The sequence below is a fragment of the Shewanella sp. SW32 genome, assembly GCF_025653365.1.
Classification (GTDB): Bacteria; Pseudomonadota; Gammaproteobacteria; order Enterobacterales; family Shewanellaceae; genus Shewanella; species Shewanella oncorhynchi.
Genome location: NZ_JAKKSJ010000018.1, coordinates 1 through 55,845, shown reverse-complemented (window position 1 = coordinate 55,845; position 55,845 = coordinate 1). Strand labels below are relative to the sequence as shown.

Below are 55,845 nucleotides of genomic sequence, written 5' to 3'. Positions count from 1 at the left end.
CATAAAGACATGGAGATCATCAGTTACGTGATATCCGGCACTATCGCTCACAAGGATAGCTTCGGCAATATCAAAACCTTACCCGCAGGAGAGTTTCAATTGATGTCCGCAGGTAAAGGCATTTACCACAGCGAGTTTAATGCCTCTAAAACTGAGCCGCTGCACTTTTTACAGATTTGGATCCGCCCAGATACTTTAGGCATAGATGCGGGTTATCAGCAAAAGGCATTCGAGCAAAGCTCACCACTGACGGCCGTGGTGACACCAAACGGTGAAAATGGCACGCTCAAAGTGCAACAGGATGCGACCCTATATCGTTTAGTGTTGAGTGAAGGCGAAAAAGTAACGATGGACAGAAGCGCCGCTCAAGCAAATCGTCATCTGTATGTTCAATTGATTGAAGGTACGTTGGATATCAATGGCACAACACTCACGGCTGGGGATGGCGCGCATCTGACACAACTCGCAAGTGTCGACTTTACCGCAACAAGCGGCCCAGTTACCGCATTAGTGTTCGATTTATCGCCTAATGCGTAATACAAGTGATTTAACGAAGCGATTCAGTAATTCAGCTTCACTATTTATTAATTATTAGTTATTAGCAAACTACCAAGCAAACGATTGAATAAGTGATTAGATGCCAGCTTGATAAGCACTCACCGAGAAGCACTGCCACAAGTCATCTTTGGCAGTGTTGTTTATTGGCGCTTCTATGGCGATGTGATAAAGCCGTGCTAACGGCCTCGTTTAGCTAACCAGATCAGCACCTTGATAAGCTGAGTTAGAGGGCGAGCGTCATGCTGAAGTTAACCAACACTTGAGCTTGGCCCTGTGCTTTATCCGTCGCATTCAAAAAACGCTTATGTTCATTACGACGAATACTGCGAAATCCCTGTTTCTCAAAAAAAGGTCGCGCGAGATAGGATGCTTCAACCGTTAATCGTTTCAGCGCTAAGATTTTAACTTCTTCAAACAACGCAAAATACAAAGAGGTAGCCACCCCAGAACGGGCATATTCTGGATGAACAAACAAGCATTCCACTTCGGCAGCGGCTTCAACATCGCTGTCGGCGCCTATCTTAAGATTGATAAAACCAACCAGCATATTATCGGTTTCGGCAACCCAAATAGTGGTTCCCTGTAAGCGTTCAAGCCAATAACTCTCGCTGCGGGTCTCACCTTCAATATAAGCCCATGCAGAGCGCTCGGCGAAGGAGTAAAACTCGCCAGAGCCTTGCATTACACTCGCCTCAAAGATTGCCGCCAACTGCGAGACATCCGATGGCGTAAATAGTCGAATCTTCATTCTCTGCCCTCCATCTTGAATTGTTAATCGCTTAAGATTAACCGAATTCTAATTTAAGCTAAACAGTGCTGATTTAGTTAAATAGTGTCACTAAACGGCGTTAAGCTAATGTTTTACTGTGGAATACCTTACATCACTTTCTAGCTGAAACCATAGTAAACGCGCGTTAAATATTCTTTCCTATATTCTTTTCCATATAGAAACCGGGGATCACTTGCCCAAGTTTTTGCTGATAACTGTGCTGTATTTGAATAAATCCCATCCGAGTAAACAACCCTTTAGAGAGATAAGATGCGTCCAAGCTCAAGCGCACATAGCCTTGTGCCTTAGCCCAAGCTTCTAAAACAAGATAAGCGTGCTCACCTAATCCCTGACCTTGATAATCTGGATGTATATATAAGCTATCTAAGTAACCTTGGCGGGGGAAATGGGTTTCGACATTGATAAAACCGCAACAAACTGAAGAAGCAGTCGCTTCATCTATGGCTAAAACCACCCACGCCTTCGAGCGGCTTAACCGTAAATCCCAATGTTTAGCCGATCTTGGCGCCGCAGACCAAGCCATAAGCTGCGCCTGCGCATAACGAACATGGGTAATGCTGTGCACGCAAAGATGAAATAACTCACTCACTTCACGTGCATAACATGACTGATAAGGCTGGATCTCGAACTGTTCAAACGCCATCACTTGAGTGATCCCCTGCTGAGTAATAACGGCTAGAAAAATAGCCGCTATTTTGCCGCCTTTATCCCCATCGAGATAGTCACAAACTCAGATTTAGCGGCATTGAACGCTAAAAACAAAAACGGCCTCGAAAGTATCGAAGCCGTTGAATTAAAGAGGCGCTCAGGTTAGCGCACTCGATACTGCTGACTATTTCTTATCGATTTGGCCAACAAATAACAGTTTATCAAAGGTGCGGTTCAAGGTTTTGCTGGTGAATTCGTTCATCCACATTTGCTCAACCACAGCCACTTTATCGCCTTTGCTCACTTCAGTTTGAGGACCCGCGGCCCAAAAAGTGGTATCAGCTTCTTTAATCTGTACGTAGGTGTAACCACCACCGTTCATCGTATCAACAACAGTACCTTCGTGGGTGACACCCTGAGCCCAGGCACTTGACATGCCTAACGCTAAAGTCGCTACTGCCGCTAATTTTACCCATTTTGCCATCATGCCTGCGTTCCTTTTGTTTTGCTAATATGCTGCATTAAAGCATGCTAAAAACAATAAATCGCTAATCTCTATCACGAAATACAACACTTATCGCAAAAGCAGTATTTTTCTTAAAAGAAGGGAACTCATTTCAACAGCGGTTTTAGCATGCCTTCTAAGCCATTAAGTTTGATTTCGTACATTAGCGCTAATTGCTCACCAAGTTTCCCCTGAGGAAAACCTTGCTTATGGAACCACACCAAATAAGGTTCGGGTAGTTCGAGCAACTTACGTCCAGCGTACTTACCAAAGGGCATTTTTTGATTAACAGCATCAATAAGGAGTTGCTGATCCATAGGTTGTTATCTCATACAGAACGTCACGATAATCCTACGGATGCTACAACATAAGCGAACGAATGTCGCCGTTAACTACGTAAAAGTAACTATATACCCAAGGGCTAAAATACGCGCTAGCTAACACCTAAAAGGCATTCTCACATGAATATTAATCGATAATTTTTAACAAATTAGGCCCTAAATTAGCGCAGGGAGCATACTGAAAACCATATTCACTACATAAGCGCTCATGCTCACCATGGGCGGTCATACTGACACAAGTTCCCGCACTCGCATGGTCATCAACAAAGGCCATCACCCGCTCAAGTATTATCTTTGCTAGCCCATAGGATTGGTATTCGGGTAAGACAATAAAATCTTCAATCATCAAATGCCCGGGCTTGTTGCCATAAACACACGCCGTTGCCAATAGATTAGACTTAGCGGCCCCAGCGCCGGCATGCTCCAATTCAGTCTTGTCACTTAATCGAATAGAGACCCAGAACAATGCCTGTACATCCGCAAGTTCAACGCCAATAGAAGGGAGGCCAACTGTGGCCCGCAGATTAAGTAGTTCATGAAATAACGGTGCAGTTTCAACGAGTTCAAACTTAATAGGCATAATAGTTTTGATATCCATTTGGCATCCCTTCTCCATGGTTGAAATTTCAAGCGATTTAGACGTCAGTCTATAGAGATGATAAAGCCAGCATTTGGCAGTTTGATGACAAGTGCCTCACCAAACAAGACCACTTTCGACTGAGAAGCTGATAATTTACTCAGATCAGTTAATAACATTTAGAAATATAAAATTAACATTTGTACCAAGGAAGAAATAAAAAACTACACCCTAAGTCCTATGCACAGTTACCGATCACCACAAACAACCCTTTTAGCTGACGGATAACAGATAAAACAATGTAAAACCAATAAGATAAAAAAACATTTTTATAAATCCCTCGTCTCATCTTTTTTGTCAAATTAACGACATATGACCAGATACTGACAGAAAAACGCCTACGACAATTTAATTAAAAAACGTCAAAAATCAGCCAATTGACCGAGATTAACATTAGGTTTACATTCGATTTCGGACATCAATGCGGATAGCTCCAAACACATCAACTCGCTGCACAAGGGTCATCAAAAGAATTAAGGAATGCGTCATGATAGTCTTAATCGGTGGAGAAAAAGGCGGCAGCGGTAAAAGTTGCTTGGCCCAAAATATAGCTGTATTTCTAACCACAGAATGTAGCGCCTCAGTCATTATGGTGGACTGCGATCCCCAGCGCACCACCTCTGACTGGATCCATGCAAGAAACAACAATCCGCAACTTGCCAGCATCAATTGCGTACAGCTTTACGGTAAGATCCGTAATGACTTACTCAGTCTTGAGCAACACTATGATGTAGTCATAGTCGACTGCGGTGGGCAAGATAACCTAGCGCTACGAGCAACCATGTCTGTCGCCTCTTACATTTTAATGCCCTTAAGACCTAAGCGCCGCGATTTAAAAACCGTATGTCATATGGACGATATCGTCGCGACGTGTAAGATGATTAATCCCAAGTTACGGGCTTCTTTTGTGATCACCCAATGTCCAAGTCTACCCAATCAAGCTAACCGAATTTTGGAGGCCAAAGAAGTCTGTAAAACCTATGATATCCATGTCCTTGACGCGATAACTTACTGTCGTAATGTTTATGATGACAGTGAAGAATCAGGATTATCGGTAATTGAAATCGAGCCCGCAGGAAAAGCAGCCGAAGAAATTCGAACTATCGCCTGTGAACTATTCCAAGTCGATTGTGCTGCCAGCTTAGCCAATCTCCTACATCCCGCGTTACACGCTCAGGGGGTGAGTCAAATGCATCATCATTTGACCCATCAAACTCAATCCACTCACACGACTACTCAACGAAGGGGGCAAAATGGGACTCAGCGATCTCAAGAAAAACGCTATGTCATCTAGCAGCTTACAGCACTCGCTTTCGTTAGATGAGTTTATTGAAGCGGCAAACTTGTACGCAATGGGACAAAGTCTGAATAAGATAAAAAGCAATCTAGATCATAAAGCAGATGCAACTGTCACAAAAACCACAGACACAATTGACATGGCGCGGAGCCATTCCAATGTGTTGAGCTTGCACAAACAAAGCCTAGAAACAGACGTATTATTCCCGGCAAAAGTAGAAACTAAAACACACTATCGCAAAGCAACATTTTCCCTCAGTGAAGCGGCTATAACCCATCTTGCTACACTGGCAGAAGAAAGCACTATATCCAAATCAAAGCTGCTCCGACTCTTGATTGAACAACACTTCGATCTACCTATTGCTTTGAGGCAATTACGAGAACAACAACGCCAAAACCGTTAACGATTCGCACTACTCCCACCCTTTTCCGGTAACTTAGCTAAGATCGAGTTACCGGCTTTTTGCTCAAAAAGTAAAAAACACAATAAAAATCATCATAAAATCGCGGCATAAGTTCTGATCCCACCTATCCTTAAATATACATAATGCTGAATTAATGATATTAACTCAGAGCCAACACGTAACATTAAGGTGTTATTTTTGTTAAACCAGATCAGATTTATTTTTCTTTGTTTAACCGCAGCGATAATGATGCCCTGTTACGCAGAATTTTCATTGGCACAAATCCCGCCGCTAACAAACAAAACCCCCATTACTTTGGTCGCTGAAAAAGGATTTTGGACCGACTATTTAACCCAAGAAATGTTGCCTAAATTCACCGCTAAAACCGGCGTAAAAGTGCAAGTGGTCAGTACTGAATTAGAGGATATGTTTAACTTACAGACCCAGAATTTACTTCAAGGTTCAGGCAAATACGATTTACTCACAATGGAAGCGGGCTGGGCTAAAGAATGGGCTGCCAATGGTTATACAGTGCCCTTAATTGAACTCGCTAAACTGTACGATCCCGATGGCGAAAAGGCCATGGAGAAATACCTAGAACCCTATTACCCATCGCTACTTAACATCTTGTCCTATCAAGGTGAAATCCATGCTATTCCCTATAACAATTATGTTATGGGAAATCATTATCGAGCAGATCTCTTTGATAATAAAACTGAAAAATCTCAGTTTCTGCGTCAGTTTGGCTATCCACTCGCACCAGCAAAAACCTTAACAGAGTTACGAGATCAAGCTCAGTTCTTCACTCGTAAAGCAGGCACTATATTGGCGGATAAAATACTGACTCATGACTTTTACGGTCTAGCGCTAATGTCGGGTGATAAGCCCCATATTAACGATGAATTCTCTAGCATGATTTGGAGCTTAGGGGGCACTTGGATGCAGCCCGTCTATAACAGCCAGAAACAGATCTCCCATTTTGAAGTGCCTACCATCAACCATGAAGCCATTGAAGCGGCCAAGCAATATCGCGAATTAATGCCCTATGCCGTTCCCGCTAACGAGCAGTTTGCTTTCAATGAAGCAGCTAATGCTATTGCGACAGGTCAAGCGGCAATGTGGCCTTTTGCCTACAATAATCTGTGGTATAAATCCTTTAAAGTTGAACAGAACATTCTCGGCGCGCGTCTAGCCGTAAGCCAAGTGCCTGGCGGTTATCCCTACAATGGCGCTTATGCCTTTGCCGTTAGCTACGACAGCAAAAACCCTCAAGCTGCCTATTGGCTGCTCAAATATATGGGCACCTATGAGGCACAACATGCCTATGCTATGGGGGGGGGTAATCCCTGTCGTATGGATGTAGTAACAGCCCCAGAATTTAAAGATGAATCTTTAAGAGGCATAGCAGGCGCATTTGAGGCAAGCCACATAGCCAATATGTTTTGGTCTACTAAAGTCTTATCCTTTGGGCATTTCACCAGTACTGCCATGGGACAAATTTACCCTGAACTCAGCCACGCCTGTTTTAGCGCAAGCCGCAGACCCGCTAACAGTGAAGATATTTTCATTAAATTAAGTGCAGAGATAAAACACCTCCAAAATACCTATGGAGAGGTACCTGCTATTGACAAAGAAAATAATGCCAAGCACTAAACCACTGAAAAGTTTGAAACAAAAAATAACCTCAGCCTTCTATATCATAGTGGGGATGGCGCTATTAAATGGTGTTGTCGCTATACTACTGTCACAGCAACTCAAATCAGAAATTGAACACTTAGTCGGGGTAGATGTGGTAAAAGTCACCACTGCGCTGCAACTGGCAAAAAACAGTGAAAAACTACAAATAATTACTGCACGCTTGAATAACTATTATGATGAAAAACAAAGAACTAGCCTGTTAGGTGAACTTTCTGCACAATGGGAATTACTCATCAATGACTCACGGTTACTGGCCTCAATAGAAACTTCTACAGTCAATAAGCAAGAATTAAATCACGCCTTAGATACTCAACTGTATTACTTACAACAACTGCCATTACTCAACACGTTAACCGATACTGCCTTACAAGCCAATTCACAGGCAGCAAATATTCAAGCCAACTTAACGTCAATGGCGTCGGGATTTAGCGATGAAATGCAAACCCAATTTCAGCATATTAATACGGACTCTGAACGTCAGCTTAAGCTGAAAAACGTTGACCAGATTGCTTTAAATATCAATACCAATCAGCAGCTATCTTTATTTAGTCATCTAGGAGAACACTTATTTACCCAGTTAACTCAAGTGAATATCATCGACAATCTAGTTGAACTAAACCAAACCCAAAGAGATGCTATGCGACTACTGTTAAGCATGGAGGCTATGCTTGATAGTATCGGTAGCGATAAAAACTTATATTTTAATTTGTTATCACAAATAAAACAGACCATGGTCGGTGAAGACAACCTCTTTGAACTTTCTCGCAAAGCGATTAGAAGCACTCATATCGCCAATGCGCATTTAGAATACCAAGCAGATGCCGCACAAATCGTTGCGACCTATACGCAGGATCTCGTTAACCAAGTTGAAAATGAAATTCAGCAAACAGGCCGCGAACTTAAAAACGATAGCACCGCATTTATCGTATTGATTTTCTGCAGTGGCATCTTATATTGCTTCTTCATCTGGCTCACTAGTTGGCACTTTATCACTAAGGGAATCATCAAGCCTGTCATGGCGACTCGAGATGCAATGAATGCCATTGCCAATGAAAAACTCGACGCCAGAATGCCTGTCACTGATAACTTAGAGCTCCAGCAAATGGTGAGCTCCTTAGAGACATTAAAAAGCTATGCAGCTCAGGTTAAAGGCATGGCCGAAACCGACGGATTAACTGGCTGCTATAATCGCCGCTATTTAGATTTACAACTCCAAAAAGAATTAGAGTATGCAAGGGACCACAACATGCCCCTAGGTATAATTCTGTTTGATATTGATAATTTTAAACAATTTAACGACAGGTATGGTCATGTCGCAGGCGATCAATGTCTTAAGAAAATAGTGAATGCCACCAAATCGATCTTGAAACAACCCACTTACATGCTTGCCCGCTATGGCGGAGAGGAGTTCATGATAGTACTACCATCGAGCAATCTCGAGGAGGCATATCATTTTGCTGAAGTATTACGCAATAAAATCATCAGTTTAAAAATACCACATGAAGACTCCCCCCATGACGGCATACTGACCATCAGCGCTGGTATTACTTGCTGGGAGCGATCACAACCTATGGATACGAATAGCTTAATTAATCAAGCTGATGAGGCTCTCTATCACGCCAAACTAACAGGTCGCAATCGTACAGAGACACGACTAAACCAACCTGTTCGCTATTCCTAACCATAAAATGCGGCGACTGTTCAGTTTCGTTTTTCACCAGAGGATTGAGTTACGCTGACTTCACCCCCATTAGCTAATACTAAGTTAATCAGGATTAAGTCAGGGAAGTATGCTCGCTATTGTTATCACGCTTATCCTAGGAATTGGCGCAATTACCTGGCTACTGTCGAGTCGTTGGCGCAAGACCTTACATCGTCGACGAGTCACGATGAAACCTTTTCCAAAAGAATGGCGCAGCATTCTCAAAAAAAGACTGCCTTACTTCCATGCTCTACCCGCAGATCTACAACTGCAACTCAAACGGCATATCCAAATTTTCATCGATGAGAAAGTCTTTATCGGCTGCGATAATTTTGAGATCACGGATGAAGTAAGAGTCACAATCGCGGCCCAAGCCTGTCTACTGCTACTCAATCGTAAAACCGACTTTTACCCCAAACTGAAACAGATTTTGGTCTATCCCGATGCCTTTATCGTCAATAATCAACATAAAGACACTAGCGGTATCGTGTGGGAACAACGCAATGTGCTGGCAGGGGAATCATGGGAATACGGTAAAGTTGTGCTCTCATGGAGAAATACTTTAGACGGCGCAGCCGATCCCCATGATGGTAATAATGTCGTAATCCATGAGTTTGCCCATCAGCTCGATCAAGAAGATGGCCAAGCCAATGGCGCACCCATTCTGCAGCATTTTGCCGACTACAGCACTTGGTCTGAAGTGCTAAGTAGGGAATTTACCCAATTACAACACTGTGCAAATTTTGGCACGCCCTCATTATTTAATTATTATGGTGCAACTAATCCCGCTGAGTTTTTTGCCGTCATCACCGAAGTCTTTTTTGAGAAACCAGAGGATTTTTACCAACAACACCCAGACTTGTATCGGGAACTGAGCTGCTTTTATCAACTCGATCCGATAAACTGGCATTAACCCATAAATGTAGAGGCACGCAAATGCTCAAAGACACTCATGCATTCTCAGTTAAAGGTTCCAATATTAATCGCGCTACCTTGGGGTTACTGCTCAGCGCGTTAATGCTTGGCGGCCTTAATATAAGCGTACAGGCACAGGACTCGCCAACACAAAGCACTCAAACGACTTCGAATCCTGATCAACAAGCGGCGGCTCACGTTTTAGATTTACTCAACCAATATTCAAGCGATGCCAATTGGGATAAATACTTTGCCCTGTACCGAAAAGACGGCATTTTTATTGGCACGGATGCGAGTGAGCGCTGGGGAATGGCGGAATTTGAACGTTACTCCCGCCTCACAAAAGGTTGGCGCTATGATTTAACTGAGCGTCATTTAATCCAACACGGCAATGTCATATTGTTTGACGAGTTATTAAATAGTCCAGCCTATGGCGTCAGTCGAGGAACTGGCACTTTAATCAAAACCAATGGCAACTGGGAAATAGCTCAATACCATTTAAGCTTCCCCATTCCTAATGAGGTAGCTAAGCAAATAACTGCCGAGATTAAAGCCGCAAACAAACAATAGCGCAGCACTCCCAAAAATACGGTTTGAAAGAGTGCAATTTCGAAAGAATACAGCTTGAAATTAAATCGCTTAAAAAGTAATCACTTAAGTTATACCACTATCTCAAAGACACAGTAAAACACACATTCGCCAATTGGGAGAAGTGGATGAAACTTTGAAAATCCACGTCTTCAAATGCCCTTTCCGAAGGACCCCTATCCGCGTAGTAAAACCCGATCACTTTACTATCGACTAATAATGGTGCCAATAAAAAGCCTTGACGTGACACATGTTGCGCTTGTAATTCTTTACACTGCTCTTGCCATTTCTTAGAGCTAGGATCATCTACCCAAAGCGGTAACTTATGCTCCATCGCTTGGTAAAATAATCCCCGCCTATCGCTCAAATCGATAATAAACTCTTGCTTAATGGCATCTGCATCACGACCTAATATCACTCTAGGTTGAAGTTGTTTACGGCTTGGTGACAATAACAGCACGCCGCACCGGTCAACGCCAACGCCCTCAAGTATACCTTCGAGAACCGTTTGCATGATTTGGTTAAAATCGGCTTTATTAATGGCGAAGCCTGTAAGTTCTCGTAGCTTAGCTAACTGAATATTCAAATTAACTTGATAGACAGGCATATCTAACGGAATAGGAAGTGGAACAGGTTTAACTGTGACCATACGCTTAGGATCTGGTAGATAGTCTAGCAACACCTTAGCACCATATACTTCAGCTAACTTATGGGTCGCATTCGCGCAGCGTTGCATCCGCACCATAAACTCATTTTCTTCTAGTCCAGTAAAACTCGCCGCTTGCGTGATACGTTTCCCTAATTCCTGCTTATCAAGATTAGGCTGAGATAAAATATCGCAGAGCTTATCCGCAATAAAAATAGACCGAATTTCAGGTCTTTGGTCTTCAGGATTATTAACTGCATGGACCAACAGTTCTCCCAATCCCCAATTGCGGGCAATACTTTGAGTTAATAGTGAAAAAGAAGTGCCGAGGGCTTCGCGGGTTATACTTCGTTCCTCTGCTGGCGTTACACATTCACGCAGTTTTAGATCTAACTCTTCGGTGAACTCACCACCAATACTCCAAAAAGCACTCTCACCTATGTGATACAGTAAAGAGGCTATAAAAGCTTCCTCCTGCATTTCTTCGTCATAATGGCTCAACATCATCCGTGCAATCATGGCGGCTTGAAATGCTTTAGCCATCAACTTTATTAATCTTTGATATACGTTAGGTGCCAAATTTTTACTCTCTAACAAGCTTGAGAGTAACTTGGCTGTGATACAGATATTTCGCACCGCATCGAAACCAAGCACTATAGCCGCTCGGCTGACAGTAGAGATTTGGCTACTACCTTTATGGTAAATAGCGCTATTAGCAACTCGAAGAATACGAGAGGTTAAGGCGTTATCGTGCATCACGCTACGCCCGAGTAATGCGAGAGAGGAAACGTCATCCTTGGCGAGCTTTTCTAGCGATTTAACAGTCGAACACAGTGCTGGCATTTCCAATTCACTGATCCGATTTGTCCAATAATCGACCCCTTTATTAGTATTGTTATTAGGTTTCAACCTAAAGTTACCTTAGCGATATAATCTTGTTGTTTTTAGTATAGATAAACGCAAACATTTCGCCTGTTGTCTAAAGCTTGTTTTAGAAAATCATTCATTAATTGCTTAATAATTCAACATTAAGCAATATCTGCCTATAAAAATGCCCAAGACAAAGCTCGGGCATTTCAGTAAAACAGGAAATCAATCCACACTTAGGCTTTGAGGTACTGCTTAACAACACGCAACACTTTATCTATGTCCTGACGGCTGACATCTTTATGAGTCACAAGCCGAAGCGTACGCCCTGGGCTTATCAGGATGCCTTCCGCTCGACAGTGTTTAGCCAATAAGTTCGCATCAATATGGGATGCTAATGTAGCAAATAACATATTAGTTTGTACTGCGGCTAAATTGACGTCGAACTCACTGAATTCTGCCAACTGCCGAGCTAAGTACGCCGCATTGTCATGATCTTCACTCAGCCGTTGTACTTGCTCAGTTAAAGCAAGCTTACCCGCAGCGGCAAGTATCCCAGCTTGACGCATGCCACCACCAAGCATTTTACGCCAACGAATGGCTTTCTTAATCAAGCGTTCATCACCTAAGAGTAATGAGCCGACTGGCGCACATAATCCTTTGGATAAACAAATCGACACTGAATCAAAGTGCGCCGTGATATCACTTATCGCGATATTCTGCGCCACCGCAGCATTGGCTACTCGCGCACCGTCTAAATGAATTTTTAATCCGCGATTAAAGGCTAATGCCTGCGCATCCGCCAAATAGCTTTGCGGGAGAACCTTACCGCCAATCGTATTCTCTAAACTAAGCAAACGAGTACGAGCAAAATGGATATCATCAGGCTTAATTGCGGCTTCAATGTCAGCTAATGCAATAGTGCCATCTAATTGATTCATTAAAGGTTGAGGTTGAATGCTGCCTAGGACAGCAGCGCCGCCGCCCTCGAACTTATAATTGTGAGCCTGCTGACCGCACAGGTACTCATCTCCACGATCACAATGGGCCATCAAAGCCAATAAATTTGCTTGAGTACCCGAACAGGTAAATAATGCACTTTCAAAGCCAAACATCTCCGCAGCCATATCCTGCAAACTATTTACCGTAGGGTCATCACCGTAAACATCATCACCCACTTCGGCTCTGGACATGGCTAACCGCATGGCTGCTGTTGGCTGGGTAACAGTATCACTGCGTAAATCTATCATCTTGTCCTCAACTTAAAGTTTGGTTGGCGCATAATGGGCTCAAGACTCTAGCGCTAAAGGCTTATTTTGTATAGTTTATCGTCATACTTGTCGACAAATTTACCGATGTAGAACCTCGCTCATGCTTGAAGCAAGTATCGACATACTGACATCTACTAATAAAAACATAAATATACTCAAGATCTTGCCGATATCTATCTGTCGATGTATGGACGTTTGTACGCGTTTAGCTTGGCGAAAAGAGTCTTACTCGTTAGAATGCCACACTAAGATGGTCATGCTACAACAATGCGATCGCTTTAGTAATTTTGACTAATACTTATCGTTCAATAGGTGATTTGTAGTGAAAAACTTCCAATCTCGATGGATTCAGCTAGCGCTTTTGCTATTAAGTTTAAGCCTAACATCACAGGTATTTGCTTGGTCTGACACTGACCGAGATGGAGTGCCAGATATCAAAGATGCCTGTCCTAACACAGAGCCAAATACACCTGTTATGGCTAATGGTTGTGTGGAAGAAATCGCTGTGGAAATGACTGCATCACCAGTTTGCGATATGAGTCATTCAAATGCTGAGTTAAACACAGATTGTCATAATATTTCTGCAGCTATGGTGTATTTTGAATTTGCCATTGCCGAGGTTGACTTTTCTCAATGGAAAACTTTAGCCTTAGTAAAAGCATTCTTAGAAACAAATGATGCTGAATTAACCTTAGTAGGCCACACAGATATCGTTGGTACACCAGAGTTTAATTATCAACTATCACTTCAGCGAGCTCAAAATGTAAAACGTATTTTGGTTGAAGATTATGGCTTTAATCCAAATCGCTTTACCGTAATGGGTAAAGGTATATCTGAACCTGTAGCGGACAACCGTTCTAGCGAAGGGCGCAGTTTAAATCGACGAGTAGAATTTATCGTCAATAATAAATAGTTTTTGTTAGCGTATATTTAGGGAGTTATTCAATGGAAAACCTCGAAGGTTTATTAAAGCAAGCACCAGATCTGATTGTGACTTATGGCTTAAAAACATTATTCGCCATTATCATCTTCTTTGTTGGTAAATACTTTGCGGGCGTAGCACAGAAGCTTGTTCGTAAATTACTTAACAGCCGTAAAGTTGATCCGACAGTCGTTTCATTTGTCGCAAATCTCGCTTGGGCAGTGGTATTTGTTTTCGCGGTTATTGCCACGTTAGGCCAAATTGGTGTACAAACCGCATCACTGGTAGCCGTTATCGGTGCTGCAGGTTTAGCAATAGGCTTAGCGCTACAAGGTTCTCTGTCTAATTTTGCATCGGGTGTATTAATGGTGTTATTCCGCCCTTGCCGCGTAGGTGACTATATTGAAGCTGCAGGTATCGCAGGCACTGTTGATGAAATAACCATATTCTCAACCAAGCTTCGCACTCCTGATAATAAAGTTATCGTAGCGCCAAACTCATCTATCATGAATGGCACTATCACTAACTACTCAGCAATGGATAGTCGTCGTATCGATTTAGTGATCGGCGTATCTTATTCCGCCGATATCGCACTCACTAAAAAAGTATTGACCGATATTTTAAATAACAACCAGTATGTGTTAAAAGATCCAGCATATACAGTTGGACTTTCTGAATTGGCTAGCTCTTCAATCAATTTCGTGGTTCGTCCTTGGGTAAAAACATCTGATTATTGGACTGCACGTTTCCAACTGCTTGAGCAAATAAAAAATGCATTAGACGCTGCAGATATAGGCATTCCATTCCCACAAATGGATATCCATGTCAAAGAATTACCGCTAAGCAAATAACAATTAGTGGATAAAAAAGGTCGGTAATTACCGGCCTTTTTTTATGGTTCTACGCATCATTTTAGCGTACCTTAATGGACAGATATTAGCGAAGGCACAGATATTCATGTGTGAGGAAATCCAATGCAAAAATATGTTTCATTTTTAGCCGCAAGCTGTATTTATAGCCTAGTTCTGATGAGCCCCAATACACTCGCCAGTGAGAAAACACAGGTTTTAATGGGTGAAAAAACAGTCACCTTAGAAGGGAAAAGACCAAAATTGTCGCAAATGGCGCCGGGTTTTAAAGTCGTTGATGAGCATTTCACGCCAGTGATGCTAAGTGATTTTAAGGGTAAAACGGTACTGATAAGTACCGTGCCAAGCCTAGATACAGGTGTTTGCGCACTGCAGACGAAGCGCTTCAACAGCGAAGTTGGCCATTTTTCCGATGACGTCATCATGCTAACGATCAGTACCGATTTACCCTTCGCACAGAAGCGTTTCTGTAAAGTGGAAAACGTAGATAAAATCAAAGTGCTATCAGATAGCGTGTGGCGTGATTTTGGTGAAAAGTATGGTTTGTTAATTCAAGATTATGGCTTGCTGGCTAGAGCCATTTTCATCATAGATGCAGAAGGTAAGCTCCAATACCAAGAGTTAGTGCCAAACATCACAGAGCATCCTAACTATGATGCCGCACTTGAAGCGCTGAAAACCCTTCAAGCCCAGCAGTAATTTACCGCTAAAAACAGGGCAGCCTTAGCTGCCCTTTTGTTTAACGATTCTATTTCTACGATTTGGTTTTACGATTTAATGTGTATGTTGATCGCCACTGGATTGGTAGTCAAAGGTCGGCATAGACCAATGATATCGCAGCGCCAACATCCGTAAGCTAAAACCAACGCTTAAACAAATAACCAAATTAATCCATTCCGTTAACTGATAAGCTTTTAAGACGATATACAAGCCTGCCGTCAGTAGTGAAATCACCGCATAGAGTTCTTTTTTAAAAATCAAAGGCACTTGGTTACACAGAATATCGCGGATAACGCCACCAAAGACACCAGTGACCAATCCCATGACTACGGCTATTGTTGGGCTAAATCCTAGCATTAGCGTCTTTTGTGCGCCCACGATGGAGAATACTGCTAAGCCTAAGGCATCAATAGCCAAAAATAACTTAGACAGATAACGCATCACAGGGGCGATAGCGACAGTGAGCAAAGAAGCGAATGCAATCGCAATAAGGTAATGCACATGCTCAACCCAAATTAAGGGGTAATTTCCGAGCATCATATCCCTTAGTGTGCCGCCACCAATTGCCGTTGCGCAGCCAATGATCACCACACCAAACAAATCCATCTGCTTGCGGCCAGCCGCCAGAGCGCCCGTCATCGCCTCGGCAATAATCCCAATCAGCCAAAGTAATCCAATAATCTGCGTCTCATGCATCTTTGCTACTACCAACAACTCAAAGAATTGATTCTGCCTGATAACCTCTCAGTTCTATAATGATTTTATTTTGAATTCATCATTAGAAAAATTAATTCATCATCTTATTAATAATCTGATGCAGACTCCTATTACATTATTAATGTTATAGGATAAATATTATACAAAATAGTCAGTTATAAAAATGTTACTTTCACATTGTCATCTATGAAAATAGAATTTTTAATAAGTATTAATAACGTAAATCCAATCAGATGATAAATAACTGCAGATCATCTAATACCGTAGACAAAAAGCATAAAAATCAACCACAAAAAAGCGGCCCTTAGGCCGCTTAATGTTCATTCAAACTGAATCAGAACTACTTAGTGTCAGGCTTAGGTGGATAATTTGCCATTACACTGCCCACTGCTTGATTGATGATCTGTACTCTTTCTTCTGGGGTATTTTTGTCGCGAATGGTATCGGCAACAGAACCACGCCAGATCAGTTTAGTGGTTTTATTATCAACCAAATCAATAATCAGGGTGCCGACTTCATATTCTCTTACTGTGGTTTGGGTCTGCATATTGCCGCCCCAACCCCATCCTGGACCATAGTATGGGTTGTAGCCAAAATTACTATTGAAGGTATCAACATTAATCTTCTTATCAACTTTGGTCAGATAATTAACAAGTACATCAGCATCTTTTGCATCAACTAATGTCATCCCCTTACTCGCTAACTGGCTATTCATCGCTTCTCTGACCCGTTGGTCCATCAAGCCATCTAGATGATATCCGGCAGAATCCGTTTTCTGAGCAACCCAAGCATAGGTTTTATATTGGGTAAAATTGGCGCTAGGATCAAAATCCCAACCTGACTTCATCGAACTACAGGCACTGACTGCCAACACAGCTAATGCTACAAAAATATTTTTCATCTTAATTTCCTCAGATGTTCGACCCAAACAAAGACAAGTATCAGAGATATGAATTTAGCTTACAGAGCAATAGCCTAATCTACAACTCAATTGATTAAAAAGCGGCATCTCATTCAGCTTGACTTCAGCAAAACCAAAGATGATAATGATTATCAATTAATATTTGAGGGAGGTGTTGAAATGTACTGGTTTATTAGCGCGTTTATGGTTGCATCTGCCATTTTTTTCCTTGCACCAGAAAAAATTTCTCTTGAGGCGAATAACGCCAAAATTAAACGTCATTTGCCTACCAGTTTACTGATATTACCCCTCCTAGTCCTTGGCTGGTTGGTTATTGATACCATTGCTAATGGCACTAACTATGCCACAGTCGCCGCATTTGGTTTTGTTACAACAGCCTGCTTAATTGCATTACCTAAGTTACATAAATTTATTATGCCCAGTGCATTACTCACCGCTGTGGCGCTGATAGCCATGGTATTCATGCGAATGAATTAATCCTGAGCTTTAAGCTTACTTTTCAAAAATATGCTTACTTCCCTGCAAAGAGTTAGCATTTTGTATTGGCCACTTAAGGAGAATCCTCAAGTGGTCTTTTTTTACCTCCCAGAACCTCTGCAAATTTGATAAACTGAGCCGGTATAAATCACCTTCTAATATCAATGAATGAAACCAATGAAAGCAGATCCTAATGTATCCTTAGTGTACAGTACCGACAAAGGCCGTATAAATGCAGAGCCCGCCACTAAAGCGATTCCGGAATCCGATGGCATAGTCAGGATCCATAGAGACAGTAAAGGCCGCAAAGGTAAAGGCGTTTCGATTATCTCTGGGTTAGGTCTTGATGAAGCAGCGTTAAAAGCAATGGCTCAAACCCTTAAGAAACAATGTGGTTGTGGTGGTACGGTTAAAGATTTCACTATTGAGGTCCAAACGGACAACCGCGAACAATTAAAGCTATTACTTGAGAAACAAAACTACAAAGTTAAATTAGCTGGCGGTTAATCTCGCCCGACTTAGCAATATAACAGCAAGCTAGATCAACTTAGCCACATCAAACGGAGTAGTTTAATGGAGAGTTTGCAGAACCATTTCTTAATTGCCATGCCCTCACTACACGGTACGTTTTTTGAACGCTCAGTCATTTATATCTGTGAACATGATACCAAAGGCGCCATGGGACTGGTGATCAATAAACCGCTCGGTATCGAAGTTAATTCGCTATTAGAACAAATGGATTTGCCAGCAGAGCAAGTCTCCGCGGATTTAGTGCCTAATACCAATGTCATGATGGGCGGCCCCGTCTCCCAAGATCGCGGCTTTGTGCTGCATACCTCTCAGCCCTATTGGGCCAATAGCACAGATCTGGGTTGTGGTTTAATGCTAACCACTTCACGTGATGTGTTAACCGCTATTGGAAGCAACAGATCGCCCGAGAAGTTCCTCGTCGCCTTAGGTTATGCAGGGTGGAGTAAAGATCAGCTCGAACAAGAGCTTGCCGATAATTCTTGGCTCACAATTCCAGCAACGAATGCGCTCTTGTTTGACATTAAACACGAAGACCGTTGGCCACAGGCCAGTCGTGCTCTCGGATTTGATGCTTGGCAAGTTTCAGCTCAAGCAGGTCACGCTTAAGTCTATTTATTAATATAAGTCAGCACACTATGAATTCGAAAACCGTATTAGGCTTTGATTTTGGCACTAAGAGCATTGGTGTCGCTATAGGCCAAGAAATCACCGCTAGCGCCACGCCATTGTTGTCAATTAAAGCCGTCGATGGGATCCCAAATTGGGATCAGATAGGCGACTTAATCAAGGAGTGGCAACCCGACTTAGTCGTCGTTGGCCTGCCCTTAAACATGGATGGCACAGAGCAAGATATGACCCACAGGGCGCGTAAATTTGCTAATCGCATCAATGCTAAGTTCAAAGTCAAAATAGCCACTCAAGATGAGCGATTAACTACCACTGATGCTAAGGCAAGATTATTCGAATTGGGCGGGTTTAAGGCACTGACCAAAGGTCAAGTCGATGCGGTGTCTGCAGTCCTTATCATCGAAAGCTACTTCGAAAATAACTTCAGCAAGTAATGCCACAATAAATAAAACTACAAAAAAAAGAAAAGGATAAGTTGCCTTATCCTTTTAGTTTGATGTTTAACCCGATAAATTACCGGATCAAAAATGTGGCTTCACTAAGTTGGCCATCATAGTAATGTGCGCATCATCGTCATTTAATGCAGCGATGTAACGGAACTTCTCCCCGCCCGCCTCAGCAAAGAGATGACCATTCTCACCAACAATTTCTTCCAGCGTTTCTAAACAATCGGCGCTAAAAGCTGGGCAGACGATAGCAATATCACGCACGCCTTGTTGCGGCAACGCTTTCAAAGTCGCATCGGTATAAGGTTGTAGCCATTTGGCTTTACCGAAACGCGATTGAAATGTCATCACAAACTCATCTTTACCTAACCCAAGCTTTTCGGTAACCAGTCGAGTCGTTTTCATGCAGAAGCAGTAATACGGATCGCCTAAATGCAAATTACGCTCAGGCATACCATGGTAAGACAACACCAATTTTTGCGGTTTACCATGGGCTTCAAAATCAGCCGTGATCGAATTAGCTAACGCGTTAATAAAGTCAGCATTGTCATGATAAGTATTAATAAAATGCAGTGCTGGAATATAGCGCCACTTGGACAACTCAGCCGCAATAGCATCAAATGCAGAACCTGTGGTTGGCGCCGCATATTGGGGATACAGAGGTAACACCACAATTTTATCTATGCCATTTTGATGCATAGTTTGCAATGTACTGGCGACCGATGGACAGCCATAACGCATTGCTAAATGGACAGAAACATCATAGTTATCGGCTTTAAGTTTATCCGCTAACTTCGCCGTTTGACGCAAACTAATGTCCATTAACGGTGAACCTGCCGCTGTCCATACCTTCTGGTATAACGCCGCCGATTTTGCAGGGCGTACCCGCAAAATGATCCCGTGTAAAATCATCATCCACACTAATTTAGGGATCTCGACGACTCGGGGATCTGCTAAAAACTCTGCAAGATAACGTCTAACAGCAGATGCTGTGGGTGCATCTGGAGTACCTAAATTCAACAACAACACGCCTACTTTGCCGCGCTGCCCGTGTCCAACTTCTTTGGATAAGCCTGAAAATTTAGCCAAAACAGCCTCTTAATTAATAAATATTCGTAAGATTAAAGTACAGATTCTATCGCTTGCTTAAGCTCTTCACTATCTGGCTTCACTTTAGAATTGAACTGTTGCACAACCGCACCATCACCGCTGACGACATACTTATAAAAATTCCACTTAGGCGCACCGGTTTTTTCGGCTAAGTATTTGAAGACACTATTAGCGTCACTACCACGTACTGGCGATGTCGACAGCATAGTAAAGGTGACACCGTAATTGATGTAACACACTTTAGCCGTATCTTTCTCATCATTTTCTTCTTGGAAAAAATCATCCGATGGGAAACCAATGACCACTAAGCCTTTATCTTTGTAGTTTTCATGCAATGTTTCGAGCGCTTTAAACTGCGGGGTGTAACCACAGTTACTGGCCGTGTTGACAATCAAGACTGGTTTTCCCTGAGTCAATTCACACAGATTAACCGTCTCTTCAGAATGTAATTTTCGTACTTCAAGGTTCAGATACTCGGGACAAGTGGCCGCCATAGCGCCAACACTCATCAAGCTCGCTGTCATAGCGAATATCATAGGTAATTTTTTCATTGCTTTCTCCTTTACCTGTACATTACGTAAACGTACTAGGTAAAGATCATATTGAATTAAAAAATAAAAGCTATGGATAATGGCAACATAGCGATGAAGTAGAACCGATTGAGCTGAACGAAAATCTAATACACAAACAAAAAGCAGCCCATAAAGAGCTGCTTAATCCAGAATCTGGCTCTCGTGTTAGTCCATGTCTAAGGTGACACCTTCCATAAAGCCTGAGCCCGTGGATTCTTTATTCTGTAATTTAATCATCAAACGTAAATCGTTCGGTGAATCAGCATGGTGCAGCGCATCGGCGTAACTAATCTCGCCATCGACATAAAGTTTCAGCAAGGCCTGATCGAACGTCTGCATGCCCTGCTCGTTGGATTTTGCCATGGTTTCTTTGAGCAAATGCAGCTCGTTCTTCGCAATTAAACTCGCCACCCTTGGGGTGTTAATCAATACTTCAATCGCGGCGCGACGCCCTGTGCCATCGACTTTCGGTATCAATTGCTGCGCCACAATACCGCGTAAATTCAATGATAAATCGAACAACAACTGTTGATGCTTACTCTCAGGCACGAGATGCATAATCCGGTCTAACGCTTGGTTGGCGTTGTTGGCATGCAAGGTTGCCATACAAAGGTGACCCGTTTCTGCAAATGACAGCGCAAACTCCATCGTCTCTTGGGTACGAATTTCACCAATCAAGATCACATCGGGAGCTTGGCGAAGGGAGCTTTTTAGCGCCGCATCGAAAGATTCAGTATCTATGCCCACTTCACGCTGAGTGATTATGCTTTTTCTGTGGTCGTGAACGAATTCAACCGGATCTTCAATAGTCAAAATATGCCCACGGGCATGACCATTGCGATAACCCACCAAGGCCGCCAAGGACGTTGACTTACCCGTTCCCGTTCCGCCTACCATAATGATGAGGCCACGTTTGCTCATCACCAGATCTTTTAGAATAGGCGGCAATTTTAAATCATCGACATCAGGGATTTTAGTCTCAATACGGCGCATCACGCAGCCAGGCGATTCACGCTGCCAAAAAGCGCTCACCCGAAAACGACCTAAATCCTTTGCCGCAAAAGCGAAGTTACACTCACGAGTGGAATGAAACTCTTGCTTCTGCGCCTCTGTCATTAACGACTCAACAAAATCCAGTGATTGTGCTGGTGTAAACGCACTTTCTGCCAAGGGACGCAATTCACCGTCAATCTTGGCACTCGGCGGAAAACCCGCTGTGATGAACAAGTCGGAGGCTTTGCGTTCCACTATCACTTTTAAAAACGGACGAACATCCATCATAAATCCTTAAAATGTCGCTTGTTTATTCGAACTCTTCGCCATTGCATCTTCACGGGTGATAAGACCGCGATTGACTAAGTTCTGTAAACATTGCTCTAAGGTCTGCATTCCATGGGCCATACCTGTTTGAATTGCCGAATACATCTGCGCCACTTTGTCTTCACGAATTAAATTGCGGATAGCAGGCGTGCCCATCATGATTTCATGGGCGGCGACACGGCCTCCTCCCACCTTTTTAATCAGGGTTTGCGAAATAACCGCTTGCAGCGATTCAGACAACATAGTGCGCACCATGTCTTTTTCACCGGCGGGGAATACGTCGACCACACGGTCAATCGTTTTCGCGGCAGAAGTAGTATGCAAGGTACCAAACACTAAGTGGCCTGTTTCAGCGGCGGTCATCGCCAAACGAATGGTCTCAAGGTCACGCATCTCACCGACTAAAATCACGTCTGGGTCTTCACGTAGTGCGCTTCTAAGCGCCGCATTAAAGCTGTGGGTATGGCGATGAACTTCACGTTGGTTAATCAAACATTGCTTATTTTGGTGAACGAATTCGATAGGATCTTCAATGGTTAAGATATGATCATGTCGATTTTCATTCACGTAATCCACCATGGCGGCAAGTGTGGTACTCTTACCCGACCCCGTAGGTCCAGTCACTAGGACTAATCCGCGAGGGAAACTGGCAATTTTTTTTAAAATTTCCGGCGCACCTAATTGCTCAAGTGACAAAATGTCACTTGGAATGGTACGAAACACAGCCGCTGCACCACGGGATTGATTGAATGCGTTAACACGAAAGCGTGCAAGATTAGGGACTTCGAACGAGAAATCGATTTCTAAATGTTCTTCGTAGTCCTTGCGCTGCTTATCATTCATTATGTCGTACACTAAACTGTGTACACCTTGATGATCGAGCGCAGGCAGGTTAATTTTTCTCACTTCACCGTCAACACGGATCATGGGAGATATCCCTGCAGAAAGGTGTAGATCCGAGGCTTTGTGTTTTACACTAAATGCCAATAACTCAGTGATTTCCATCGTTTGGGATATCCTTGCAACTAGATAATTACATCATGACAACAATAGCAGACAGACTCGCAATCGCCCAGCGCAGGATCACACAAGCAGCGCAAAAATGTGCCCGCCACCCCAGCAGTATTCGCTTACTTGCCGTCAGCAAGACTAAACCTATTGAAGACATTATAGCAGCCTACCAAGCGGGTCAGCGTTGCTTTGGCGAAAACTATGTCCAAGAAGGCGCTGAAAAAATTACTGCGCTCAAGGGGGATTTCCCGGACATAGAATGGCATTTTATCGGCCCACTCCAATCCAATAAAACCAGCATAGTCGCCCAGCATTTCGATTGGATGCATACCCTCTCACGCGACAAAATTGCCCTACGTCTCAATGAGCAACGTCCGGCCGAATTGACGCCATTAAACGTCTGTATTCAAATTAATATCAGTGCTGAAGACACAAAATCTGGCATAGATGCGGCTCAAATGCTGCCACTGGCCGAACTGATAGCTCAGCTACCTAACTTAGCACTGAGGGGCCTAATGGCAATTCCAACGGCAACCGCGGATACAGAGTTACAGCTTAAAGAGTTTTCCATGTTAAACAATCTATTTCAAGAACTTAAATCGCATTATCCCACTGTAGATACGCTTTCAATGGGGATGAGTAATGACCTAGATACAGCGATTAGCTGCGGTTCAACTATGGTGCGTATTGGCAGTGCCATTTTTGGTGAGCGCAATTACGCTGTGTAAAATCACGTTAGGCATTTAGTTAGAGGTCAGTTTAACCTTGTTTTTAGCACTTTATGCCCAAATACTGTATTCAAGAACACCGAACATTAACGATTTAAGAGCAATTAGCGAGAGTCGATAATTAGGCTCAGTCATTCAAATGACTAACCGTTTTATCATCTTAATTTAAGGTGAAGATGTTACAAGTTAACGGTTAATACACTGAAGAGAATCAAATGGATCAACAGAAAATCTGCTTTATCGGTGCCGGCAATATGACGCGCAGCATCATCAGTGGCTTAGTCAATAGCGGCTATCCAGCTCAACTCATCCAAGCGACTAATCCCAGCCAAGGTAAACTCGATGCACTAAAAGACGATTTTGGAATTTTGATTTCTCAGGATAATTTAGCCGCGGCGCAAGCTGCCGATGTCATAGTACTTTCGGTAAAACCACAATTGATGCAACAAGTTTGTGAAGCATTACAGACAGTCGAGCTGTCGAATAAGTTAGTCATCACTATCGCTGCGGGCATTAAAGCAAAGCGATATACCGACTATCTGGCACAAGACATCAAACTTATCCGCGCCATGCCAAATACGCCGATGCAAATTAGTGTGGGTATGACTGGCCTCTATGCGCCTCAAAGCATTACTACCGATCAGAAAGCCATTTGCGATCGTTTGATGTCAAGCGGCGGCGAAATAGTGTGGGTAAATGAAGAGTCAGATTTAGATCAAGTGATTGCACTATCGGGCAGTTCACCGGCTTATTTCTTTTTGCTAATGGAGTCTATGATAGATGCAGGCAAAGAAATGGGAATGGATGAAACAAAAGCCAGAAGTTTAGTGCAGCAAGCTGCGCTTGGCGCTGCTATGATGGCAAAGCAAAACCCACAACTGACCTTAGGTAATTTAAGGGAGAATGTTACTTCAAAGGGTGGCACCACCGCACAAGCGCTGGCGACATTTGAAGCTGCGGATATGCGCGGCTTAGTAAAAAAAGCCATGGAAAACTGTATTAATCGTGCAGAAGAAATGGCTAAAACATTTTGATCCACTAACACGTTTTTATATCGAACTTTAATAGGTAGAAATCTCGATGAATGCATTTACCTTTTTAATCACCACTCTATTCGATCTCTATTTGATGGTGGTGATTTTGCGGATTTGGTTACAACTGGCAAGGGCAGATTTTTACAATCCTTTTAGCCAATTTATTGTTAAAGCAACTCACCCGCTCATCGCACCAATGCGCCGTATTTTGCCTTCCTTAGGGCGATTTGATACCGCATCTTTCGTCCTCGCATTATTGGTTGTGATAGCCAAGCTGCTACTAATTAGCCTCATTGCGGGCGGTGGCATAGACATACTGTTATTTTTGCTGTTTGCCATTGTATCTGTGGTCAAAAAAGCAGGGGTGCTGCTATTTTGGATGCTATTAATACGCGCAATCTTAAGCTGGTTTAACCAAGGCTATAATCCAATTGTAATGATTATGGGTCAGTTAACTGAACCCGTATTAGCGCCAATACGTCGTATCATACCGCCAATTGGTGGTTTAGATTTATCCGTAATGCTGGTCATTATTGGTATGAATTTCCTCAATATGTTACTTGCTCAATATATCCCTTATTGGGCAGTGATCTAATGAGTGCAGTGACTTTGCAGCAGGGTGACCTGCTGCTCAATCTCTACATTCAGCCTAAGGCTAGCCGAGATCAAATTGTAGGGTTGCACGGTGATGAGCTAAAAGTAGCCATCACTGCGCCCCCGATAGATGGCAAAGCGAATGCCCATTTAAGCAAGTACTTAGCAAAAGCTTTTAAAGTGCCAAAGAGCGATATTCACATATTAAAAGGTGAACTTGGCCGACATAAACAAATCCGCATTATTGACCCTAAGATCATCCCAAGTGTCATTACTGAACTGATGGGGCAAGATAGTGAAAGGTAATTCAGTTGAAAGGTCACTCAGTTAAAGAATCGTACAACTGAAAACGAATTAATCCTTTGAATGCTATTAATTTATTAGAAAAAATAGTCACAGCGGCCCTATAATCCAACATTCCCTAATATGAGGTATCCCATCATGTTCCGTAATCTTCTCGCTGTATTAGCCCTCACGGCCAGCCTTTGCGGTGTTGCAAATGCCGAGCAAAAAGAAACTGTCGGCAATTTTGATATTCATTACATGGCACTTGGCAGTACATTTTTAACGCCTAGCATAGCCAAATCCTATGGCATTAAGCGCAGTAACTACACTGGCATCATCAATATTGCCGTATTAGATATTAGCGAAGCGAATAAGCCCGCAGTACCCGTTGAAATTACTGGAGTTGCTAATAATTTGTTAGATGCGCGAATCAATCTAACGTTTAAAGAGATCCGCGAAGGTGATGCGATTTATTACATTGCCGAAGTGCCCTACCGCGATGATCAGGAAATCAACTTCAATATCGCAATTAAATATGCCAATCAACTGAACACGAACTTACAGTTCAAGCAAAAATTCTACGTTGAATAAACCTATTTTATACCTTTGTTGGCGTTGCTTTCCTGTAGCGCCAACCCCTTTCCCTGTCCTTTACTATTGAGCTTGGGTATCATAGTGCCAACGCACGTCGCCCCATTTATGATAGGTATTCCATGCAACAAATCGTCCTCGCCAGCGGTAATAAAGGCAAACTCGCCGAATTCGATCAAATGCTCGCAAGCTACGGTGTCACTGTACTGCCGCAGAGCCAGTTTAATGTCAGCGAAGTAGCAGAAACGGGTACCACTTTTGTAGAGAATGCCATTATCAAAGCAAGGCATGCCGCCGAAATCACCGGACTTGCGGCCATTGCCGATGATTCGGGTTTAGAAGTGGATTTACTCCAAGGCGCTCCAGGCATTTATTCAGCACGTTACGCGGGCGAAAATGCCAAAGATCAAGACAACGTATTGAAACTACTTGAGACGTTAAAAGACCAGCCAGCACCTCGCGGGGCAAGATTCCAATGCGTACTGGTATATATGCGCCATGCGAAAGACCCTACCCCGATTATTTGCCAAGCCTCATGGGAAGGCCAAATCGACTTTAGCCAACGCGGCGCTAATGGCCATGGTTACGATCCGATTTTTATCCCTGAAAATTATCAATGTAGCGCGGCAGAGCTGAGCAGCAACGAGAAAAATGCCTTAAGTCATCGTGGTAAAGCTCTAGTGCAACTCATCGCCGCCATGCAAGCCCAAGGCGTATTAACAGGCGGGAATGCACAATAATGTCGTCAACTGCCGTGACTACTGCGATAAAGCTCGAACTGCCACCACTCAGTCTGTATATCCATATTCCCTGGTGCGTACAAAAGTGTCCCTATTGTGACTTTAATTCCCATGGCCAAAATGGCGAACTGCCACAAGAGGCTTATGTTGATGCGCTATTGGAAGACTTACGCCAAGATTTACATCTCGCCCAAGGGCGGCAGATCCATACCATCTTTATCGGTGGCGGCACGCCATCCTTATTCGATGCTAAACAAATCAAACGCATACTCGATGGTGCCAATGCGCTAATTCCCTTTAGTGACAATATCGAAATCACTATGGAAGCCAATCCTGGTACTTTAGAGCACGATGACTTTAGTGCCTATCGTGCAGCGGGCGTCACTCGTTTATCTATCGGGGTGCAAAGCTTTTCTAAGGATAAACTCAACTTACTCGGACGTATTCACGATCAAAACGAGGCACAAGTCGCCGCTCAAAAAGCCAGCCAAGCGGGATACTTGAGTTTTAACCTCGATTTAATGCATGGATTGCCCAATCAAAGCTTTGCTGAAGCTATGGCCGATATCGACACGGCTGCGGCGCTTAACCCGCCACACCTATCTTGGTACCAGTTAACGATTGAGCCCAACACCCTATTCCACTCAAAACCGCCACAGCTGCCCGATGACGAAGCACTCTGGCATATCTATGAGCAAGGTCAACAAAAGTTGGCCGCATTAGGGTATGAGCAATACGAAATATCTGCCTATGCAAAACTCGGTTACCAATGTAGGCACAATCTCAACTACTGGCAGTTTGGGGATTATCTAGGCATAGGCTGTGGCGCCCACGGCAAAGTGACGCTGCCTGAAGAAAACCGCATCATACGCACGGTAAAAATTAAACATCCCAAGGGATATCTGAGTGCCCACAACTACACCTTCGAATCGATTGAAGTTGCAGAGGAAGACCGCGCGCTCGAATATTTAATGAATCGCCTACGTCTGATGACACCTATCCCTAAGCAAGAATTTGAACTGCGTACCGGACAGCACAGAGACACATTGACCGAAGGAATGGAAAAAGCCAAACAGCGCGGTTTACTGACAGAATCCGCTGAACATTGGCAATTAACCAGTAAAGGTCATATGTTTGTTAATGATTTACTGACACAATTCTGTTAAGTCTGCCGTTAAAATAGCTCTATAAATAATGTGTTAGCTTTAAATAGTGCAGTTTAATACTATTACTGCTAACACATTTTCTAACATTAATATCCATACATTCTTGTCCAGCTTCTTTAGAATTGATGCAACTCAATCTAGGAAGCCTGATCATGCCAATAAAAACTAAAATCAGCTTAGTCGCACTAACCCTTTCAGCCCTGCTGACCATTCCCGCGTATGCAGCATCAAGCTCGCCAGCCTTACACAGTGCAAGTGAACCTATGAATGCAGTAGTGCAAACCGAATCAGACAAAGCCAATGCGTTGTTCGAAACCATCTTCATGGAAAACATCATGGCGAGTCCCATTTCGCAGACCTATATGGGGATCAAGCAAGACTATGATAAATGGGATGAACTAGGTGATGCCGCCGATGATAAAACCCTAGATCGCACAAAAAAACAACTGGCGCGGGTCAATCAGATTGATGCGACCAAACTCGATCCACAAACTCATCTTAGCCTCACGTTACTGAAGCAAAATCTGCAAAATGACATCGAAGATGACCAATGGCGCTATCATAATTACCCTGTGAATCAGATGTATGGTGGCCACTCTATGATCGCCTCCTTCTTAATTAACCAACATCAAATCACAGATGTCAGCGATGCCAAGGCCTATATCAGCCGCTTGAATGGCGTGCCCAAACGTTTAAGTCAATTACAGACAGTATTAGAAGTTCGCGCAGATAAAGGCATTATCGCGCCTAAGTTTGTATTCGCCTATGTGATTTCAGACAGCCAAAACATCATCAAAGGTGCGCCTTTTGATAAGGGTGACGACAGCGCGCTACTCGCAGATTTTCGCCGTAAAGTGAACCCATTAGCGATTCAAGAGACAGAGAAGCAAGCACTGCTTAAACATGCTGAGCAAGCACTCATTACTCAAGTTGAACCCGCCTATAACAAGCTCATCAGTTACATAAAAACCTTAGCAGCCAAAGCTGATGACCGCGATGGTGCGTGGAAACTCCCTAACGGCCCCGCCTATTACAATAATGCCTTGACACGAACGACCACGACAAACATGAGCGCCGATCAAATCCATGACTTAGGACTTTCTGAGGTGGAACGTATTCACAATGAAATGCGTGCCATCATGAAGAAGGTCAATTTTAAAGGCGATTTGCAGCAATTCTTTAGCTTTATGCGTGATGATCCCCAGTTCTACTACCCCAATACCGCCGAAGGTAAAGCCGCCTATTTAGCTGAGGCGACTAAGTTCATCGACAATATGAAGTCGCGCTTGGATGAAGTGTTCAAAGTAAAACCTAAGGCCACCATGGTAGTGAAGCAGGTTGAAGCCTTTAGGGAAAAATCCGCGGGTAAAGCCTTCTATGAACAACCGGCACCGGATGGTTCTCGTCCAGGTAGCTACTATGCAAACCTATATGACATGAAAGCCATGCCGAAATACCAAATGGAGGCACTGGCCTACCACGAAGGTATTCCGGGTCATCACATGCAGATAGCCATTTCCCAAGAACTGCAAAATATTCCTAAGTTCCGCAAATTTGGTGGCTATACCGCGTATATCGAGGGCTGGGGTTTATATAGCGAATCTTTCCCGAAAGAAATGGGACTCTACGCCGATCCCTATTCTGACTTTGGTCGCCTAGCAATGGAGTTGTGGCGTGCCTGTCGCTTAGTCGTTGATACTGGTATCCACGCTAAAAAGTGGACCCGCGAGCAAGGCATAACCTATTACGTGGACAATACGCCAAATGCTAAATCAGATGCGGTGAAAATGGTTGAACGCCATATCGTTATGCCATCGCAAGCGACAGCCTATAAAGTAGGTATGATTAAACTACTAGAGCTAAGACATAAAGCAGAGCAACAACTTGGCAGTCAATTTGATATCCGCGACTTCCATACGCTAGTACTTGCTAACGGCGCATTACCACTGGATGTGTTAGAGCAACAAGTCGATCTCTGGATAGCCAGTAAGAAGCAGGCCTAATGCCTTAATGCTTAGCCGTGAAGCACTGTTAACTTGCTTCACGACTAAAGCGACATAAGTGAAAGTCTTAAGCTGCGCCCAATAAAAAAGCCACTCGAAAGTGGCTTTTTTATTGGTACCATTATCCCGTTAGATAACAGAACCCTTCTCACTGTGGGTCACTATATTTGTTGCATTAATATATGCTTTAGCACTTGCCTTCACATCATTTAACACACAGTTGCGACTTTAGGGTACAGGGAGACAAAACTTGTGTTCAAGGCTGCAAACCATCAATAAAAAAATTACCTCAGCGATAAGGCTGAGGTAAACCAAAAACTAGGATGATGGTTTAAAGAGCCAACATTGTTTTAGTTCTCAAACTTCTGTTGGCTGTGATCCAAAACTGCATTAACGCCGACCTGTATACAAAAATTGAAAGGGGTCATTTCCAATAAACGTATAGGACTCAGATCATTCCGAATCAACTGTTACCATTGTATTCAATTAAGAACAGAGTTCAAGGATGTTATAAAAAAGTGCTTTAGTAACCCCTAAAAAACCATCAACAAATGTACTCATTAACTCAACCTAAAGTATTGATTTTAAATGACCAGAAAAGTACCTGCCCAATTTAAAACCACATAAGACTGCTTTTGAGAACAATGTTTCCTATTTTACTGACGTTTACTGAATAATTCGACATAGGGAGCATCCCAATACGGTGGCGTTCCTATGTGATCTTTGATGAATTCGATAAAAGAACTAACCTTAGGTGCTAAGTGCTTACGACGGGGATAAACCGCCTGCAATGGCAGATGGTGGGTCAATTGCCAATCCTTCAGTAAAGGCACTAATGTCCCCTTGGCAATCTCATCTTCCATCAGATAACTCGCAAGATACACAACCCCAAGACCACTGATTGCAGCAGATTTTAATGCTGGTGCGTTATCCACCCTGAAATTACCCGATACGCCAATTTCACAGTAGTCATCACCCTTCTTAAATTGCCACATGCTGTGCTCGTGCCACTCGCCTTGATAGACCAAACAGTTGTGGTCAACTAACTGCTCAGGTCGAGTTGGCTCGCCATGTTGAGCAATATAGCCAGGCGAAGCAACTAACAGGAATTGGCACTTCATCAGAGGTCTAGCAACCATGCCAAGCGGTAATTGCTCAGACATAGTTAACAGTAAGTCTAAGCCTTCGCTCACGACATCCACTTTATGGTCCAGTAAGCTCACTTGTAGCTCAAGCTCAGGGTGTTTTGCCATAAAAGATGGCAACGCAGGAATGATATGCATCACCCCAAAGGATTGGGAAATTCCCACTTTAAGCACGCCGCGGGTCGCATCATTTAAGTTATGCACGCTGGCTATCGCTTGTTCAGCGTCACGTAGCAATTCTTCACCTTGCAGATACAGCAAATGCCCTGCTTCAGTCAGGCTTAAGCTGCGGGTGGTACGTTGAATTAATTGAACACCAAGTCTATGTTCAAGATCGGCGACTTGTGTACTGACCTTAGACTTAGAGATCCCAAGCCTTCTTGCGGCGGCACTAAAACTACCTGCTCTGGCCACATGAGTAAAAATCGCAATAGGTTCTAACAGTTCTAACATGGAAGTCGCCTTAAGCTGTTTACGACAATGATATTAACTTTCGGTGAGCAGCTATGGTTAGCGTAATCATCGCTTAAAAATAACCATAGCATTGATATCTCGCATCAAAATGATATAACGCAGAGATTTAGACCGAAAAAGTCCACTAAAGTAGGGGGTTATATCTGACTGATATGCCAGCTTTTAATTATATTTTAAGAGTATACCAAATATTCGTCTCTAGACTGTAACATTCCGAACTAAATCGCTGCAAGCCTAGCCTATAAGCCACATCAACTTAGCCATAAGGGTTGTCGCCACGATTAAACCGTAGCCAATAAAAAAGCCCCTAGTCGATAAATTGACTAGGGGCGTAGCATTCAAGTTTGACTCATGCACAAGGAGATAGAAGTTATTGCAGTTAAAACTAAGGGCGATTCGCAAGAACTATTTACAAGAACTATTCACGCAGTTCCTTGGTTGAGTTTTGTGTCAACACATAAGGTGCTAGTTCTGGCACTTCTTGGCGCAATTGATTTTCAAGCACTAACAAATTTTCAAATCGGTCGCACAAACGGTCAGCCTTAGCTTCTAATCCCTTAGATTGGCTCTCAACTTGTTGCTCAATATCTTGGCCTAAATTGTCCATTTTTTTGGAGAAGGTATCCATCTTGGCTTCAAAATTCTCACCGCCACCAGACATGATTTGGCCACCTAAGTTCATCATAATTGCGCCAATTGAATTCTGGACAATTTGTTCCATTTCCTGCTCGAATTCATCGTTAAATGTACTTTGCATCGAGTCTTCAGTCGCCCCTAAATAGAAGCTATCACCATTCTTATAAGCCACTGAATCAACCCGTTTTTGAACGCCAGCCATCATTTCATCAAATTTTGCACCAGCGGCATCACCCATTAAAGGTGTTAAGGCCATACCAACCGCTTTGGAAGCAAGAGATACTGCCTCATTCACCAGTTCAATCACTTCTGGCACTTGAGTCGAAACTTCATCGGCATATTGAGTAACCAATTTTTTCTGCTTGTCGGTTAAGTTAACTTGCTTACCTTCCACAAATAACTTGTCAACTTCGATGCGATACTTTTCTGTGCCCTTCTCGCTCATGACTAATTTTTTAGGCTCAACCATAACGTCATAATTTAAGGAAACTTCACAGCGTTCATCTATTTTTGGCTCTGTTTGTGCTTGCGCCAGCTGCACGCTAGATGTTCCTAAAATCACGCCAGATAATGCAAATCCAGTTAATAACTTATTTAATTTCATTTTTGTTCGTCCTTTAATCTGAATAATTCGATAAACCTAAACTACTGAATAGCTTATAGCAGGAGACGTGCCAACTTTATAACAATTTGATTATGTTGAATTTTTAAAAGTTAGCACTAAAAGGTCATTAGCGAAATTCGCTAACATTTAGTCTAATAGTGCTAATAAAAACGAGAGATAAGACTAGAAAATAGAACGACCGAGACGCTGACTGAGATGCTCAAGCATCGCAGTGCCCGCAAGTGAGTTGCCATTATTATCGAGTTCTGGCGACCATACACAAATCGACAGTTCTCCAGGGATCACGGCAATAATACCTCCGCCGACGCCACTTTTACCTGGCATACCAACACGATAAGCAAACTCACCCGCACCATCGTATAGGCCCGAAGTCGCCAACAGAGCGTTAAGTTGCCGAGTTTGCACTTGAGAGATAAGCTCAGTCCCTGTGATACTTTTACCGCGATTAGCCAAATACAACATGGCCTTAGACAAGTCAGCACAATTCATCTTCAAGGCGCAATAATGAAAATAGGTGCGCAGCACAGTATCAACATCGCCTTGAAAATTACCAAACGACTTCATCAAATAAGCGATAGCCGCATTGCGCGCACTATGCTGATATTCTGAATCTGCTACTTGTTTATCGAAACACACTTTATCGTTTTGGCTTAGTTGCCTGACTAACTCAAGCATTCTGTGTTTAGGTGCCCCTAAACGACTCTGCAATAAGTCCGCAATCACTAACGCGCCAGCATTGATAAATGGGTTGCGCGGCTTGCCACGTTCTAACTCGACTTGTACTAAAGAGTTGAATGAATGACCCGAAGGTTCTTTGCCAACACGGCTCCAAATTTCGGCTTCTTCATATAAAGTTAACGCTAAGGTTAAGCTGAAAACTTTGGAGATACTTTGAATCGAAAACGGCTCAAGGTAATCGCCCGCACCTAAAGTTTCACCGTCAACAGTCGTGACGGCAATACCTAATTTGCCAGCATCAACGCTGGCCAGTGCGGGGATATAATTTGCAACCTTTCCTTGGCCGAGCAAGGGTCGAACTTTCTCGACCACTTCCTCAAGTAATGCCAACTCGGGCATTAACCCCACCAAATGTCGTACAGTTCGCTAACTTCAACCTGAGACACTTTTTGGGTCGCCCAGAATGCCTTAACTGCAGCAATATCTTCTTCGGTACATTTCCCAATCGTTTGAGTGGCGATAATGCCTTCCCATTCGATGTGGCCGCCGCCATGGAAACCTAATTTACGGGTTTCGATCACTTCATCGATGAATTTATCTACAGTTGCATCGATATCGGCTTCAGATACTGATGCATCAAAAGTCCAAGCCATATCGAAACCTAACTCTTGGAATTCATCAACGCGCATTTTCTTACGTAAACGACGGCTACGATTAGTTGCCATAGTGATTTTCCCTTTTGTGTTTAAAATTAGCTAAAATTGAGTTCGTGATTAAGCGATACGCTCAAACATCAGATCCCATACACCGTGACCCAGTCTATGGCCGCGGGCTTCAAACTTTGTCAATGGACGATGATCAGGACGCGGCACAACACTGCCATCGGCCGACTGGTTTTGATAACCCAGTGCGGCTTGCATCACCTCTAACATATGCTCGCTGTACTCTTCCCAGTCAGTGGCCATATGGAACACACCGCCAATTTTTAGCTTGCGACGAATAAGTTCGGCAAATTCAGCTTGTACGATGCGGCGTTTATGGTGACGTTTTTTATGCCAAGGATCTGGGAAGAACAATTGCACTCGGGCTAATGAACCGTCAGCAATCGCATGTTCTAATACTTCCATGGCATCGTGATGATACACACGTAAATTAGTCACACCAGCAATGGCGGCATCACTGAGGCAAGAGCCTACACCCGGTTTATGTACTTCAATACCAATGAAATTTTGCTCTGGTGCATCTTTAGCCATTTGTACTAAAGAGGCGCCCATGCCAAAGCCTATTTCCAGCACAGTATCAGCTTCACGACCAAAAACGTCGCTTAGTACCAATGGCACTGGGCTGTAATCTAAACCCATTGTTGGCCACTGGCTTTCAATAGCGTGTGCTTGGCCTTTGGTTAAGCGACCTTCTCTCAGGACAAAGCTTCTGATCTTGCGCAGATACTTGCCTTCTTCATTAAATTCAGCGGTAGTGACTTCGCTCATTTTTGCCTCGTCTAGTGGACAACACCATCATAAAAGAAGGGCATTATCCAAAGTTCAACATACAGTGCAAGCACTAATGGGGCGAAAGTATACCAAGATTATTTAAGAGTGCGAATTTAGCAGCGATTTTTAGCTTTAGATCCCTTGCCAACTTATCTTTGACGCTTGTCTAAGAAGATAACTGCCGCTACACTGCGCCGATGAAATCTACAGCCTCCTTCGCTACACGTATAGTCTCTTGGTACGACAATCACGGTCGTAAAACCCTCCCTTGGCAGCAAGATAAAACCCCATATCGCGTATGGGTTTCTGAAATTATGCTGCAACAAACTCAGGTTGCGACTGTTATTCCCTATTATCTTAAATTTATGGCGCGTTTCCCCGATGTGTTAGCACTTGCTAACGCGCCAGACGATGAGGTATTACATCATTGGACCGGTCTTGGCTATTACGCTAGGGCGCGTAATCTGCATAAAGCAGCCAAAATAATCCGCGATGATTATCAGGGATTATTTCCAACACATTTTGAACAAGTGCTCGCCCTACCTGGCATCGGCCGCTCGACGGCAGGCGCAGTATTGTCATTGTCACTTGGGCAACATCACCCCATTCTCGATGGCAACGTAAAACGTGTATTAGCAAGACATGGGGCAATCGCAGGTTGGCCAGGGCAAAAGACGGTTGAAGAGCAACTTTGGCAACTGACGGATGCCTTCACACCGCAGCAAGATATTCAGAAATATAATCAAGCCATGATGGATATCGGCGCCAGTATTTGCACTCGTAGCAAACCTAACTGTGCCGCTTGCCCTGTAGCGATTGATTGCAAAGCTCAACTGATTGGCAGACAAACCGATTTCCCTGGCAAAAAACCTAAAAAAACCATACCAACCAAAGCGGCGTGGATGTTAGTGATGATGCAAGACAACCAAGTCTTTTTAGCTAAACGTCCGCCAGCGGGAATTTGGGGCGGACTCTGGTGTTTCCCTGAATTCGCTACCCAAGCCGCCCTTGAAACTCATCTTGAAGAGCAAGGGTTTGATGCGCAGCAACTCGAATGGTTAACTGGCTTTAGGCACACATTTAGCCACTTTCATTTAGATATTCAGCCCATGATGCTTAACTTAGATAAAACTCACGGCGATAAAGCCCTCGGCAATAAAGAGAGCGTGGGCGCTGTCATGGAACAAAACCAGTCTCTCTGGTATAACATAAGTCATCCTTCCAAAGTGGGACTCGCCGCCGCCACCGAGCGCGTACTAGCCAATTTGGGATCACTCGTTCAATCCGCAGTCAGTAAGGAATAATCATGGCGCGTACAGTCAATTGCGTATATTTAAATAAAGAAGCCGACGGCCTAGACTTTCAACTGTATCCAGGTGATTTAGGTAAGCGCATTTTTGATAACATCAGCAAAGAAGCTTGGGGCCTATGGCAAAAAAAGCAAACCATGCTGATCAACGAGAAAAAACTCAACATGATGAATGTTGATGATCGTAAATTTCTTGAAGAACAAATGACCTCTTTCCTATTTGAAGGTAAAGATGTTGAAATTGAAGGTTTTGTACCAGAAAAAGACCAAGATTAATTCTGGTAGTTAGTCGGCCCTAAGTATAAAGCTTACAAAAAAGCGCCTTTCGGCGCTTTTTGTTTATCTAATGGCAGAATAAAGAGTTACTTACGCACGCCTTCAACCACTAGATCTAACTCAACATGGCTAGATGCTGGACCTAAATCCATCTTGATACCGAAATCTTTCATCGCAAAGGTGGTTGTGCCCGTAAAACCGGCACGGTAGCCCCCCCAAGGATCCTGACCTTCACCCACAGCATGGGCCCTGATCGCTAATGGTTTAGTCACACCATTTAAAGTTAAGTTGCCGTTAATCACTAAATCGCCATTTCCTTTATCTTCCACCGAAGTAGATGCAAAGGTCGCTTTAGCGAATTTGCCAGTATTAAGGAAATCTTCACCGCGAATATGTTTGTCACGCTCAGCATGGTTTGAATCGACACTTAATGTATTCACAGTGACATTCACTTTCATCGCAGTTGGTTTAGCCGCATCGTAGCTAAAATCGCCGCTAAAATCATTAAAACGCCCCACCACATAGCTATAACCTAAGTGATTCACTTTAAATGTAATAGAAGCGTGAGCGCCTTCATGATCAATCACATAGTCAGCAGCTGAAGCCGCCACAGGAGCCAATAGAGATACACCAATCAGTGCGCTTAACAGTTGCTTTTTCATTGTATTATCCTCGTTTCAATTTAATCATTCTAAGTAGGGTGGCGTCTTTATCGATAAAGTGATGTTTTAATGCGCCCACGGCGTGAATAACGACCAGCGAGATCAAACTGTAAGCCGCATATTGGTGAATATCACCCGCGATATCAGCTTGGTTTTCAAACAAAAGTCCCAATCCTGGTAGTTCAAACCAATCAAACACCCAGATACCACGGCCATCTGCGGTTGAGATTAAAATGCCAGCAGTCATGATGACAAAGAGCAAGATATAAATAATAAAATGCGCCAAATGTGCGGCCGTCTTTTCCCACGGTTTATGACTCGCCTCAGGTACAAGCTTGGGATTAACTAAGCGCCATACCAAACGAAATATTGTCGCAGCCAATAACAGAATCCCAATACTTTTATGTAGATGCGGCGCAGTCTTGTACCAAGTACTGTAGTAGGTTAACTCCACCATCCACACACCGACTGCAAATAACCCAATCACGACGAACGCACTCAACCAATGGGTCACAATGGCGGTAATTCCATAAGCAAACTGACTATTTCGAAACATACTGCGACTCCGTACTCGCGTTTTCTTCATGCTATCCATGAAATAATATTCATTATCATAAATCTAAATTTAAAAACTAAAATCAGTAAAAATCGCTTATATCTTTCTAAATTTTAGAAAGTAAGCCAAAAATCATGATCTGTGAGCACAAAGCTATAGTAAACATCAGTATCCCTCTGACTTGAAAAATACAGCCAACGAGTGAAATTGAGCTGAATTCGCAAAATAAGAGATAAAAAACACCCAAGATGTGCATTAAACAGCCGAACGAGTGATTTATCAGGAAAAAGCACTTGCAGAGGTCAAACACCCTAGCTAATATAGCCGCACTTCGAACGATACGGCTTAGCCAACGAGTTCAAAGTAGTTAACTAACGCTTAGTTTAGTTGCCCGAATAGCTCAGTCGGTAGAGCAGAGGATTGAAAATCCTCGTGTCCCTGGTTCGATTCCGGGTTCGGGCACCATTATTCTTTAGTAAAAGTTGCAGTAAAGATTTAAGCCGGCATAGCTCAGTTGGTAGAGCAACTGACTTGTAATCAGTAGGTCCCGAGTTCGACTCTTGGTGCCGGCACCATATAAAACAATGAAGCCACTCAATGAGTGGTTTTTTTGTATCTGAAATTTGAATAATAACCAACAAAGTCTGTGGTCAATCGCAACTGACTTACTCTTGATAATACCAGTAGGTCCCGAGTTCGACTCTTGGTGCCGGCACCATATAAAGCAACGAAGCCACTCATTGAGTAGCTTTTTGTAACTGAAATTTGAATAATAACCAACAAAGTCTGTGATCAATCGCAACTGACTTACTCTTGATAATACTAGTAGGTCCCGAGTTCGACTCTTGGTGCCGGCACCATATAAAACAATGAAGCCACTCAATGAGTGGCTTTTTTGTATCTGAAATTTGAATAAAAACTCACAAAGTCTGTGGCCAATCGCAACTGACTTACTCTTGATAATATCAGTAGGTCCCGAGTTAGACTCTTGGTGCCGCTGGCACTATATAAAACAATGAAGCCACTCGCTTACTCTTAGTTGCTCCGCTTAGTTACACCCCATAAATATCAGCCAGCCATCAATCAAAGCTCAACAATACCCACTGCGCCCCACTGCCACTTGCTTGCAACAGATGAGCTTAAACCTTAATTTTTCTCTCCAAAATAGAAGATAAATAAATGAGGAAGTTAGGATAAACAGCCAAAAGGAACACCTACTGGCGTTAAAGTGCTGAAACTTTCAGCGGTAAAATAAGGGTAAAACGAAAGAATCAAATAAATAAGCGCATTTTGTTTAATAGTTAATCAGTCACTTAAAAAGGGCTTGCACAGCTAAAGCGAGCACTATATTATACGCGCACTTCGAACGAACAAGGTCTTCACGACTTAGTTCAAAGTAGTTAACTAACGCTTAGTTTAGTTGCCCGAATAGCTCAGTCGGTAGAGCAGAGGATTGAAAATCCTCGTGTCCCTGGTTCGATTCCGGGTTCGGGCACCAATTTTAAGGTAATGAATTCGATTGGGTTTATTACTGTGCTTTACGCCGGCATAGCTCAGTTGGTAGAGCAACTGACTTGTAATCAGTAGGTCCCGAGTTCGACTCTTGGTGCCGGCACCATATAAACAATGAAGCCACTCAGTGAGTGGCTTTTTTGTATCTGAAATTTGAAGTGTTCAGTACAAAGCGCAACTGACTTACTCTCGATAATTCCAGCAGGTCCCGAGTTCGACTCTTGGTGCCGGCACCATATAAACAACGAAGCCACTCAATGAGTGGCTTTTTTGTATCTGTTTTTTGTATCTGAAATTTGAAGTGTTTCAAAGCAAAACACAACGAACTTCCCTCAATAATAACAATAGCACCCTCAATACTGGCACAATAAACGTTCAAATCGAGCGTTAAGATAATTTATTGACTTCATGCAACAGACAATCACTTAATCCTTTACCCCTATAAATGATAGTTTTATATTCGCCATATAAAAAAGCCACTCATTATTGAGTGGCTTTGCGTTCTTATACAAACTATCTAGTTCCAAATGACTCAATCGTGCTTATTTGATGAGCTCGAGTGGCATAGGCCTATCACCTGCTTGAACTTGATGTTGAACATGGCGCCACCCTTGAGTGAGCTCACTTAGATGTGCTTTTCTCTCGGGGAAATGTGTAGCAAGTTTTTCGATAACATCGATTTGCTTCTTACACAATAATGACCAACGATCTGCATTTGATAAGTACATGGCGTTTTCCTTAACTGAGGGGTTACTTTTCCTTAGCCAGTTAAGTCTAGGCTGGAATCATTTTATTGCCAATTCAAAATTGCGCGTTAGCGCACTGTTAAAACAACTAACTCGGGAGTATCTTGGTTCTATAAACATAAGATAGGAGACGTTATGACAGCCGATATTTTCAAACTCATTTTTGTCGCTATTGGTATATTTCTCGTTTACAAACTGATATTTGGTGGCAAGAAAGGTCTGACTATTTTTGAAATGCATTTTAAAGATGGCCGTATGACTCAGCATAAGGGCAAGATCCCCGAACGATTCGAACGGGAATGCCGCCAAATCGCTAAAACAGAAAAACTGACTTGTACTGTTAGGGCTGAAAAATCAGGAGATGTACGCTTACATATTTCTGCCAACGTGAGTGACAATGTAAAGCAAAGGATTCGTAATCTGTTTCCGTTTGAATATTATGACAAAAAATCGATAGATAACAGTCGTCAAGCGGGTTAGTTCTTCGCCTCTCCCCTAACAACCTTAATACTTGCTATTGATAGTTAAGTATTGAGGTTGAAGTGAGTTCCTAAGGCATTTTCTTATTTAAACTTAACTGGATACCTAGGTTTTAGAAAATCGGATTCTAACTGACCGTCTTTTCTCGCATCTCGAATACGACGTTCATTATCTTGCACCATAGGATCGCTTGCGGGTTGATGAGGATCGACTTGTTTCTCAGAATGATCCTCAAACTTAAAGTCAAAAGATGAACAAGCAGTTAACGACAGACTTAAAAATACTCCCCATAAAACAACGTGTTTTTTCATCGACTACCCCCTATCTATTTAGACTTAGACTTAGACTTAAGCTCAGATTAATTAAATTTTAACAATGGGTTGCAATAACCTTACCCCCATATATCACTTATGCCACTAGCAAAAATGCCTAACTGCAACTTTGGTTTGACTTCAACACTTTAATGCAGAAAAAAGGGGGTTATTAGCCAAGCTATACTGTTTAAGCCAATTTAAGTCTTAATCAACAGAGTTAATCCAAGACAAGCTGGGGTAAGCCAACTTAACTAAAAATTGCTGAGACTATTTTTGAATAACTAAAGTGACTTTAGCAACTGTGATGCCAAACTTAATAATATCGCTCTGATTTATAATGGTATTATCATTCACTAAGAACATCCAATCGTCGAAATGAACTTGATATTCCTCACCATCCACAGGCAATAACATATCGTATTTCCAACGTAGCGCACTGCCGCTAGATTGGCCATCGGCAGTACCGATAATGTCACCTGCAGTTCCTGAGTATCGCCCTTCCCCTAGTGCCTTGATGCGCCACACACGAGTTTGAGTTTCACCATCATCATACACAAACCATTCATTAATGACTCCCTCACTTCCCTGCCAACTGGCTTCCATAATGACATTGAATTTGCGGATTACTTTGCCACTAAAATCTTGTACGACCCCAGAGGCTTTTAATGGCCCATTAAAAAATGACTCCAAAACCAATGTCGGATGAGTATCTTTATAATCAGTCACTTCCACCGATGAACAACTCGACAACAGCCCTATCATTATTAAACCTAAAAATAACTTTCGGCCGACAAGCCGTTTCAACAATCGCATGGTTTTTCTCCGAGTAATTGCGCCCGCAAATCAGGACGACTAGTAGCTTTCGATAACCAAATCGCTAAAAATGCCTCAGCAAAATTAGCATCATGGATAATGTCGAGTGGTTGATGATTAAAGAAAAACTGACTCGTTTGTCCATCTATCACCTTAAAACTTAAATGGTCGCCCTGCTTCACATCGGGCCAAGTCGCATTTAATGAACCCAACCAACGTTGGATATCATTTTCGGCAAACGCTAGATGCTTCCATTGATCTTTTGTCGCTTCGAGCAAATCCTCTGACTCAATATCTCGATAATATTCAATATCTAACAGCAGAGGATATTGCCCCTGTTGATAACGGCCATTTACCGTCATCAGTCTCGCCTTATACAAACTAAACCACAGCCAATCCATTTCCCCGCGGCCCACTTCCTGAAAAGTCTGCGTCACATCGGCGGCATCATTCAGTTCGATAGTAATATTTTCAAAATCAGGCGTTTTCGCCTCTAACGCTTTTAAAGGTGCGGCCAATAAACTAAGGGCCAATAGACTTAAGCAGCTTGAGTTCAAAAATGAAAAACCAAGATTTGGGCTACGATTACGAACTGACGACATGGGATCCCCCTTTTACTGCATAATGTCTTACAACTGGTACTTAACTAAAAACAGCATAATGACTTAACCGCGATCAATTCCTACAACTCAATAATTAACGCCCAAACACAGTAAAAAAACGCGCTTTAGTGCTTCGATTAAATCCATAGGGATTAGCAAGTTGGGTTAAAAATGGCAACAAGACTAGCCAAACCAAAAATAACACCACAGCAGAAATGACATTGCCATAGGGCAAACTCACGGCATTAAATTGTGCGCCAGCCAAATAGCTTAACCCGCCAAAAATGCCCCCGAGTAACGCCTGAAATATCAGCGGTAAAGGTCGCATAAAGGCCAAGCTATGATTCAGGGTCAAAGCAAAATGCAGCCACAGGCAACCAAGCCACCAAGGGAAAAGAGCAAACTCAAACACCCCTAAAACAGAGAGTACGGTATCGACGCCTATTCCTAAGGCTGCAACCTTTAGCATCAATAGCAAATCCACTTTGCGATACTCGGGCTTACCTAAGGAAGCTAGCAGGATAAAGTGAAATAATAACAAAGGGATAGTTAACAACAGTGAGGTGTTAAGCCAAAGTACACTAGACCACCACACAGCCTGAAAACTCAAGGCGTTATAGAGAATAAAGCCCTGATGTTTAAAAGGAACCCGAGAGTTAGCTAACATGGACTTCATCTTTGCCTCACTTTTATCTTGCTGCAAACAAAGCGGCTCATTCCAACGAAAATGGTTATTTCCACTAAAGTGACTGCTTAATCAAAACAGATTACATCGCATTAGGGCTATGGCTTGGGGGATGATGGCTAGCAATGCGATAGTCCGGACGCACAGCCACTAAATGCACAGTGCTTGTGGTACGTTCTAAAAATCCACCTTCACAATAACTTAGGTAAAATTTCCACATCCGAATAAAATCATCGCCATAACCTAAAGCTTGGATTTCGCCTATCGCATGATCAAAATTCTCATGCCAATGTTTTAAGGTTTTAGCGTAATCGAGCCCCATATCATTGAGCGACCAGACCACCATGTCCGTCTGTTTAGCAATGTGACCGACCATTTGGCTCACTGAGGGTAAGCAGCCACCGGGGAAAATATAACGCTGAATAAAATCCACACTTTTGCGATAACTGTCGTAACGTTGATCGGCAATCGTTATCGCCTGTAGCAGCATGCGCCCATTGGGTTTTAACAATGTTTCCAACTTTTTAAAGAAGCCTGGTAAATACTCATGCCCTACCGCTTCAATCATCTCGATAGAAACAACCCTGTCGTATTCTCCAGTGAGATTGCGATAGTCCTCTGTCAACAGCGTCACTTTATCGCTTAGCCCTTCGCGTTCGACACGGGCTTTGGTATAGGCATATTGCGCATCTGAAATCGTTGTTGTTGTCACGTGCACGCCATAATGCTTAGCCGCATAAATAGCCAGCGCGCCCCAGCCTGTACCAATCTCAAGCAAGGTTTGACCTGGCTGTAAATCGAGTCGTTCACAAATAGTCATCAGCTTAAACAACTGCGCTTCCTGCAAACTGGCTTCCTCATGTGGATAAAGCGCGCTGGAATACAACATTTCACGGTCGAGGAATTGCTCATACATAGCATTACCCAAATCATAGTGGGCGAGAATATTCCGCTTTGAGCCCTCTTGAGAATTGCGATTCAGCACATGCTTCACACGGTTTATCGTGCCAGTTAACCAAGAGAATTTGGCTTCAATCTTATCGAGTAAGGCTAAATTACGGGCAAACAGTTGTACGACTTTGGTGAGATCAGGGCTCGTCCAATGGCCTTGAATATAACCTTCACCCGCACCAATGGAGCCTGAAAGCATTATTTGACGATAAAAACTCGGGTGTTTAACCACAAGCGTAGCGTGCAAGTCGGTATGACTCTCACCAAAACGATAACTCTTGTCGCCCTCAACCAAGGTCAAGCAGCCATGTGGGAGACTTTCCAGCGCCTTAAGCAAGACTTTACGCGCAATACTGTCGGGCAGTTTCCCTGTGGTGACTGAGGTTTGCGAAGCCGTATTTTCCATGTTATTTCTCCATCTGAGCTGGATGCGGCACAAAGGGCACACGTTTAAAAAAGAGTTTTAGCGCTTGCCAATAAATCCCGAAGAAGATCTTGAGAGTCATAAAAGGGAAGCGAAACAAAAGCGTCCGTAAATTGGCCGCCGTGATCGGTTGGCGTTTCATCACTAAATTGGCATTAAACAGTTTTTTGCCATTCTCTTGCATCGACTTGTTTTCAATACCAATGTTTAAGTCTTCACTCGGCGCAGACACATGCCAGAGATAACGCATATCGAGAGTCATAAAGGGAGACACGTGAAACACTTTGTCAGAAGGTTTGGGCGCGGCTAAATCGACTAAATAGCAATGGCGCTGATCCCAAGGCGTGTTACTCACCTCGGCCAACATGTATAAAGGCGTTTGATCTTGATAACAAAAGTAGAAATTTACTGGGCTAAAATACACGCCAAAATGACGGATCTGACCCACAAACAAAACTCGATCGCACAGTTTATCTGCGCCTAACGCTGCCACTTGAGTCAATACGCGACTCTTGAGTGCAGCTGCGCTCGGATCGACAACAGCCACTTCACCGCTGTCATTGGATGTAGTCGTAAAAGAAGTTAAATAGTCTTTAGGATTGAATCTCAGTAAAGCGTGGCGCTGGCTGGCAAAAACTCGCCCCATGGCACTGATCTTATCGACTTCATCTAAATCAATCGCCAACAGCGCCATGGCATAACTAAAACTATGTTTAATCGGCGTAAAACGGCTGTGGGATACAGTGCCGTAATAAATACCGCTATTGAGCTCTGTCATATTTAGACCTGTCACATTTAAACCTGTCATAGGCTGACACCAAAATGGGCACACACATCAAGTGCACTGCGAACGCCATCTTCATGGAAACCATTGTGCCAATAGGCGCCAGCAAAATGGGTATGATTTTGCCCGGATATTTCCTCACGGCGGCCCTGAGCCTTAAGACTGGCTTCGTTAAACACTGGGTGGGCATAATTGAAGCGGCGTATCACTTTCGCCTCATCAATCAACTCTGACTGATTCAAGGTGACACAAAAGGTCGGCGCATTGGCTGGCAACTGTTGCAGTATGTTCATGTTATAAGTCACTGACGCTGGACGTTTTAGGTTACCATCTAACCTATAATTCCAACTCGCCCAAGCGGCTTTTCGCTTCGGTAAAATACGTGTATCCATGTGCAGCACCACATCGTTATTCTGGTAGCTGAGGTCGCCTAAAATGGCGCGTTCTGTTGGCGTAGGATCGTTTAACATCCGCAGTGCTTGGTCACTATGACAGGCTAAAATCACCTCATCAAATTCCAACCATTCACCGTGAACTTGTAACTTCACCCCATTGCCATGGCGCTCAATACCTGTCACGGGTGAGTTAAGGCGGATATTGTCTTTAAAGGGCGCAATAAGATCAGGAATATAGCTACGCGAGCCCCCCTTTAGCACATACCACTGGGGTCTATCACTGACATTTAATAAACCATGGTGCTGGAAGAAACGAATAAAAAACTTCAACGAAAACGCGCGCATATCTTCTATGCTCGAAGACCAAATCGCTGCGCCCATGGGCAAAATGTAATGCTCAGCGAAAAATGGTGAGAAGTGTTCATTGTCTAAATAATCACCTAAGTTACCTTCGGGATAAATATCCTGTTGATAGAGTGCCTTACAGCCTTTATTGAAGCGCAAAATTTCTTTTAAAAAGGCCCAAAAGCGTGGATTCAGGAGGTTACGCTTTTGGGCAAACAAACTACCTAAATTGTGGCCGTTGTATTCAAGCCCAGTCAGCGCATTGTGCACGCTAAAACTCATCTCAGTCGGTAATATGGTGACATTAAGGCGAGCCAATAAACGTTCAAATCGTGGATATGTTCTGTCATTAAACACGATGAAACCTGTGTCTATAGCGTAGGTTTGCCCTTGATGCTCCACATCGACTGTCGCCGTGTGGCCGCCGATATAGTCATTGGCCTCAAACACTGTAACCCTGTGCGACTCACTTAATAGATGGCCACAGGTTAATCCAGAAATGCCGGTGCCGATGATGGCGATATTTTTCATAAACTATTGTCCTTTAGCGGCTTGGCTTGAGTATCGTTTGCAATCATTTTTTGCCACACAAAGGCAGGTAAAAACGACATCAACTTCAATAGATAAGTAAAGCGTCGCGGAAAATGGATCTCGCGCTTGCCACCTTTCAGCCCATTACGTATCGCCTTAGAAGCGGTTTGTACACTCACTTGCATTGGCATAGAAAAATCATTTTTTGCGGTCAGTGGTGTCGCCACAAAACCAGGGCAAATCAAGCTCACGCCTATGTCGTTCTTGGCAAGATCGAGCGCAAGACTCGAGGCTAAATACTGCACGCCGGCTTTAGAGGCGCCGTAAGCTTCAGCGCGAGGGAAAGGTAAATAAATAGCGCTGGAACTCATTAAGCCAATACGTGAACCCCTTGGCATTAAAGGTAAAAATGCCCCGAGGCAATATCCCATTGCAATTAGATTGGTATGGATAACGCGCTCGAACAACACATCATCGAAAGCCTTAGCATCATCAATATATTCACAACTGCCCGCATTCAAAATGACCAAATCGAGCTGAGAATCTGTTTTCGCCAATAGCTCAGCTACATTTTGGCCAGCTTGTTGAACTTGGTCGCGCTGGGATATATCGAAGATAAACAACGTAGCACCGACTAGTTCATTCAAGGCTAACGACTCTAACCTTTCTTGCGATCGGCCACAGGCAATGACATGCCAACCTAAGGCTAAATAATCCTGAGCCAGTCGCAGCCCAATGCCTGAGCTTGCACCCGTAATCAGCACGGTATTTATTTTCAATGGCTTAACAGCGCTCATTATTTTGCCGCCCTATCTTTGAGCAAACGGATAAGCCCGCCCATGCAAGGCAAATGCTCGTACAACATTTGCCCTAAGTCGAAGTAATCCCTGTGAAAATAAATCTTGTCGTCGAACTTAAGTTGACTCATGCCGTCAACACGGATAAGTTCGCCTTTATTCAACTTAGGGTGGCAATATTGCATCTGCCAAAACAGCGCGGCTTGGTTCGCATCCTGCTGCACTTCTTTGATCTCAAACTGAATATGCTTAACATTCTTATATAACTTCGCGAAGTACTGAGTTAACGACGCTAGCCCTGTGATTTGATGCATAGGATCGGTAAAACTAATACTGTCGTCGTAAACCCGACCTAACAGATGCAAGTTATCTTTATTCAAAGCTTGATAAAGCTGAATAAAATCATCAACAAGCGTATTAGTCTCAGTCGTCGCTTGGTTTATCATCTTGTTATTGCTCCTGATCCTATTTATTGGGCCGTGGCCTTTTTCAATACGCCTAATACGGTTAATGCCCTTGCTCTTGCTGCACTGTGCTCGACAATCGCACTTGGATAAGCCGTTTTAGTGTTGAATAACGGCGGTTCAAACAAGGACGGTGTCTGCGCTGTACTGGGTTGATGTAATTGCTTAATTCCCCAAGATGCGAGCTCTGGTAAATACTTACGGATAAAGCTGCCATCTGGATCAAACTTTTCACTCTGGCTTATAGGATTAAAAATACGGAAATAAGGCTGAGCATCGCAGCCACAACCCGCAGACCACTGCCAGCCGCCATTATTCGCGGCTAAGTCACCATCAATCAGTTTTTGGCGGAAATAGCGCTCGCCCCAGCGCCAGTCAATCAGCAGATGTTTAGTCAGGAAACTCGCCACCACCATACGCAGCCGATTGTGCATCCAACCCGTTTGATTGAGTTGGCGCATAGCCGCATCCACAATCGGATAGCCAGTACGACCTTCACACCAAGCAGCAAACTCCTGCGGGTTATTGCGCCACTGCACATGGTCGGCTTGACGATTGAAATTGTGATTCTTAGATAAATCGGGAAATGCCACCAGCAAATGACGGTAAAACTCACGCCAAGTAAGCTCATTTAACCAAGTACGAGCAGGGCTAGTGTCGTCAACAATCACCTCAGGGAAGTGATGCAACAGCGCGGCAACGCATTGTCTTGGGCTCACCACACCAATGGCCAGATAGGGTGAAATTGAGCTAGTACCATCAATGGCGGGGAAATCCCTATCTTGCTTATAATCCTGCACTTTTTGCAGAATAAATGCCGAGAGCAAACGCTTCGCCTGCCCTTCTCCCGCAGCCCAAAGTTCACTCGACACTTTAGTGACATTGTTAAACAAAAGCGGCTTTGGCTCGGCCAGCACAGGTCCAAGTGGCGCCGGAACTGGAAGCGGCAAAATGGCATGGCGGGCGGCAATTTCTCGCCACTTACGGCTAAAAGGAGTGAAAACCTTGTACATGTCGCCGGATAAATTCAGCACAGTGCCCGGCTTAAGCAAACAGTGTTCTTCGGTTAACACTAGAGGAATACCCGATTGAATACAGGCTTGGTCGCGCTGTTGCTCGTTAATCTCAGGCTCACTGCCAGCAAACACACGGCCAATACCCTGTTGCTGGCAGTAATGAGTGATAAACGCTGGCACATCAGCAAAGGTATCTAACTGAATTAACTCGAATCCAATACCAAGACTCGCCAGTCCTTGGGCAAGTAAATTGATATGACGTTCGATAAAATCCAACTGAATTGGCGCAACGTCATGGCGCTGCCACTGGGTTGGCGTAGCAATATAAATGGCCTTAAGTGCCACGCCATTCTCCCGCGCCCAATCGCAAGCAGCGGTTAATGCCTGATTATCGGCCAGGCGTAAATCTTGGCGAAACCACATCAGTGCATTATTGCCCTGCACTTTTATTGGAATTGAATCTATTTGCATTGAATCGTTAGCTAATGTCATTGTTTTTCTCGCTATTTATCTGCTCGCTTTGATTCACGGTATTCATCTTTCCACTGTGCTTACGACTTCTATTCACCTTCCCCGCCAAACGAGATGGCATTTTCCCAATCAAGTCCGTCGTCGAAGACGCCAAAAAAGCAGATAAAAAGCTTAACGTTGGCGCAAAAGGCCCCATAAACCAGCATGGGAAAGTCATTTGTTCCAATACAGTCAGCATTTCAGTCTGTTCAGAACCCGAATGATTTGAGTCGGGAATAAGCAAAAGTGCATCGACGTTAAGCCTGCCTCGCAGCAAAGGTAAACAGCCCATGGCTTGCTCGCCAAGATCAATAACCGATACCCGCAGCGACGCTAACTCGAGCGATAGAAGTAGAGAAAACAAAATGTTAGTGCGGGTGGAATTAAGCGAGGTATGTGCTCCACGGGATAGACTCACCACAGCGATTCTCGCCGTCACGGCCTGTCCATTAAAGGCATGACGTCCACCCACTCGGTTAAGTAACTCGCTCTTTAACCAAGCAATAATTAACTCGGCATCAAGCCGCTCATTCACTAAGTCCTCGAGTTGATTAAGCCAAGGTTGTAGCAACTTTTCTTTCACCAATTGGAAAGGATATAAGCCAAATGCATCATCTAAAATCTGCTGTAATTTGTGCTGATTGAAGTCGAATAATGCCGTATTAAGCGCAGTGACTTGCTCGCACCATAAATCAATGGCTTGAGTTTGAACTATTTCTGTAAATGAAGATTTAGCAGCACTCATCAGCAAAGGTTTAACCTTACTAATCGCAACACCTTTAGCCAGCCATGCATTAATCTCATGGATTTCTTGGATATTTTCGCTCGTATATAATCTGTGTCCCTTGGGTGTACGTGCAGGGATCACTAAGCCAAAACGGCGCTGCCATGCCCTTAAGGTCACGGCATTCACGCCCGTTAAGGCGGACACTTCACCGATGGGGAGTAATATCTCACCATTGGGTTCTGTGTGGGCCGTGTTCTCTATAGTTTGTTTCATATTTCAGTAATAACTCACTAAATCAAAAGCTAAAATCAACTGAATGCGATTAGATAAACGTTAATAGGCATAGCGCAGCTTTAACGCCTCAGGATGAGGGTTTAAGTACACTTGCTCTTCAATATAAGGTGTTGGAAATTCGCGTAAATAATGGTTAATGAGCGTGATAGGTACTAATAACGGCAATAGACCTTGGCGATATTTCATAATCGCTTCAGACAGTTCTGTCTTTTGCTCTTTGCTCAAATGCTTTTTAAAGTACCCCTGAATATGCTGCAGCGTACTGGTATGATTTTTACGGGTCGCATTAATTTTCAGCGCCGTCATAAAACCTTCAAAGTAGCGGGTCGCGCTTTGCTCAAGATCCTCAATATTGGCCACTATCGGCCCAAGCTCGCGATACCATGTCGGGCTGTGTGCCATTAACAGGTATTTATAGCGGGAATGAAACTTCACTAACTTATGCTTAGTCAGCCCTTCATGTTTCATCAGGTGCCAATCGTGATAGGCATAAACGCGGGTGAAAAAGTTCTCCCGCAGCACCATGTCATGCAAGCGGCCTTCTTCTTCCACGGGCAATAGTGGATATCGTTCCATCAACTTGCGAGCAAATACACCAATGCCAGACTTAGAACCATTGTTAGTGCCAATTTTATACTCTGTTACCCGCTCCATGCCGCAGGTTGGCGACTTAGCGCAAAGTAAGTATCCGCCGAGGAAATCGAGCTCTTCAACCTTGTTTTCGCTGTATTCATTGAGCTTATCGGTCACATCTAAGCTACCGTCACCACTCTGAACTAAGATGGTTTCCCCATCACGGACTAGTCGGATACTTTTCCGGGGTGCACCTAAGCCAATCGCCATTTCAGGACAAATGGGCACATAATCGAAAAATTGCTTAATCTCTTGATTACAATAGGTCGAATTTTTATGTCCGCCATCAAAACGAACCTTCTCCCCCAATAGACAAGCGCTGATCCCAATCTGAATTCGCTGCGGGTTAAACTTGTACATAAGTCGACTCCTTGTATCACTATGCCTTTAATTACGGACCATAGTTGTACAAGGATCAAGTTTTTGTATAAATATTTTTTTAAAAGTATCGTTTAACAGTGACTCCTGATAAATCAACCACAAATAAACCTAACTTGGCCTATAACTTGCTAATTCAAATTGCAAAGTTGTCATCAAATAATATTGAAACGTCCAGCAACACCCATTAGTTAACCGCTCAACATTTTAAACCGCAGGTGACCAAGGGACAGATTCATATATATATAAGGAGTCGAATATGAGCACAATTAACCCTAATAGTTATACCAATACCTTTGCGAAAAGTTATGCCAATGTGCCACTCAAGCAAGTCGAGCCGAGCACAAATGGCCTAGGAACTCGTGCAAATTCAATGACGTCGGCGAATCTAACGTCATCAATAAGCCAAGATACTGTAACGCTCTCCTCTGCAGCATCGGTAACGACTGCCGATACCTATAGCCATCTGGCCCCTAACGCTAAACAAGGCTACACGGGTAATGTGCAAGCCATTGCAGGCACGCCTGAACCAGACAAAAGCATCAACAGGTTGGACAAAGCCATGCAGGCTATTTTAGATAACCGTACAGGAGTCGATAGGGATAAAATTAATAAGATAGATGAAGAAATGGCGAAGGTTGCCGCCGATGAAAATCTATCTGAAGAACAAAAAGCCAAGCAACTAGAATTACTGCAAGCGCAAAAATTGGATCTGATTAAGGAATCATCGGAGAAAAATGAAGAGCGGCAACGTCGTATCGAGCCCGAGGTGTATTACAGCTAACGAAGAAATGACCCGCAAAGGAAAAAATAGGCAGTGAAGGAAGTAACAGGTGGGATACAGAGTGTATTTTCTCGGTGAAATATCAGTCTAATCATTTAAAACTAGACTGATATTTTATAATGTCGCTCAATCCGTTACTAAAGACACCAACGCTTAGGATTGTTTTTCTACCTTATTAATACTGCCCTTATACCCAGTTTCGTCGACGGCCTTAAGCAAACTATCTAGATTAAAATCCTCTGGCACTGTCACTAAGGCTTGCTCTGTTTTTAACGAAGCTTTGGCCTTAATCACCCCATCGGTTTTACGCAGCGCTTTATTCACGACAGTGACACACAGCGGACAAGTCATGCCCTTAACATCTAAGGTGACCAGCACATTTGCCGCCCAGCTCGACGCTGAACACAGACTTAAGGCGAGAAATAACACTAACTTCATTCAAGCACCTCTAATAACCAAGGTAATACAAAAGGATATGACTGAAATGCCAGCACAACAGGTACAGTTAACCAGTACAGCCACAGCATCTGAGTACGACTCAACGTCGCTGTACACAGTGGCTTTTTAGCAAAATAGAGCCGCCAAAATCCCATCAGAATCAGCCCAGTCGACAGTATCAACATGGGCACTTGCAGCCAGCTCAGTTGCTCAATCCCCGACAGACTTGCGGCCGACACCCCGAACACCAAATAAATAAGCGGTGCAATACAGCATAGGCTTGAAGCAACCGCAGCAACCACTGCGGCGGCCATAGTCGCTAAGAGGCCCTTAGCGTTGTTCGGTTGACTGATAGTCATAGGCAAACACTTTAGGCTCATAATAGTTCACGGGATCGCCATCAACTTCGGCATAAGGGTAGCCAAAGTTATTCAGGGGTGTCTGTTCGGCTGTAGGGTATAAATCAAAGTCGCGGCCATAGTTAAAGCCAACCCAGTTCATTTCCCAATTACCAAAGAGGTAATCATTCACGGCCTGAACTGCGGGATCGCTGTGTTCTTTTTTCTCCGTCAAACGCATTTTTGTCACATCAGCAGGATCGGCCGGCAACCAACCATAACCCGCTAAATAGAACATAGCGCGACAATGTTGACCACCACTGACATCGGCAACCCCTTTGTCATCAGCACTACCAAAGGCCTTTTTAGAATATTCGCCCATCTTGATAGCCTGACCTAAGCGAATCCCAAACATCTCACGGGCAGGGATCCCCACTGCGCGCATTAGCGCCACAAATACTGAGTTAATATCGGTACACTTACCGCCTAACTTACCACTTTCGAGGATACTTGCTACATCACCCGTACCACAGCCAATCACGCTATTATCGCGAAACATATTAGCGCTAACCCAAAGATAAATCAGTCGTGCTTGCTTCAGTGGTTCAGTCTCGCTGCCAACGATCTTATCTGCTGTTTGCTTCACAATACCATTAAGCGGCATGTGTTTAGTCGGCAGCAAATAACGTTCAACATCTGCAGGATAATGTATCTGCTCTGGGGTGCGGTAATGGGTTAAGGCGCCGCTTTTAACGGGTTCCCAATCTATCGTTTCAATATCAAGCTCAACCGTTATTGTCATGTTCGCTTTGGCATCGGGCCAAGTCGCAAACAGGGTTTTGGCGCCATAACTGTTGTTTGAGCTGATATAGGCGTCTTTAAAACTGCCCGTAAAATTCAACTTACTTACCCGTTGGAATTGCGTGTCTTCAGGTAAAGGGATCCACAACTTAACCACACCCTCAGACCCTTCTGGGGCAACAAGATGGTAAGTGTTGGTTAAGGTAAAACGGCGGCGTCCATCGCTTGAGCTATGTTCAACGACACTCGATTTAGAGGAAGATGCCAGTACTGGCGTGATAAAACCCGCAGTCGACAAAATAGCCGCACTTTTTAAAAAATTGCGTCTTTGCATTATGACATTCCTTTTATTGGATCATGTTTAGGAAGAAGAGAAACTCAACATAAGAGAGCAAGATTATAGGTGCTATAGCACTGTGCAGCAATCAAGCCGCTAACCATACAGTATAAAACCACTACATCGGAAAAAAAGACTCAGTAAAATATGCTCCAGCGCTGGCATACACATGAAAATGGAATAAATATCGACGTTGACTTAACAAGCATAATCAATGATAGATTTAGAGCATTTTTATGTAAAAAAAAACAATTTTAGTTTAATAAAAAAGTATCCATTGCGTTATTTTTATAATCTAAAGGCTAAATAACAACCATATTTAGCTTTAGCTAATGTTGTTAATAAAGATAATTATCTCACCACTTTTCACTCAAGCTTTGAGTCTCTCATTTAGCAAAATCAGTAATATTCTTTGGCAAATTTTCGAAACAGTTTTCAGGGAGATCACAGTCTCACCTGAACAGTTTAATGGTATGGCTGAGTAATCATTCCAAATTTAGAATATTGAACTTACAGTTTTGACTTAAGTTAGCTCGAATTACCTAACGCTTTTTACTCATAAAATATCAAACTTATCTTTCAAAATGGGAGTCAGACCACTATGTTGCAAAAATGTTTAATAAAAGTTTGCGTATGTTTGTACCTGTTCTAGGCTTAAAAACGAATATACTCACTTAAAGGGCTTTTTTATGAAACATAAGCTTTCATTAGGTCTTTGCTCACTTTTGCTCAGCTCCACCGCTTATGCAGAAGTCAACATTTCAGGTTTTGCTTCAGTTGTTGCTGGTCAAGTTCTCGAAGGTTCGGGCGTTGCAGAGTTTGATTTAGGCCCCACCTTTCTCGCCGACTATCCACTCGTTGGCGCCTATGATGAAGATATTAGTTTCAAACCCGATACCTTATTTGGTATTCAATTCTCAGCGGATTTGCTCGAAGGTTTATCTGCCACTGCACAGGTTGTTTCTCGGGGGGCTGATGACTTTTCGGCAAGTTTTGAATGGGCTTATCTGTCCTATGAGATCAATGATCATTGGACAGTACAAGGAGGTAAAAAACGCTTACCGCTCTACTATTACAGTGACTTTTTTGATGTTGGATATGCTTATCCTTGGATACGTCCACCCGCAGATAACTACACATGGCAAATATTTAACTACACAGGTGTCAGCGCCTTATATAACTATTTAATTGGCGACTGGACTATGTCTGGACAAGTTTATTACGGTAGCGAAGATAGCGAACCTAATAAGCTTTTATCTGATTTTTTCTTCCTCGAAAATACCCGAGAAGTATGGAAGGATATAGGCGGTATTGTTGTTCAATTCAACAAAGATTGGTTAGATATTCGCCTCACGCATATGCAATATACTAACGAACGTTATATTGGTGGTGGCTTTGTTTCCTAAATCGGTTGAACTAAAGCCGTAGCCGCTGATCTGATCGGCATCGCCTATCAACTTACCCATCAACCGTGTCAAAACCTCGCTATAAAACAACCAACTGGAAGCAATACAACCAAGCCTTAATCAACCGCGGTTCACTTACCTTCTGGATTGATGAGGATGCAATTGCTAAGTGGAAAGCCAAGGTCAAGCAGCCAAAGAAAGGTCGCCCTCAAGTGTTTAGCGACTTAGCCATTTT

General features: G+C 43.3%; 63 protein-coding genes, 4 tRNA genes and 1 pseudogene (1 of these 68 only partly in view). 32 read left to right on the top strand and 36 right to left on the bottom strand.

The annotated features are described in order from the left end of the window. Positions 1 to 537 carry the 3' portion of a pirin family protein gene (locus L5M28_RS12445; protein ID WP_028761261.1) on the top strand. 174 nt of this gene lie to the left of the window's left edge, so only the last 537 of its 711 coding nucleotides appear in the window; its start codon lies beyond the left edge, outside the window; it ends in the stop codon at positions 535 to 537. 244 nt (positions 538 to 781) lie between these two features. Here the strand turns inward: L5M28_RS12445 and L5M28_RS12440 are convergent, their stop codons facing one another. The 5 genes from L5M28_RS12440 to L5M28_RS12420 all read right to left on the bottom strand — a co-directional run bounded on the left by L5M28_RS12440 (position 782) and on the right by L5M28_RS12420 (position 3,440). After that, positions 782 to 1,306 (bottom strand): GNAT family N-acetyltransferase, encoded by a 525-nt coding sequence (locus L5M28_RS12440; RefSeq protein WP_219250965.1) that lies wholly within the window; start codon positions 1,304 to 1,306, stop codon positions 782 to 784. 166 nt (positions 1,307 to 1,472) lie between these two features. Continuing rightward, entirely contained in the window at positions 1,473 to 1,994 is a 522-nt protein-coding gene (locus L5M28_RS12435) for a GNAT family N-acetyltransferase (protein WP_263203460.1), read from the bottom strand. A 186-nt stretch (positions 1,995 to 2,180) separates the two neighbouring features. Further along, positions 2,181 to 2,483: a hypothetical protein gene (locus L5M28_RS12430; protein ID WP_006082493.1), complete on the bottom strand. Its 303-nt coding sequence runs from the start codon at positions 2,481 to 2,483 to the stop codon at positions 2,181 to 2,183. A gap of 125 nt (positions 2,484 to 2,608) precedes the next feature. After that, positions 2,609 to 2,818 carry a DUF3820 family protein gene (locus L5M28_RS12425; RefSeq protein WP_006082494.1) on the bottom strand — a complete coding sequence of 70 codons (210 nt, stop codon included), beginning with the start codon at positions 2,816 to 2,818 and terminating at the stop codon, positions 2,609 to 2,611. A 151-nt stretch (positions 2,819 to 2,969) separates the two neighbouring features. Continuing rightward, positions 2,970 to 3,440 (bottom strand): GNAT family N-acetyltransferase, encoded by a 471-nt coding sequence (locus L5M28_RS12420; RefSeq protein ID WP_263203458.1) that lies wholly within the window; start codon positions 3,438 to 3,440, stop codon positions 2,970 to 2,972. Positions 3,441 to 3,966: 526 nt separating this feature from the next. On the opposite strand from L5M28_RS12420, the gene L5M28_RS12415 reads away from it, so the two are divergent. From L5M28_RS12415 to L5M28_RS12390, 6 genes are all read left to right on the top strand, one after another. Beyond that, on the top strand, positions 3,967 to 4,773 hold the full coding sequence (locus L5M28_RS12415; RefSeq protein WP_263203456.1) for a division plane positioning ATPase MipZ: 807 nt from the start codon (positions 3,967 to 3,969) through the stop codon (positions 4,771 to 4,773). Then, positions 4,733 to 5,179, top strand: coding sequence for a CopG family transcriptional regulator (locus L5M28_RS12410; RefSeq protein WP_263203454.1), 447 nt, complete (start codon positions 4,733 to 4,735; stop codon positions 5,177 to 5,179). Before L5M28_RS12415 ends, L5M28_RS12410 begins: the two co-directional genes overlap by 41 nt. A gap of 249 nt (positions 5,180 to 5,428) precedes the next feature. Further along, entirely contained in the window at positions 5,429 to 6,832 is a 1,404-nt protein-coding gene (locus tag L5M28_RS12405) for an ABC transporter substrate-binding protein (RefSeq protein ID WP_263203488.1), read from the top strand. After that, positions 6,819 to 8,558, top strand: a complete 1,740-nt coding sequence (locus L5M28_RS12400) for a GGDEF domain-containing protein (RefSeq protein ID WP_263203487.1) — start codon at positions 6,819 to 6,821, stop codon at positions 8,556 to 8,558. The genes L5M28_RS12405 and L5M28_RS12400 overlap by 14 nt, the downstream gene beginning before the upstream one ends. A 109-nt stretch (positions 8,559 to 8,667) precedes the next feature. Further along, on the top strand, positions 8,668 to 9,492 hold the full coding sequence (locus L5M28_RS12395) for a zinc-dependent peptidase (protein ID WP_263203452.1): 825 nt from the start codon (positions 8,668 to 8,670) through the stop codon (positions 9,490 to 9,492). 23 nt (positions 9,493 to 9,515) lie between these two features. Next, complete coding sequence (locus tag L5M28_RS12390; RefSeq protein WP_131523664.1) at positions 9,516 to 10,064, top strand: nuclear transport factor 2 family protein; 549 nt, start codon at positions 9,516 to 9,518, stop codon at positions 10,062 to 10,064. Positions 10,065 to 10,161: 97 nt separating this feature from the next. On the opposite strand, the gene L5M28_RS12385 is transcribed toward L5M28_RS12390, so the two are convergent. Continuing rightward, positions 10,162 to 11,637 carry an HDOD domain-containing protein gene (locus L5M28_RS12385; protein WP_263179622.1) on the bottom strand — a complete coding sequence of 492 codons (1,476 nt, stop codon included), beginning with the start codon at positions 11,635 to 11,637 and terminating at the stop codon, positions 10,162 to 10,164. Positions 11,638 to 11,831: 194 nt separating this feature from the next. Then, positions 11,832 to 12,845 carry a low-specificity L-threonine aldolase gene (gene ltaE / locus L5M28_RS12380; RefSeq protein ID WP_263203450.1) on the bottom strand — a complete coding sequence of 338 codons (1,014 nt, stop codon included), beginning with the start codon at positions 12,843 to 12,845 and terminating at the stop codon, positions 11,832 to 11,834. A 343-nt stretch (positions 12,846 to 13,188) separates the two neighbouring features. Here ltaE and L5M28_RS12375 point away from each other — a divergent pair, with 343 nt between their 5' ends. From L5M28_RS12375 to tpx, 3 genes are all read left to right on the top strand, one after another. After that, complete coding sequence (locus L5M28_RS12375; RefSeq protein ID WP_263203449.1) at positions 13,189 to 13,779, top strand: OmpA family protein; 591 nt, start codon at positions 13,189 to 13,191, stop codon at positions 13,777 to 13,779. Positions 13,780 to 13,811: 32 nt separating this feature from the next. Further along, entirely contained in the window at positions 13,812 to 14,639 is an 828-nt protein-coding gene (locus L5M28_RS12370) for a mechanosensitive ion channel family protein (protein WP_198572662.1), read from the top strand. A gap of 123 nt (positions 14,640 to 14,762) precedes the next feature. Continuing rightward, entirely contained in the window at positions 14,763 to 15,356 is a 594-nt protein-coding gene (gene tpx / locus L5M28_RS12365) for a thiol peroxidase (protein WP_263165736.1), read from the top strand. A gap of 75 nt (positions 15,357 to 15,431) precedes the next feature. On the opposite strand, the gene L5M28_RS12360 is transcribed toward tpx, so the two are convergent. Together L5M28_RS12360 and L5M28_RS12355 are read right to left on the bottom strand one after the other, a co-directional pair. Then, complete coding sequence (locus L5M28_RS12360; protein WP_028761275.1) at positions 15,432 to 16,073, bottom strand: trimeric intracellular cation channel family protein; 642 nt, start codon at positions 16,071 to 16,073, stop codon at positions 15,432 to 15,434. A gap of 361 nt (positions 16,074 to 16,434) precedes the next feature. After that, the gene (locus tag L5M28_RS12355; protein WP_263203447.1) at positions 16,435 to 16,995 is read right to left on the bottom strand and encodes a DUF4136 domain-containing protein; all 561 of its coding nucleotides are present in this window, start codon (positions 16,993 to 16,995) and stop codon (positions 16,435 to 16,437) included. 180 nt (positions 16,996 to 17,175) lie between these two features. Between L5M28_RS12355 and L5M28_RS12350 the strand changes: the two genes are divergently transcribed. The 4 genes from L5M28_RS12350 to ruvX all read left to right on the top strand — a co-directional run bounded on the left by L5M28_RS12350 (position 17,176) and on the right by ruvX (position 19,085). Next, positions 17,176 to 17,493, top strand: a complete 318-nt coding sequence (locus L5M28_RS12350) for a hypothetical protein (RefSeq protein ID WP_105253083.1) — start codon at positions 17,176 to 17,178, stop codon at positions 17,491 to 17,493. A 177-nt stretch (positions 17,494 to 17,670) separates the two neighbouring features. Next, positions 17,671 to 18,000 carry a stress response translation initiation inhibitor YciH gene (gene yciH / locus L5M28_RS12345; RefSeq protein WP_028761277.1) on the top strand — a complete coding sequence of 110 codons (330 nt, stop codon included), beginning with the start codon at positions 17,671 to 17,673 and terminating at the stop codon, positions 17,998 to 18,000. A 66-nt stretch (positions 18,001 to 18,066) separates the two neighbouring features. Then, positions 18,067 to 18,630, top strand: coding sequence for a YqgE/AlgH family protein (locus L5M28_RS12340; protein WP_263148735.1), 564 nt, complete (start codon positions 18,067 to 18,069; stop codon positions 18,628 to 18,630). Between the two features lie 29 nt (positions 18,631 to 18,659). Next, positions 18,660 to 19,085: a Holliday junction resolvase RuvX gene (gene ruvX, locus L5M28_RS12335; RefSeq protein ID WP_006082513.1), complete on the top strand. Its 426-nt coding sequence runs from the start codon at positions 18,660 to 18,662 to the stop codon at positions 19,083 to 19,085. A gap of 87 nt (positions 19,086 to 19,172) precedes the next feature. Here the strand turns inward: ruvX and hemH are convergent, their stop codons facing one another. From hemH to L5M28_RS12315, 4 genes are all read right to left on the bottom strand, one after another. Next, the gene (hemH, locus tag L5M28_RS12330; RefSeq protein WP_263203445.1) at positions 19,173 to 20,186 is read right to left on the bottom strand and encodes a ferrochelatase; all 1,014 of its coding nucleotides are present in this window, start codon (positions 20,184 to 20,186) and stop codon (positions 19,173 to 19,175) included. A gap of 32 nt (positions 20,187 to 20,218) precedes the next feature. Next, positions 20,219 to 20,758 (bottom strand): glutathione peroxidase, encoded by a 540-nt coding sequence (locus L5M28_RS12325; RefSeq protein WP_263181280.1) that lies wholly within the window; start codon positions 20,756 to 20,758, stop codon positions 20,219 to 20,221. Positions 20,759 to 20,944: 186 nt separating this feature from the next. Beyond that, on the bottom strand, positions 20,945 to 22,057 hold the full coding sequence (locus L5M28_RS12320) for a PilT/PilU family type 4a pilus ATPase (RefSeq protein ID WP_028761282.1): 1,113 nt from the start codon (positions 22,055 to 22,057) through the stop codon (positions 20,945 to 20,947). A 9-nt stretch (positions 22,058 to 22,066) separates the two neighbouring features. Further along, on the bottom strand, positions 22,067 to 23,104 hold the full coding sequence (locus L5M28_RS12315; RefSeq protein ID WP_263203444.1) for a type IV pilus twitching motility protein PilT: 1,038 nt from the start codon (positions 23,102 to 23,104) through the stop codon (positions 22,067 to 22,069). A gap of 35 nt (positions 23,105 to 23,139) precedes the next feature. Between L5M28_RS12315 and L5M28_RS12310 the strand changes: the two genes are divergently transcribed. The 8 genes from L5M28_RS12310 to L5M28_RS12275 all read left to right on the top strand — a co-directional run bounded on the left by L5M28_RS12310 (position 23,140) and on the right by L5M28_RS12275 (position 30,251). Beyond that, positions 23,140 to 23,838 (top strand): YggS family pyridoxal phosphate-dependent enzyme, encoded by a 699-nt coding sequence (locus L5M28_RS12310; RefSeq protein WP_263203443.1) that lies wholly within the window; start codon positions 23,140 to 23,142, stop codon positions 23,836 to 23,838. 215 nt (positions 23,839 to 24,053) lie between these two features. Then, on the top strand, positions 24,054 to 24,872 hold the full coding sequence (gene proC / locus L5M28_RS12305) for a pyrroline-5-carboxylate reductase (RefSeq protein ID WP_263148732.1): 819 nt from the start codon (positions 24,054 to 24,056) through the stop codon (positions 24,870 to 24,872). A gap of 46 nt (positions 24,873 to 24,918) precedes the next feature. Continuing rightward, positions 24,919 to 25,467 carry a YggT family protein gene (locus tag L5M28_RS12300; protein WP_263148731.1) on the top strand — a complete coding sequence of 183 codons (549 nt, stop codon included), beginning with the start codon at positions 24,919 to 24,921 and terminating at the stop codon, positions 25,465 to 25,467. Continuing rightward, entirely contained in the window at positions 25,467 to 25,772 is a 306-nt protein-coding gene (yggU, locus tag L5M28_RS12295; protein ID WP_168824592.1) for a DUF167 family protein YggU, read from the top strand. The genes L5M28_RS12300 and yggU overlap by 1 nt, the downstream gene beginning before the upstream one ends. Positions 25,773 to 25,907: 135 nt before the next feature. After that, the gene (locus L5M28_RS12290; protein WP_263148730.1) at positions 25,908 to 26,342 is read left to right on the top strand and encodes a DUF4426 domain-containing protein; all 435 of its coding nucleotides are present in this window, start codon (positions 25,908 to 25,910) and stop codon (positions 26,340 to 26,342) included. A 122-nt stretch (positions 26,343 to 26,464) separates the two neighbouring features. Beyond that, complete coding sequence (gene rdgB / locus L5M28_RS12285; RefSeq protein WP_131523655.1) at positions 26,465 to 27,082, top strand: RdgB/HAM1 family non-canonical purine NTP pyrophosphatase; 618 nt, start codon at positions 26,465 to 26,467, stop codon at positions 27,080 to 27,082. Beyond that, on the top strand, positions 27,082 to 28,248 hold the full coding sequence (gene hemW / locus L5M28_RS12280; protein WP_263148729.1) for a radical SAM family heme chaperone HemW: 1,167 nt from the start codon (positions 27,082 to 27,084) through the stop codon (positions 28,246 to 28,248). Before rdgB ends, hemW begins: the two co-directional genes overlap by 1 nt. A gap of 152 nt (positions 28,249 to 28,400) precedes the next feature. Then, entirely contained in the window at positions 28,401 to 30,251 is a 1,851-nt protein-coding gene (locus L5M28_RS12275; protein ID WP_263203442.1) for a DUF885 domain-containing protein, read from the top strand. A 656-nt stretch (positions 30,252 to 30,907) separates the two neighbouring features. Here L5M28_RS12275 and L5M28_RS12270 read toward each other — a convergent pair. The 5 genes from L5M28_RS12270 to trmB all read right to left on the bottom strand — a co-directional run bounded on the left by L5M28_RS12270 (position 30,908) and on the right by trmB (position 35,299). Then, positions 30,908 to 31,849, bottom strand: coding sequence for a LysR family transcriptional regulator (locus L5M28_RS12270; protein WP_006082526.1), 942 nt, complete (start codon positions 31,847 to 31,849; stop codon positions 30,908 to 30,910). A gap of 439 nt (positions 31,850 to 32,288) precedes the next feature. Beyond that, positions 32,289 to 33,110 carry a YggN family protein gene (locus tag L5M28_RS12265; protein WP_173497617.1) on the bottom strand — a complete coding sequence of 274 codons (822 nt, stop codon included), beginning with the start codon at positions 33,108 to 33,110 and terminating at the stop codon, positions 32,289 to 32,291. Between the two features lie 183 nt (positions 33,111 to 33,293). Further along, complete coding sequence (gene glsB, locus L5M28_RS12260) at positions 33,294 to 34,208, bottom strand: glutaminase B (RefSeq protein ID WP_113939414.1); 915 nt, start codon at positions 34,206 to 34,208, stop codon at positions 33,294 to 33,296. After that, positions 34,208 to 34,534, bottom strand: a complete 327-nt coding sequence (locus L5M28_RS12255) for a YggL family protein (protein ID WP_028761293.1) — start codon at positions 34,532 to 34,534, stop codon at positions 34,208 to 34,210. Before L5M28_RS12255 ends, glsB begins: the two co-directional genes overlap by 1 nt. Before the next feature lie 48 nt (positions 34,535 to 34,582). Then, on the bottom strand, positions 34,583 to 35,299 hold the full coding sequence (gene trmB / locus L5M28_RS12250; RefSeq protein WP_173497616.1) for a tRNA (guanosine(46)-N7)-methyltransferase TrmB: 717 nt from the start codon (positions 35,297 to 35,299) through the stop codon (positions 34,583 to 34,585). A 200-nt stretch (positions 35,300 to 35,499) separates the two neighbouring features. Here trmB and mutY point away from each other — a divergent pair, with 200 nt between their 5' ends. Together mutY and L5M28_RS12240 are read left to right on the top strand one after the other, a co-directional pair. Continuing rightward, complete coding sequence (mutY, locus tag L5M28_RS12245) at positions 35,500 to 36,606, top strand: A/G-specific adenine glycosylase (protein ID WP_263203439.1); 1,107 nt, start codon at positions 35,500 to 35,502, stop codon at positions 36,604 to 36,606. Between the two features lie 2 nt (positions 36,607 to 36,608). Next, a complete protein-coding gene (locus L5M28_RS12240) occupies positions 36,609 to 36,887 on the top strand; it encodes an oxidative damage protection protein (RefSeq protein WP_011788659.1) in 279 nt (92 codons plus the stop codon). A gap of 86 nt (positions 36,888 to 36,973) precedes the next feature. Here the strand turns inward: L5M28_RS12240 and L5M28_RS12235 are convergent, their stop codons facing one another. Continuing rightward, on the bottom strand, positions 36,974 to 37,549 hold the full coding sequence (locus tag L5M28_RS12235) for a YceI family protein (protein WP_173243624.1): 576 nt from the start codon (positions 37,547 to 37,549) through the stop codon (positions 36,974 to 36,976). A 4-nt stretch (positions 37,550 to 37,553) separates the two neighbouring features. Next, positions 37,554 to 38,105, bottom strand: a complete 552-nt coding sequence (locus L5M28_RS12230) for a cytochrome b (protein WP_173243621.1) — start codon at positions 38,103 to 38,105, stop codon at positions 37,554 to 37,556. A 389-nt stretch (positions 38,106 to 38,494) separates the two neighbouring features. On the opposite strand from L5M28_RS12230, the gene L5M28_RS12225 reads away from it, so the two are divergent. The 4 genes from L5M28_RS12225 to L5M28_RS12210 all read left to right on the top strand — a co-directional run bounded on the left by L5M28_RS12225 (position 38,495) and on the right by L5M28_RS12210 (position 39,723). Further along, positions 38,495 to 38,570, top strand: a tRNA-Phe gene (locus L5M28_RS12225). Positions 38,571 to 38,604: 34 nt separating this feature from the next. Next, a tRNA-Thr gene (locus tag L5M28_RS12220) sits at positions 38,605 to 38,680 on the top strand. An 847-nt stretch (positions 38,681 to 39,527) separates the two neighbouring features. Continuing rightward, positions 39,528 to 39,603 (top strand) — tRNA-Phe (locus tag L5M28_RS12215). Between the two features lie 44 nt (positions 39,604 to 39,647). After that, positions 39,648 to 39,723 (top strand) — tRNA-Thr (locus tag L5M28_RS12210). Positions 39,724 to 40,159: 436 nt separating this feature from the next. Here the strand turns inward: L5M28_RS12210 and L5M28_RS12205 are convergent. Next, entirely contained in the window at positions 40,160 to 40,345 is a 186-nt protein-coding gene (locus tag L5M28_RS12205) for a hypothetical protein (protein WP_105251863.1), read from the bottom strand. A 153-nt stretch (positions 40,346 to 40,498) separates the two neighbouring features. Here L5M28_RS12205 and L5M28_RS12200 point away from each other — a divergent pair, with 153 nt between their 5' ends. Next, positions 40,499 to 40,843, top strand: coding sequence for a DUF3634 family protein (locus L5M28_RS12200; protein WP_105251862.1), 345 nt, complete (start codon positions 40,499 to 40,501; stop codon positions 40,841 to 40,843). An 83-nt stretch (positions 40,844 to 40,926) separates the two neighbouring features. Here L5M28_RS12200 and L5M28_RS12195 read toward each other — a convergent pair whose 3' ends face one another. The 12 genes from L5M28_RS12195 to L5M28_RS12140 form a co-directional block, all read right to left on the bottom strand. Then, positions 40,927 to 41,154: a hypothetical protein gene (locus L5M28_RS12195; RefSeq protein ID WP_113939410.1), complete on the bottom strand. Its 228-nt coding sequence runs from the start codon at positions 41,152 to 41,154 to the stop codon at positions 40,927 to 40,929. Positions 41,155 to 41,424: 270 nt separating this feature from the next. Beyond that, positions 41,425 to 41,970 (bottom strand): DUF3833 domain-containing protein, encoded by a 546-nt coding sequence (locus L5M28_RS12190; protein ID WP_105251860.1) that lies wholly within the window; start codon positions 41,968 to 41,970, stop codon positions 41,425 to 41,427. Further along, entirely contained in the window at positions 41,958 to 42,572 is a 615-nt protein-coding gene (locus L5M28_RS12185; protein WP_173497576.1) for a chalcone isomerase family protein, read from the bottom strand. The genes L5M28_RS12190 and L5M28_RS12185 overlap by 13 nt, the downstream gene beginning before the upstream one ends. A gap of 94 nt (positions 42,573 to 42,666) precedes the next feature. Continuing rightward, positions 42,667 to 43,248 carry a DUF2878 domain-containing protein gene (locus L5M28_RS12180; protein ID WP_263203435.1) on the bottom strand — a complete coding sequence of 194 codons (582 nt, stop codon included), beginning with the start codon at positions 43,246 to 43,248 and terminating at the stop codon, positions 42,667 to 42,669. A 91-nt stretch (positions 43,249 to 43,339) separates the two neighbouring features. Continuing rightward, positions 43,340 to 44,614: an SAM-dependent methyltransferase gene (locus tag L5M28_RS12175; RefSeq protein WP_173497574.1), complete on the bottom strand. Its 1,275-nt coding sequence runs from the start codon at positions 44,612 to 44,614 to the stop codon at positions 43,340 to 43,342. Position 44,615: 1 nt separating this feature from the next. Next, a complete protein-coding gene (locus L5M28_RS12170; protein WP_173497573.1) occupies positions 44,616 to 45,440 on the bottom strand; it encodes a DUF1365 domain-containing protein in 825 nt (274 codons plus the stop codon). After that, positions 45,437 to 46,687 (bottom strand): NAD(P)/FAD-dependent oxidoreductase, encoded by a 1,251-nt coding sequence (locus L5M28_RS12165; RefSeq protein ID WP_173497572.1) that lies wholly within the window; start codon positions 46,685 to 46,687, stop codon positions 45,437 to 45,439. The genes L5M28_RS12170 and L5M28_RS12165 overlap by 4 nt, the downstream gene beginning before the upstream one ends. Beyond that, the gene (locus L5M28_RS12160) at positions 46,684 to 47,484 is read right to left on the bottom strand and encodes an SDR family NAD(P)-dependent oxidoreductase (protein WP_173497571.1); all 801 of its coding nucleotides are present in this window, start codon (positions 47,482 to 47,484) and stop codon (positions 46,684 to 46,686) included. The genes L5M28_RS12165 and L5M28_RS12160 overlap by 4 nt, the downstream gene beginning before the upstream one ends. Then, positions 47,484 to 47,930 carry a nuclear transport factor 2 family protein gene (locus tag L5M28_RS12155; RefSeq protein ID WP_173243599.1) on the bottom strand — a complete coding sequence of 149 codons (447 nt, stop codon included), beginning with the start codon at positions 47,928 to 47,930 and terminating at the stop codon, positions 47,484 to 47,486. The genes L5M28_RS12160 and L5M28_RS12155 overlap by 1 nt, the downstream gene beginning before the upstream one ends. Positions 47,931 to 47,953: 23 nt before the next feature. Beyond that, positions 47,954 to 49,456, bottom strand: coding sequence for a deoxyribodipyrimidine photo-lyase (gene phrB / locus L5M28_RS12150; protein WP_263203433.1), 1,503 nt, complete (start codon positions 49,454 to 49,456; stop codon positions 47,954 to 47,956). After that, the gene (locus L5M28_RS12145; protein ID WP_263203431.1) at positions 49,443 to 50,474 is read right to left on the bottom strand and encodes a MerR family transcriptional regulator; all 1,032 of its coding nucleotides are present in this window, start codon (positions 50,472 to 50,474) and stop codon (positions 49,443 to 49,445) included. The genes phrB and L5M28_RS12145 overlap by 14 nt, the downstream gene beginning before the upstream one ends. 60 nt (positions 50,475 to 50,534) lie before the next feature. Further along, positions 50,535 to 51,488 carry a YbgA family protein gene (locus L5M28_RS12140; RefSeq protein WP_107946875.1) on the bottom strand — a complete coding sequence of 318 codons (954 nt, stop codon included), beginning with the start codon at positions 51,486 to 51,488 and terminating at the stop codon, positions 50,535 to 50,537. A 277-nt stretch (positions 51,489 to 51,765) separates the two neighbouring features. Between L5M28_RS12140 and L5M28_RS12135 the strand changes: the two genes are divergently transcribed. Continuing rightward, on the top strand, positions 51,766 to 52,290 hold the full coding sequence (locus L5M28_RS12135; protein WP_263203430.1) for a hypothetical protein: 525 nt from the start codon (positions 51,766 to 51,768) through the stop codon (positions 52,288 to 52,290). A 153-nt stretch (positions 52,291 to 52,443) separates the two neighbouring features. Here L5M28_RS12135 and L5M28_RS12130 read toward each other — a convergent pair whose 3' ends face one another. From L5M28_RS12130 to L5M28_RS12120, 3 genes are read right to left on the bottom strand one after another with little or no spacing between them, the layout of a single operon-like run. Then, the gene (locus tag L5M28_RS12130) at positions 52,444 to 52,728 is read right to left on the bottom strand and encodes a heavy-metal-associated domain-containing protein (RefSeq protein ID WP_028761311.1); all 285 of its coding nucleotides are present in this window, start codon (positions 52,726 to 52,728) and stop codon (positions 52,444 to 52,446) included. Next, positions 52,725 to 53,042, bottom strand: a complete 318-nt coding sequence (locus tag L5M28_RS12125; protein ID WP_049821785.1) for a hypothetical protein — start codon at positions 53,040 to 53,042, stop codon at positions 52,725 to 52,727. The genes L5M28_RS12130 and L5M28_RS12125 overlap by 4 nt, the downstream gene beginning before the upstream one ends. Positions 53,043 to 53,058: 16 nt before the next feature. Next, entirely contained in the window at positions 53,059 to 54,201 is a 1,143-nt protein-coding gene (locus L5M28_RS12120; protein WP_263203428.1) for a transglutaminase-like domain-containing protein, read from the bottom strand. 692 nt (positions 54,202 to 54,893) lie between these two features. Between L5M28_RS12120 and L5M28_RS12115 the strand changes: the two are divergent. Both L5M28_RS12115 and L5M28_RS12110 read left to right on the top strand, forming a co-directional pair. After that, positions 54,894 to 55,595: pseudogene (locus L5M28_RS12115) on the top strand (porin); the annotation flags it as partial. Positions 55,596 to 55,675: 80 nt separating this feature from the next. Continuing rightward, the coding region (locus tag L5M28_RS12110) for a transposase (protein WP_263203170.1) at positions 55,676 to 55,845 on the top strand (170 nt) is incomplete at its 3' end.

Coding starts and splice junctions, on each gene's coding strand:
- L5M28_RS12440 (WP_219250965.1), bottom strand. CDS start 1,306: ATGAAGATTCGACTATTTACGCCATCGGATGTCTCGCAGTTGGCGGCA.
- L5M28_RS12430 (WP_006082493.1), bottom strand. CDS start 2,483: ATGATGGCAAAATGGGTAAAATTAGCGGCAGTAGCGACTTTAGCGTTA.
- L5M28_RS12425 (WP_006082494.1), bottom strand. CDS start 2,818: ATGGATCAGCAACTCCTTATTGATGCTGTTAATCAAAAAATGCCCTTT.
- L5M28_RS12420 (WP_263203458.1), bottom strand. CDS start 3,440: ATGGATATCAAAACTATTATGCCTATTAAGTTTGAACTCGTTGAAACT.
- L5M28_RS12415 (WP_263203456.1), top strand. CDS start 3,967: ATGATAGTCTTAATCGGTGGAGAAAAAGGCGGCAGCGGTAAAAGTTGC.
- L5M28_RS12410 (WP_263203454.1), top strand. CDS start 4,733: ATGGGACTCAGCGATCTCAAGAAAAACGCTATGTCATCTAGCAGCTTA.
- L5M28_RS12405 (WP_263203488.1), top strand. CDS start 5,429: ATGCCCTGTTACGCAGAATTTTCATTGGCACAAATCCCGCCGCTAACA.
- L5M28_RS12400 (WP_263203487.1), top strand. CDS start 6,819: ATGCCAAGCACTAAACCACTGAAAAGTTTGAAACAAAAAATAACCTCA.
- L5M28_RS12395 (WP_263203452.1), top strand. CDS start 8,668: ATGCTCGCTATTGTTATCACGCTTATCCTAGGAATTGGCGCAATTACC.
- L5M28_RS12390 (WP_131523664.1), top strand. CDS start 9,516: ATGCTCAAAGACACTCATGCATTCTCAGTTAAAGGTTCCAATATTAAT.
- ltaE (WP_263203450.1), bottom strand. CDS start 12,845: ATGATAGATTTACGCAGTGATACTGTTACCCAGCCAACAGCAGCCATG.
- L5M28_RS12370 (WP_198572662.1), top strand. CDS start 13,812: ATGGAAAACCTCGAAGGTTTATTAAAGCAAGCACCAGATCTGATTGTG.
- tpx (WP_263165736.1), top strand. CDS start 14,763: ATGCAAAAATATGTTTCATTTTTAGCCGCAAGCTGTATTTATAGCCTA.
- L5M28_RS12360 (WP_028761275.1), bottom strand. CDS start 16,073: ATGCATGAGACGCAGATTATTGGATTACTTTGGCTGATTGGGATTATT.
- L5M28_RS12355 (WP_263203447.1), bottom strand. CDS start 16,995: ATGAAAAATATTTTTGTAGCATTAGCTGTGTTGGCAGTCAGTGCCTGT.
- L5M28_RS12350 (WP_105253083.1), top strand. CDS start 17,176: ATGTACTGGTTTATTAGCGCGTTTATGGTTGCATCTGCCATTTTTTTC.
- yciH (WP_028761277.1), top strand. CDS start 17,671: ATGAAAGCAGATCCTAATGTATCCTTAGTGTACAGTACCGACAAAGGC.
- L5M28_RS12340 (WP_263148735.1), top strand. CDS start 18,067: ATGGAGAGTTTGCAGAACCATTTCTTAATTGCCATGCCCTCACTACAC.
- ruvX (WP_006082513.1), top strand. CDS start 18,660: ATGAATTCGAAAACCGTATTAGGCTTTGATTTTGGCACTAAGAGCATT.
- L5M28_RS12325 (WP_263181280.1), bottom strand. CDS start 20,758: ATGAAAAAATTACCTATGATATTCGCTATGACAGCGAGCTTGATGAGT.
- L5M28_RS12320 (WP_028761282.1), bottom strand. CDS start 22,057: ATGGATGTTCGTCCGTTTTTAAAAGTGATAGTGGAACGCAAAGCCTCC.
- L5M28_RS12315 (WP_263203444.1), bottom strand. CDS start 23,104: ATGGAAATCACTGAGTTATTGGCATTTAGTGTAAAACACAAAGCCTCG.
- L5M28_RS12310 (WP_263203443.1), top strand. CDS start 23,140: ATGACAACAATAGCAGACAGACTCGCAATCGCCCAGCGCAGGATCACA.
- proC (WP_263148732.1), top strand. CDS start 24,054: ATGGATCAACAGAAAATCTGCTTTATCGGTGCCGGCAATATGACGCGC.
- L5M28_RS12300 (WP_263148731.1), top strand. CDS start 24,919: ATGAATGCATTTACCTTTTTAATCACCACTCTATTCGATCTCTATTTG.
- yggU (WP_168824592.1), top strand. CDS start 25,467: ATGAGTGCAGTGACTTTGCAGCAGGGTGACCTGCTGCTCAATCTCTAC.
- L5M28_RS12290 (WP_263148730.1), top strand. CDS start 25,908: ATGTTCCGTAATCTTCTCGCTGTATTAGCCCTCACGGCCAGCCTTTGC.
- rdgB (WP_131523655.1), top strand. CDS start 26,465: ATGCAACAAATCGTCCTCGCCAGCGGTAATAAAGGCAAACTCGCCGAA.
- hemW (WP_263148729.1), top strand. CDS start 27,082: ATGTCGTCAACTGCCGTGACTACTGCGATAAAGCTCGAACTGCCACCA.
- L5M28_RS12275 (WP_263203442.1), top strand. CDS start 28,401: ATGCCAATAAAAACTAAAATCAGCTTAGTCGCACTAACCCTTTCAGCC.
- L5M28_RS12270 (WP_006082526.1), bottom strand. CDS start 31,849: ATGTTAGAACTGTTAGAACCTATTGCGATTTTTACTCATGTGGCCAGA.
- L5M28_RS12265 (WP_173497617.1), bottom strand. CDS start 33,110: ATGAAATTAAATAAGTTATTAACTGGATTTGCATTATCTGGCGTGATT.
- glsB (WP_113939414.1), bottom strand. CDS start 34,208: ATGCCCGAGTTGGCATTACTTGAGGAAGTGGTCGAGAAAGTTCGACCC.
- L5M28_RS12255 (WP_028761293.1), bottom strand. CDS start 34,534: ATGGCAACTAATCGTAGCCGTCGTTTACGTAAGAAAATGCGCGTTGAT.
- trmB (WP_173497616.1), bottom strand. CDS start 35,299: ATGAGCGAAGTCACTACCGCTGAATTTAATGAAGAAGGCAAGTATCTG.
- mutY (WP_263203439.1), top strand. CDS start 35,500: ATGAAATCTACAGCCTCCTTCGCTACACGTATAGTCTCTTGGTACGAC.
- L5M28_RS12240 (WP_011788659.1), top strand. CDS start 36,609: ATGGCGCGTACAGTCAATTGCGTATATTTAAATAAAGAAGCCGACGGC.
- L5M28_RS12235 (WP_173243624.1), bottom strand. CDS start 37,549: ATGAAAAAGCAACTGTTAAGCGCACTGATTGGTGTATCTCTATTGGCT.
- L5M28_RS12230 (WP_173243621.1), bottom strand. CDS start 38,105: ATGTTTCGAAATAGTCAGTTTGCTTATGGAATTACCGCCATTGTGACC.
- L5M28_RS12205 (WP_105251863.1), bottom strand. CDS start 40,345: ATGTACTTATCAAATGCAGATCGTTGGTCATTATTGTGTAAGAAGCAA.
- L5M28_RS12200 (WP_105251862.1), top strand. CDS start 40,499: ATGACAGCCGATATTTTCAAACTCATTTTTGTCGCTATTGGTATATTT.
- L5M28_RS12195 (WP_113939410.1), bottom strand. CDS start 41,154: ATGAAAAAACACGTTGTTTTATGGGGAGTATTTTTAAGTCTGTCGTTA.
- L5M28_RS12190 (WP_105251860.1), bottom strand. CDS start 41,970: ATGCGATTGTTGAAACGGCTTGTCGGCCGAAAGTTATTTTTAGGTTTA.
- L5M28_RS12185 (WP_173497576.1), bottom strand. CDS start 42,572: ATGTCGTCAGTTCGTAATCGTAGCCCAAATCTTGGTTTTTCATTTTTG.
- L5M28_RS12180 (WP_263203435.1), bottom strand. CDS start 43,248: ATGAAGTCCATGTTAGCTAACTCTCGGGTTCCTTTTAAACATCAGGGC.
- L5M28_RS12175 (WP_173497574.1), bottom strand. CDS start 44,614: ATGGAAAATACGGCTTCGCAAACCTCAGTCACCACAGGGAAACTGCCC.
- L5M28_RS12170 (WP_173497573.1), bottom strand. CDS start 45,440: ATGACAGGTTTAAATGTGACAGGTCTAAATATGACAGAGCTCAATAGC.
- L5M28_RS12165 (WP_173497572.1), bottom strand. CDS start 46,687: ATGAAAAATATCGCCATCATCGGCACCGGCATTTCTGGATTAACCTGT.
- L5M28_RS12160 (WP_173497571.1), bottom strand. CDS start 47,484: ATGAGCGCTGTTAAGCCATTGAAAATAAATACCGTGCTGATTACGGGT.
- L5M28_RS12155 (WP_173243599.1), bottom strand. CDS start 47,930: ATGATAAACCAAGCGACGACTGAGACTAATACGCTTGTTGATGATTTT.
- phrB (WP_263203433.1), bottom strand. CDS start 49,456: ATGACATTAGCTAACGATTCAATGCAAATAGATTCAATTCCAATAAAA.
- L5M28_RS12145 (WP_263203431.1), bottom strand. CDS start 50,474: ATGAAACAAACTATAGAGAACACGGCCCACACAGAACCCAATGGTGAG.
- L5M28_RS12140 (WP_107946875.1), bottom strand. CDS start 51,488: ATGTACAAGTTTAACCCGCAGCGAATTCAGATTGGGATCAGCGCTTGT.
- L5M28_RS12135 (WP_263203430.1), top strand. CDS start 51,766: ATGAGCACAATTAACCCTAATAGTTATACCAATACCTTTGCGAAAAGT.
- L5M28_RS12130 (WP_028761311.1), bottom strand. CDS start 52,728: ATGAAGTTAGTGTTATTTCTCGCCTTAAGTCTGTGTTCAGCGTCGAGC.
- L5M28_RS12125 (WP_049821785.1), bottom strand. CDS start 53,042: ATGGCCGCCGCAGTGGTTGCTGCGGTTGCTTCAAGCCTATGCTGTATT.
- L5M28_RS12120 (WP_263203428.1), bottom strand. CDS start 54,201: ATGCAAAGACGCAATTTTTTAAAAAGTGCGGCTATTTTGTCGACTGCG.